This is a genomic window from Leifsonia sp. 71-9 (genome assembly GCF_001898805.1).
Taxonomy (GTDB): Bacteria; Actinomycetota; Actinomycetes; order Actinomycetales; family Microbacteriaceae; genus Leifsonia.
On record NZ_MKVJ01000017.1, the window covers coordinates 456,112 to 512,703 of the forward strand.

The following is a 56,592-nucleotide window of genomic DNA, read 5'->3' on the forward strand; positions in this document are numbered from 1 at the left end:
CGCCGACTCCCTCCCGTCGTGGGCCACCGCCGCGAACGATGCCGGCGCCGCTCCGGCCGACACGACGGTGGAGGGTGAGATCTACCTGCCGCTGCGTGACCAGGCGGGCGCCGAGGCGCTCGCGAAGCAGGTGTCGAACCCGGCCATCGCCGGCTACCGCAAGGCAGTCGCCCCGGCGCAGTGGATCGGGCGCTTCTCGCCGACGCAGGCCGACTCGGACGCCGTGGTCAGCTTCCTGACGACCGCGGGGCTCACCATCACCGCGGTGCCCGCCAGCCGCCAGTACGTGGTGTTCCGCGGGACGCCCGACCAGATCGGCTCGATCTTCGGCACCTCCCTCCACTCGTTCAACTACGCCGGGCACCAGCTGATCGCTCCGGCGACGGCGCCGTCGCTGCCCGCCTCGATCGGCACGAAGGTGTCGGGCGTCAGCGTCGAGCAGTCGCGCACCCTGACCCGCCCGGACTCGATCCAGCAGGGCGATCTCGGCTCCTCCGGTGAGCCGCAGCTGTCGCGCAAGGTCGCCGCCGCTCCGGTGGTCGACACCCCCTGCTCGCACTACTTCGGCGAGAACACGGTGACCGTCCCCGCCGCCTACAACGGCCAGACGAAGTACAGCACCTACAACTGCGGCTACACCCCGCAGCAGCTGCGCAGCGCCTACGGCCTGAGCGACCTCAGCAAGCGCGGCGTGAACGGCTCCGGTCAGACGGTCGCGATCATCGACGCATACGCCAGCCCCACCATCGTGAAGGACGTCAACTCCTACTCCGCCCAGAACGGGGAGCCGGGGCTGACCAACTCGTCGTACCAGCAGCTGGTGCCGAAGCCGTCCGACTTCACCGACCAGGCGCTGTGCCAGTACCCCAGCGGCTGGCAGGGCGAGCAGACCCTCGACGTCGAGTCGGTGCACGCGATCGCTCCGGGAGCGCGCATCCTCTACGTCGGCGGCACCGACTGCAGCGGCGGCCTGGATGTCGCGATGTCCAAGATCCTCGACAACAAGCTCGCGACCATCGTGAGCAACAGCTACGGGAACGTGGGCGAGGCCGTCCCGGCCGACGTGATCCAGGGCGAGGTCAACCTGCAGCTGCAGGCGGCCGGCGAGGGCATCGGCCTCTACTTCTCGAGCGGTGACAACGGTGACGAGGTCGCGAACCTCGGCTACGCGTCCCCCGACTTCCCGGCCTCCTCGCCGTGGGTCACCTCGGTGGGCGGCACGAGCATGGCGATCGACAAGAACGGCAAGATCGCCTTCGAGACCGGCTGGGGCGACACCGTCGACCAGATCGTGAAGAACGCCGACGGCTCGCTGAGCTACGCGGAACCGCTGCCGGGCAGCCGATTCGTCGGGGGTGCGGGAGGCGGCACGAGCGCCGTCTTCGCGCAGCCGGACTACCAGCGTGGCATCGTGCCGGCGGCCCTGGCCGCGGGCAAGCGCGTCTCGCCCGACGTCTCGGCTCTGGCCGACCCGTACACCGGGTTCCTGATCGGTCTGCGGCCGATCGTGGACGACGACACCCTCGCGACCGGCGACTACATCAACGAGACATACGGCGGCACCTCGCTCGCCTCGCCGATCGTGGCCGCGCAGATCGCGATCGTGCAGCAGTCGACGCACACGACGATCGGGTTCGCCAACCCGACGCTGTACGCGGTCAAGCGGGTTCTGCCGGGCAGCTTCCGCGACGTGCTGCCGCAGAACCCGACGCAGGCGGTCGCCTACACGAGCAAGACCAGCGGCAACAGCTTCCTGGTCTCGTTCGATCAGGACACCACGCTGAAGACGGCCAAGGGCTACGACCCCGTGACCGGCCTCGGCGACGTGTCGTTCGACCTGCTCAGCCTGGTGGCGCAGGGCCGCCACTGATCGCAGGAGCTCCGACTGGACCGGCCGTCCCACACCCCCGGGGACGGCCGGTCCCCTCTGTCCGGACTCCTCGGGCCGCGGACCGGCTAGCCTGGTCGCGTGACCGTCACCATCCGTCCCGCCCGCACGGACGACGCCGCTGCGCTCGCGTCCGTCGCCGCCGTGACCTTCCCGCTCGCCTGCCCGCCGCACACGTCGGAGGAGGCCAAGGCGCACTTCATCGCGACCGTGCTGTCGACCGAACGGTTCGCCGAGTACGTCGCCGATCCCGCCCGCCGCGTGCTCATCGCGGAGGACGAGACCGGGGAGGCGATCGGCTACACGATGGTGATCGTGGGCGAGCCGTCCGACGAGGACGTGCGCCGCGCCATCCGGGTGCGCCCGACCGCCGAGCTCAGCAAGTGCTACGTGCTCCCCGGCCACCACGGCGAGGGTGTCGCCGGCCGGTTGATGGCCGAGAGCGTCACGGCCGCCGCGGACGCCGGAGCCGAGGGGATGTGGCTCGGCGTCAACGAGGAGAACGCCCGCGCGCAGCGCTTCTACGGCAAGCACGGCTTCGAGCACGTGGGGTCGAAGCGCTTCCTGGTCGGCGAGCGGTGGGAGGACGACTGGGTGATGGAGCGCAGCCCGATCTCCTGACGCGCACGACCGACGGGTGCGCTACCCCTCGGCGATCTTGAGCACGACCTTGCCGCGGGTGTGGCCGCTCTCGACGGCCCGATGGGCCTCGGCGATCTGCTCGAGCGCGTAGATCTGGTCGACGTGCACGCGGACGTTGCCCGCCTCGAGCAGGCGCGAGATCACCCCGAGCGTGTTGCCGTCGGGAGCGACGCGGTAGTGGGTGCCGCGCACACCGGCCGCGGCGATCTCGTCCTCGAACCCGGGCCAGCTCCCGGTCGGGGCGTTGATGATCAGGCCGCCGGGGCGCAGGACGCTCAGCGAGCGGGACCCGGTGTCGTCGTGCACGTTCCCGACCAGGTCGATCACCACATCCACCTCCTGCACCGCGTCCTCGAACCGCGTGGAGGTGTAGTCGACGACCTCTGCGGCGCCGAGTGAGCGCAGCCACGACGCGTGGGAGCCGGAGGCGGTCGCGATCACGTGGGCCCCGAAGTAGGAGGCGAACTGCACGGCGAAGTGCCCGACGCCTCCGCTGCCCGCATGGATGAGCATCCGCTGGCCCTCGTGTGCCTTGGCGACCTCGACGACCATGCCCCACGCGGTGAGCGCGGCGAGGGGCGCGGCGGCGGCCTCGATGTGGGAGAGGGTGGAGGGTTTGCGCACGACGCTGAGGCTCGGCACCGAGATGTACTCGGCGTAGCTTCCCCCGAACCGCGGCACCATGACCATCCCGAAGACCTCGTCGCCCGGGCGGAGGGGATGGGCGCTGTAGGGCGACTCGACGACCACCCCGCTGAAGTCGTGCCCGAGCACCGCCGGGAAGGAGTGGATCGCGTCGAACACCCCGCGACCGGCGCGCGTCTTCGCGTCGAGGGGGTTCACGCCGGCGGCGACGACCTTGACCAGGAACTCGGCGTTGACGCGATCGGGGGAGGCCGTGTCGCCGATGCGCAGGGACTCCGGGCCGCCCGCCGCATCCAGGAGTGCGGCCCGCATGGTCTTCGGCATTCGTCGTCCCCTCGTCGGTCGCCCTCCACTGGCGCGATCAGCTGATCCCAGTCAATCCCGGGATTGCGTCACCGGTGTTACGCCGGGGTCACCACGTGTGAACACTCTGTTTCGGATACCCCCAGGACGTTTCCAGCGAGGGTCGCGTTAGGATGCTTCGACCCGAACCCGAGGAGCCAGCGTGCAGCGATTCCTGCGCATCGTGCGCCAGCCCTTCGCCGTGCCTCCGCTCGCCCGCGGGTGGGAGCGCGCTGTGCCGATCCTGCTCGCGATCGGCACCGTCGCGGTGCTCGGCGGACTCACGATCATCTGGGCCGCGCGGCTCACGGTCGAGCGCGCGGTCTACGTGAGCGAGCTGGGCGCGGAGGGTGCTCCGACCGCGGGGATGTTCCGGGTCGCGCTGCTGCTCGTCGCCGCCGGCGGGTTCTCGATCGCGCTCGCGAGCGGGCACGTGCGCTCCCGCGTGCGCCTGCTCGACCGCTGGGCCCCCGCTCTCAGCCTCGGCTTCGCCGCGATCTGCTTCGTGGTCGCCTCGCAGGTGACGTGCACCGCGAACTGCCCGGTGCCGATCGCCGATCCCCGGTCGACGGTGCAGGACCTGACCCACACCGTCTCCGCCGTGCTGGGCTTCGCCGCCGCCTGCTACGCGATGCTGCAGGTCGCGTTCGCCGCGCGGCTGCCACGGGTCGCGCGGTTCTCGCTGGTGAGCTGCGTCGCCGTCGCCGCCATCACGATCGTCGGCGGGATGCTGGCGATCGTCCATGTCGCCACGGACGTCGGGGCCTGGCTGGAGCTGATCGGCACGACGGTGGCGATCGCGTGGATCGCCGTGTTCGCCCTCGCGCTCAGTAGAGGGTGGCGACCGGCTCGGGAGCGCGAGCAGGAACAGGCGCAGGTGCAGGAGCGGCAGCCGGCGCGCTGACCGGCGTGGCCGTCGCCTGGCGGAGCAGCTCGATGAGGTCGCCGGCGAGGCCGACCAGTTTGGCGATCTCGGCGTCGTCGCGGTCGACCCAGCGGCACTCGGGCTCGTCGTGCAGGGGCACGAAGCCGTCGTGCTGCTCCCAGACGAAGAGCGTGCGCTCGGCGCCGAGCACGTACTGCTGCCACCAGATCTGACGCAGGTAGCTGCGCGGGATGCTGCGGAAGGGCTTGTTGGTGGTCTTGATCTCGCAGAGCTCGATGCGCTCGTCGGAGCGCACCGCGAGACCGTCCGGGGTCGCGAGATGGCGGCGGTCCCGCTCGGCGTGGAAGAGGGCGTCCGAGGGCTGGATGCCGTGGGTGGCGGCCACCCAGGCGGCGATCTCCGGCTCCCGCACGCGGCCGTGCTGCGTGTACGAGTTGCCGGAGAAGCCGGTCCCGTGCAGCTTGTCGTACACCGCGGCGCGCAACGAGCGCGGCGTCGAGAGCTTGGCGACATCGGTCGCGGTGATGCCGCGGCTGCGCGCCCGCAGCCAGCCGACGCGATCGCTGGAGCGCGCGACGACGCGGGCGAGGTGACCGGTCTGGCCCGGGACCGCGGGGATCACCGGGACGGGAGCCGGTGCGGCGGCCCGCACAGGGCCGCGGCCCGCCAGCGCGACCGGCCGGTAGAGGTCGGCGGAGCGGGCCTGGGCGGGGTCGAGCACCCCTCCATTGTGCCTCGCTCCGGCGACGCCCGCTGTCAGCCCACGCCCGCCGCGCCGAGCTGGCGGCGGGCCTCGTCGATCGTGGCGAGCGTCGAGACGGCCTCATCGAGTGAGTGGAGGGGCGACTCGGTACGGCCTTCTGCGACGTAGCGGGCGAGCGCGGCGCCTTCGTACGACATCCCCTGCCGGTGCGGTCGGCCGTACGCGTCGCGCCAGTGGGCGGCGAGGGAGCCGTCGGCGCGGTGGACGCGCAGACCGCTCGGTCCCCAGAACGGCGCATCCGTCTCGATCCGCCCGGCCGATCCGCTGATCGTGGCCAGCGAGGGGGTGCCCGCCCGCAGCGTCGTGCTGAGCAGCGCCTGCGCTCCCGAGACCGTGCTGAGCACCAGGGCGGCCTGCTCGTCGACGCCGGTGGGCGCGAGGGATCCGCTGGCGATGATGCCCGCCGGCGCACCCAGAGCGAAGGACGCCCACGAGACGACGTACACACCGAGGTCGAGGAGGGCGCCGCCGGCCAGGGCCGGGTTCCAGAGCCGCCCGGCCGGGTCGTAGGTCGCGTTGCCGCCGAAGTCCGCCGTGACGACGCGCACCTCACCGAGGGCGCCGTCCTCCAGCAGCTGCCGGGCGATGTCGGTCTGCGGCAGGTAGCGCGTCCACATCGCCTCCATCGCGAACACGCCGGCCTCCCGCGCCGCGACGACGATGCGGCGCGCCTGGTCGGCGGTCGCGGCCATCGGCTTCTCGATGAGCACGTGCTTGCCCGCGGCGATGGCGAGCAGCGCGTGCTCGAGGTGCTCGCTGTGCGGCGTCGCGACATAGACGACATCGACGCCGGGGTCGCCGACGAGCGCCTCGTACGAGCCGTGCGCCCGCTCGACGCCGTGCTCAGCGGCGAAGGCCGCGGCCCGCTCGGCGGAGCGGGATCCGCAGGCGACGACCCGCTGCGTCGTGTGGGCGTGGAGCGCCTTCGTGAAGTCGGCGGCGATCACGCCCGGCCCCAGCACGCCCCACCGCAGCGCGGGCGCATCAGCAGGATCAGGATGCCGCGGCCCAGGAAGCGCAAAAAGCTCGTCCGTCATCCCCCCAGTCTGCCCTGCCTCCCCGCGCCCTGCCTCCCCGCCCCATGGCGAAGCCGCCGAGCACAGGAAAAGTGCGCTGTCCCGATCGGAAACAGCGCACTTTTCCTGTGCTCGGCGGCTAGCGGCGGGACTAGATGGGTTGGGGGTTGGAGACGGCGGGGGCGGTGCGGGGGCCGGGGGCGGGGGCGGCCCAGTGCACGCCGTTGGCGAGCACGCGGCGCACCTGGGGGTGGAAGTAGACCGGGTACTCCTGGTCGCCGGGGGAGAAGTAGAAGATCTTCCCGCGGCCACGGGTGAAGGTCACGCCCGAGCGGAACACCTCCCCGCCGGTGAAGGAGCTGATGAAGACCAGGTCGTCGGGCGTCGGGATGTCGAAGAACTCCCCGTACATCTCCTGCGCCTCGATCACGATCGGCTGCTCGACCCCGGCGGCGATGGGATGCGTCGGGTTCACGTTCCACACCAGCTCGCGCTCGCCGCCCTCGGGGTTGCGCCAGCGCAGGGAGCAGGTGGTGCCGAGCATCCGGATGAAGATCTTCGAGAAGTGGCCCGAGTGCAGGACGATGAGGCCCATCCCGCCGAGCACGTGCTCGCGCACGCGCTCCACGACCTCGTCGGCGACCTGGTCGTGGGCGATGTGACCCCACCAGAGCAGCACGTCGGTCTCGGCGAGCACGGCCTCGCTCAGGCCGTGCTCGGGATCGGCGAGGGTCGCGGTGCGCACGACGACCTCTTCGCCGAGCAGGTCGCGGAGGCCCTCGGCGATGGCGCCGTGGATGCCCTCCGGGTAGATCGCGGCGATCGCGGGCTGGGTCGTCTCGTGGACGCCCTCGTTCCAGACGGTGACGCGCAGTGCGGCCATGGTTCAGGCTCCCTTCGTGGCGACGCTCGTGTCGGCGGTGTCGGTGGTGCTCGAGTCGGCGGTGCCGACGGTGGCGGGCTGCAGCCGCACCTCGGCCCCCTGTGCGGCGGACGCGTACGCGGCGTCGATCACCCGCGCGCGGTCGAGGGCGAGGGAACCGTCCCAGCGGGACCAGTTCGCCTCGTCGGCGACGTGCTCCAGGAACGTCTCCACGACGGCGAGGTGGCCGCGCCCGGCGTCGGCGGCGACGCGGACGTCTGCCGTCTCCTCGCCGTCGCCGGTGAAGATGGTCAGCTCGCCCGCGGGGGCGTAGTCGACGACGCGCAGGTCCGCGCCGCCCTCGGTGCCGTACAGGGTGATGCCGAACTCGTCGCCGGCGGGGCGGTAGGCGGCCCAGCTCGTCTCCAGGACGATGGAGCCGCCGCCCTCGAGGCGCAGCAGGACGCTCGCGAGGTCCTCCACCTCGTAGGCGGAGCCGACCAGCTGCTTGTCCGACGACGAGCCGCCGCGACCCCGGACGCCGAGCTCGGAGTGGGTGACCGCCGAGACGGCGACGACCTGCGGCTCGCCGAAGAGGTGGAGCGCGTAGTCGAGGACGTGCACGCCGATGTCGATGAGCGGGCCGCCGCCGGCCATCTCGCGGTTCGTGAACCAGCTGCCGAGCGCGGGGATGCCGGCTCGCCGCAGCCAGGTGGCGCGGGCGTGGTACGGCCGGCCGATCTGCCCGGCGTCGATGGCCGCCTTGAGAGCCTCGATGTCGCCGCGGCGGCGGTGGTTGAACGCGACCTCGAGCACGCGGCCCGAGCGGTGCGCGGCGTCGACCATCGTCTGCGCCTCGGCCGCGGTGCGGGCGATCGGCTTCTCGCTGAGCACGTGGATGCCCGCATCCAGCGCCCCGACGGTGATCGGCGCGTGCAGGAAGGTGGGGACGGCGACGCTCACGACGTCGAGGTCGCCGTCGGCGACGAGGTCCTTCCAATCCGCGTAGCGGCGCTCGACGCCGTACTTCTCGCCGAGCGCGGCGCGGGGCTCGTCCTCCATGCCGGCGATGGCGACGAGCTCGACGCCGGGAAGGGTGGCGTACGCCTCCATGTGCTGCTGACCGGCCCAGCCCAGGCCGATCACGCCGGCGCGCAGGGGTCGACCGGCAGCGGCGCCGGAGGAGAGGGATTCGGTGGTCACGAGGTTCCTTTCAGGGGTGGGATGGAGCGGATCGAATCGATTCGATGATCGAGGCGGGGGTCGAAGGGACAGGGGAGGGGTCAGCGCGAGAGTGCGCGCACCGCCCGGGGATCGGGATCGAGCACGTGCTGGATCACCATGATCGCCGCGCCGATCACGCCGCCGGTCTCGCCGGAGCGGGACTCGGTGATCGTCAGGTGCTGGGTGGCCAGCGGCGTCGACCGCTGGTAGACGACCTCCCGCACCCCGGCGAGCAGCTGCTCGCCGACACGGGAGAGGCCCCCGCCGACGATGACCATCGACGGGTTGAGGAGGTTGACGCAGGTCGCCACGACCTCGCCGAGATCGCGTCCGGCCTGGCGGATGGCCTCCTGGACGAGCGGATTGCCGGTGCGCGCGAGGTCGACGACGTCGTCGGTCGTCTCGGCCGGGATGCCCGCCGCTGTGAGCGCGCGGGCGATGGCCGGGCCGCTGGCGAGGGCTTCGAGGTCCGCATCCTGAGCGCCGTGGCTCGGGGTGTCCGCGCCGAACGGAACGCGCACGTGACCGAGGTCGCCGGCCGAGCCCTGGGCGCCGCGCTGGAGCCGGCCGCCGCTGATCAGGCCGGCGCCGATACCGGTCGCGACCTTCACGAACAGCAGGTCCGTCTGCTCGGGCCAGACGCGCGCGTGCTCGCCGAGGGCGAGGAGGTTCACGTCGTTGTCGACCAGAACGGGCACCTCGAAGACGCGCTGGACGTACGCGGGGATGTCGAAGCGGTCCCAGCCGGGCATGATCGGCGGGTTGACCGGCAGTCCGGTCGAGTGCTCCACCGGGCCGGGCACGCCGATCCCGATGCCGACCAGGTCGTCGAGCGGGCGTCCGCTCTCGCCGTAGAGGCGCCGCGCGCTCTCGAGGGCCCAGTCGAGCACGGACTCGGGTCCGTCGGCGATGCGGATGCGCTGGGATTCCCGGGCGAGGATGTCGCCGGCGAGATCGGCCAGTGCGACCACGGCGTGGGTCGCGCCCAGGTCGATCGCGACCACGACGCGCGACGACGGGTTGAAGCGCACCCGCGCGGGCGGGCGGCCTCCGGTCGACACGTCGTCGCCGGCCGGCGCGATGAGGCCGGATGCGGTGAGCGCATCGATGCGCACCGCGACGGTCGAGCGCGCGAGGCCGGTGAGCTCGGCGAGCTGCGCGCGCGTTCGCGGGACTCCGTCGCGCAGGATCGCCAGCAGATCGGCGGCGTCCGTCGCGACCAGCCCCGTCTCGCGCGCGGTGTCGGTCATGCGGTCATTGAACCACACGCGCCGCCCGGCATCCAAAGGTTGTGCACGATCCGTCGACTTTTGATTGACATCCGACAGAAGTCTCGGTTGAATGGACCCGTCGCCATCCGGCGGCATCCATCCGCACCACCACTCGACGAGGAGCACTGTGTCGACGTCAAAACTCTCCGTGCAGCTCTATACGGTCCGCGAGCTGCTGACCGAGGACACGGTCGGCACTCTGCGCCGCATCGCTGACATCGGCTTCACCCAGGTGGAGCCGTTCGCCTTCCTCGAGTTCGGCGACGCGCTCCGCGACGGCCTCGCCGAGGCGGGACTCACGGCCCCCACCACGCACCAGGGCTTCATCGGCGGCGACCTCGACCAGGTCTTCGGCGCCGCGCAGGCCCTCGGCATCCAGACGGTCATCGACCCGTTCGTCGCTCCGGAGCGCTGGCAGACGGCCGACGACGTCGCCGCGATCGCCGACCAGCTCAACGAGGCGGCCGAGGTCGCCGCCCGCTACGGCGTCCGCGCCGGGTACCACAACCACGCGCACGAGATCGAGAGCACGATCGAGGGCACCACCGCCCTCCAGTTCTTCGCCGGCAAGCTGGCGCCGGAGGTCGTGCTCGAGATCGACACGTACTGGGTCGCCGTCGGGGGGGAGGACCCGCTCACGCTGCTCCCCGCGCTCGGCGACCGCGTCGTCGCCCTGCACATCAAGGACGGCCCCGGCACCACGGAGACGAAGGACCAGGTCGCCGTCGGCCAGGGCTCGCTCCCGATCGCCGACATCATCGCCGCCGCGCCCGACGCCCTGCGCGTCGTGGAGCTGGACGACTCGCGCGGCGACCGCTTCCAGGCCGTCGCCGACAGCTTCGCCTTCCTCACCGCCGAGGGCCTCGCGTGAGCGCCGGACGGGTGGGCGTCGGCGTCATCGGCGCGGGCGTGATCAGCAACGAGTACCTGGGCAACCTCACCTCGTTCCCCGACCTCGAGGTGCGCTTCGTCGCCGACATCGACCAGGAGCGCGCTCGTGCGCAGGCCGACAAGTACGGCGTCCCGGGCGCCGGCTCCGTGGAGGAGCTGCTGGCCGACGACGGCATCGAGATCGTCGTCAACCTCACCATCCCGAAGGTGCACGTGGAGGTGGCGCTGCAGGCGCTCGCCGCGGGCAAGCACGTGTGGAGCGAGAAGCCGTTCGCGCTCGACCGCGCCACCGGGCAGGAGCTGCTCGACACCGCGAACGCCCGCGGACTGCGCGTGGCCACCGCGCCGGACACCTTCCTCGGCGCGGGCATCCAGTCCGCCCGCCGCCTGCTCGAGAGCGGACGCATCGGCGCTCCGCTCACGGCGCTCACGCTGATGCAGTCGCCGGGCCCGGAGTCGTGGCACCCCAACCCGGACTTCCTGTTCCAGGAGGGCGCGGGCCCGCTGTTCGATATCGGCCCGTACTACCTCACCGCGCTCGTGCAGCTCTTCGGTCCGGTCGCCCGCGTGGCCGCCGTGGCGTCGAAGTCGCGCGAGACCCGCGTCATCGGCTCGGGCCCGCGCGCAGGCGAGGAGTTCGCCGTGACGGTGCCGACGCACGTCAGCGCCCTCTACCAGTTCGAGAGCGGGCAGACCGCGCAGGCGATCTTCAGCTTCGACTCCAAGCTCGGCCGCACGCTCTTCGAGGTCGCCGGCGTCGAGGGCACCGTCGAGGTCCCCGACCCGAACACGTTCACGGGCGAGCTGCGCATCCACGGCGCCGAGGGCGAGGAGACGGTCGCCTCGACCGGTTCGACGTCGTCCCGCGGTACCGGCGTCGTCGAACTGGCCCGCGCTATCCGCGCCGGTGTGCCCGAGCGCGCCTCGGGCGAGCAGGCGTTCCACGTGCTCGACGTGATGGTCGCGACCATCGAGGCCGGGGAGTCCGGCGTCCCGGTGGAGGTCGCGAGCACCGTGCAGGTGGCTCCCGCCCTCCCCGAGGACTGGGACCCGCGAGCGGCGACGCTGGCGTAGCCGGCGCGGAGACGGGAGGACGTGACTGTGGGAGATGCGACGAACGGCGGCTTGACCCGCCGCGACGAGAGCCGGGCGGGCGAACGCCTCCGGGTCGCCATCGTGGGCGGCGGCTTCATGGCCGAGGTGCACACCCGGGCCGCGCGTGCGGCCCGAGCCGACCTGGCCGGGATCGTGTCGTCGACGCCGGAGAAGTCGGCGGCCGCGGCGGAGCGCCTGGGCGTCGCCCGCGCCTACGGCTCGCTCGACGAGCTGCTCGCGGACGACAGCATCGACGTGGTGCACGTCACCACGCCGAACGCGCTCCACGCGAAGCAGGCGGGCGCGGTCCTCGCCGCCGGCAAGCACGTCATCTGCGAGAAGCCGCTGGCCACCGCCACCGCCGACGCGGAGGAGCTGGTGCGCGCCGCCGAGGGCCGCGTGGCCACCGTGCCGTTCATCTACCGCTTCCACCCGCTGGTGCGGGAGGCGCGCCACCGCTTCGCCTCCGGGCAGGCCGGCCGCGTGCTCAGCATCAACGCCTCTTACCTCCAGGACTGGCTGCTGGGCTCGGGTGACGACAACTGGCGGGTGGACTCGGCGCAGGGCGGCCGCTCGCGCGCATTCGCCGACATCGGATCCCACCTCGTCGACCTCGTCGAGTTCGTGTCGGGGGATCGGGTCTCGCGCGTCTCCGCCACCAAGCGGACGGTCTTCGCCGAGCGGGCGTCGCACTCCGCGATCACCACGGAGGACGCCGTCGCGGTGGTCGTCGAGACCGTGGGCGGTGCGCTCGGCACCCTCCTCGTCTCGCAGGTCGCCCCCGGCCGCAAGAACAAGCTCTGGCTCGAGATCGCCGGCACCGCCGAGAGCGTGGCCTTCGACCAGGAGCAGCCCGAGACGCTGTGGGTCGGCCGCCGGGCGGGCAGCCTCCTCATCCCGCGCGACGGCGACCAGCTGAGCGCGGACGCCGCCCGGCTGTGCGTGGTCCCCTCGGGTCACCCGCAGGGCTACCAGGACGCGTTCAACGCGTTCATCGCCGACAGCTACGCAGCGGTCGCCGGGGAGAGCCCCGACGGCCTGCCGCGCTTCACCGACGGCCTGCGGGCCGTGCGGATCACCGACGCCGTGCTCGACTCCGCCGAGGCGGGCACCTGGATCGAATTGGGAACGGAACGATGACGGATCAGAACGAGTCGGGGCGCACCCACCCGGTCACCCTCTTCACCGGCCAGTGGGCCGACCTCACGCTCGAGGAGGTGGCGAAGCTCGCGAGCGGGTGGGGCTACGACGGCCTCGAGATCGCCGCGTCGGGGGAGCACCTCGACGTCTGGCGCGCGGCCGAGGACGACGCGTACCTGCAGGGGCGCCTCGACATCCTGGACAAGTACGGGCTCAAGGTGTGGGCGATCTCCAACCACCTTAAGGGCCAGGCCGTCTGCGACGACCCGATCGACTTCCGCCACCAGGCGATCGTCGGCTCGAAGGTCTGGGGCGACGGCGAGCCGGAGGGCGTGCGGCAGCGCGCCGCCGAAGAGCTGAAGCTCACCGCGAAGGTCGCGCGCAAGCTCGGCGTGGACACGGTCGTCGGCTTCACCGGGTCGAAGATCTGGCCGTACGTCGCCCAGTTCCCGCCCGTCCCCGCCTCCGTCATCGACGCCGGCTACCAGGACTTCGCCGACCGGTGGAACCCCATCCTCGACGTGTTCGACGGCGAGGGCGTGCGGTTCGCCCACGAGGTGCACCCGTCCGAGATCGCGTACGACTACTGGTCGAGTGTCCGGTCGCTGGAGGCCATCGACCACCGCGAGGCGTTCGGCTTCAACTGGGACCCGTCGCACATGATGTGGCAGGACATCGACCCGGTCGGCTTCATCGTCGACTTCCAGGACCGCATCTACCACGTGGACTGCAAGGACACCCGCCTGCGCCCCCGCAACGGCCGCGCCGGCGTGCTGGGCTCGCACCTGCCGTGGGGCGACCCGCGCCGCGGCTGGGACTTCGTCTCGACCGGGCACGGCGACGTGCCGTGGGAGGACTCCTTCCGCGCGCTCGAGTCGATCGGCTACACCGGCCCCATCTCCATCGAGTGGGAGGACGCCGGCATGGACCGCCTGCACGGCGCGAAGGAGGCCGTCGGCTACATCCGCTCGCTGCTCTGGAAGCAGCCGACCGCCTCGTTCGACGCCGCGTTCAGCAACCAGGACTGAGGCGGCCGCGGCCGCGGTGTCACCCCGGATGGCTAGGCTCGACTCGTGAGTACGGAGAGCATCATCCGGGGTGAGGACTGGTACGGGCGCGACCTCGACGGGGTGGAGTTCACCGACGTCGAGTTCGTGGACGTCGACATGACGGAGCTGCGCTCCTCGGGCGCCACCTTCACCCGATGCACGTTCCGGTCGGTGCGGTTCAACGTGAGCGAGCACACCGACTCGGCGTTCGTGAACTGCAGCTTCCAGGGCTGCAACTTCTTCGACACGACCTTCCGGCGCTGCAAGCTGACCGGCAGCACGTTCCACTCCTGCGACTTCGCGCTGCTCAAAGTGGAGGGCGGCAACTGGGGCTTCACCGGCCTCTCGCGCGCCGAACTGCGGGGCGCGGAGTTCCGCGGGGTGCGCCTCCGGGAAGCCGACCTGGGCGAGGCGCGCTGCGCCGAGTCCCGGTTCGACGGGTGCGACCTCTCGGGCGCGACGCTCACCGGTGCCGACTTCACCGCCGCCTCCCTCGTCGGCAGCGACCTCACCGGGGTCGACCCGGCCGACGTCCTCCTGCGCGGCGCCACGATCGACGAACGCCAGGCCGTCGTGCTCGCCGAGGCCCTCGGGATGCTCGTGGTCCCGACTCCCACCGCCACGTGATTCGTGCCGAATGGCGACTTAGCGGAGCGCTAAGTCGACATTCGGCACGAATGTGGCCGGGTTAGGCGGCCTCTTTGACCTGGCCGTGCTTGATGTGGAGGCGGCGCTGGGCGCGCTTCGCGACCGCGCTGTCGTGGGTCACGATCACGAGGGTGAGGCCGCGGTCGCGCCAGAGACCCTCCAGCAGGTCCATGATCTCGTCGCGGGTCTCCTCGTCGAGGTTGCCGGTCGGCTCGTCGGCGAGCAGCACGTCCGGGTTCTTCACCAGGGCGCGCGCGATCGCGACGCGCTGCTGCTGACCGCCGGAGAGCTCCGACGGCAGGTGGGTGCCGCGGTCGCCGAGGCCGACGGAGGCGAGGGCCTCCGCCGCACGGCGCTTGCGCTCCTCCGCGCTCACCTTCAGCGGGGCGAGTGCGGTCTCCACGTTCTCCTGCGCCGTCAGCGTTGGGATGAGGTTGAACCCCTGGAAGACGAAGCCGATCTCGTTCGCGCGGATGCCGGTGAGCTTGCCATCGCCGAGCTTCGACAGACTCGACGGCCCGAGCTCGACCGATCCCGTGGTGGGGCGGTCGAGGGCGCCGAGCATCTGCAGCAGCGTCGACTTGCCGCCGCCGGTGGGGCCCTGGATGGCGACGAGCTGGCCGTCCGGGATTTCGAGGGTGACGTCCTTGAGGGCGACGACCTCGCGCTTGGACTGGGTGTACTTCTTGGTGACGTTCGTGAGGGTGTACACGGGTGCTCCTTGGGGCGATGGGGTCAGGCGACCGAGCGGAGGGCGGCGGCGGGGCGGAGGCGCGAGGCACGCCAGCCGCCGATCGCACCGGCGATCAGGCCGCCGAGGACAGCGAGGCCGACCGCGCCGAGGATGATCCAGAGGGTGATGGGGGCGTGGAGGGCGATCTCGCTGGTCGAGGCCGCCGCCTGCCGTGCGCCGGCGAAGCCGCCGCCCGCACCGCCGAAGCCGCCTCCGGCACCGCCGAAGCCGCCTCCCGGTGCGTTGGTCGCCGCCGTGCCGACGGCTCCCGCACCGCGACCCGCGGCGTCGGCGACACCGGTCCGGGTGTTGACGCTGCCGGTGAGGGTCGGGGAGACCAGGTTCACGATGAGGACGCCGAGGAGTCCGACGGCCACGCCGATGATGCCGCCGATGACGCCCTGCACGACCGACTCGCCCGCGACCTGCCCGACGATGCGGCCGTTGGACCAGCCGATCGCCTTGAGGGTGCCGAACTCGCGGGTGCGGCGGGTGACGCCGGAGATCGTGAACAGGATGGCGATGAGGAACGCCGCGGCGAGCACGATGAGCGAGAGCCAGGTGCCGAGGTTCGAGATCAGGCTCCCCGCGCTCCCGAGCGAGCCGGAGACGTCGGAGGCGAGGTCGGCCTGGGTGCTGACGGTCGCGGTCGGGAGCGCCTTCGTCAGATCGGTCTTGATCTGCGAGATGTCGCTGGAGGAGGCCGCCGTCACGTAGACGGAGGAGATCTTGCCCGTCTGGCCCGAGAGGGTCTGCGCGACGTCGAGGGGGATGTAGGCGTTGGAGGCGGTGGTCGAGTCGGAGCCCGTGGCCGCGACGACGCCGATGACGCTGAAGTCGGTGCCGCCGATGGTGACGGTGTCGCCGACGGCCTTGCTGGCCGACTTCGCGTAGGCGGAGTCGAGCACGACGACGTCCTTGCCGGCGTCCGCCTTCGTGAAGGTGCGGCCCGAGGTCAGGGTGACCGACGCGAGCGGGCCGACCGACTTGCCGGCCGGGTCGAGTCCGAGCACGCTGAACGAGTCGACGTTGAACGAGCTCCCGCCGGCGCCGTCCGCGCCTCCCGTCGGGGCGGGGGAGGGGACGGTCGCCGCGCTGCCGCCGGTCCCGCCGGCCTGGCGCTCCTGGCGCAGCTGCTGGAAGTCGGGGAGGGTGCCGCTGAAGCTGGTGTTCGTCAGCGAGAGCACCGCGGCCGCGGCGGAGACGTTCTGCACCTTCTGCACGGTCGTCAGGGCCGAGTCCGCCATCACGGTGGCGCCGCGGGTCGGCTCGAGGCGGGAGGTGTTGACGCTGCGGCTGCCGCCGGCGTCCGTCCCGGCGTTGGCGCCGAAGTCGAAGCGTCCGCCGCCGCCCGGCTGGCCGGTCGCGGTGGCGGCCGTCGCGGGCTCGCTGACGGTGATGTCGGTGCCGACGCCGTAGACGGACTGGAGGACGCTGGCCTGCGCGTCCTTCACTCCGGCGGAGACCGCGTTGACGATGATCACGAGGGCGATCGCGAGGGCCATGCCGATCGCGATGATGATCGTCTGCTTGCGACGGTTGAGGAGTTCCCGTCGCAGATATGTGCCGAACATGTGGGCTTCCAAACTGAGCTGTGGTCCGATGATGACGGGGGGACGCTAGGTCCGGCCCCTTTCGGGCGCTTATGCCGTTGCTATGTTTTCGCTGAAGATGTGAGGGATCGAAGCTCTCAGACTGCTCATAGGTTTCGCATAGCCAGCGCGAAGACCCCTCCTCATAATGGGAAAGGTGACCATCAACGCCCGCGCCGCCTCCAGCGCCTCCAGCCAGCCCCGTTCCCTTCTGCGCCGTGCGGACGGCAGCTCCATCCGCGTGCTCGTCGTCGACGACGAGTCCACGCTGACGGATCTGCTGGCGATGGCGCTGCACTACGAGGACTGGGAGGTGAAGACCGCGGCCAACGGCCAGCAGGCGCTGCAGCTCTCGCGCGAGTTCAAGCCGGATGTGGTGGTGCTCGACATCATGCTCCCCGACATCGACGGGCTGCAGGTGCTCTCGCGCATGCGCGCCGACGGCAACGAAGCGCCCGTGCTCTTCCTCACCGCGAAGGACTCCCTCGACGACCGCATCGCCGGCCTCACCGCCGGAGGTGACGACTACGTGACGAAGCCGTTCAGCCTGGAGGAGCTGGTGGCGCGTCTGCGGGGCTTGCTGCGCCGGTCGCGCGCGGCGGTGGCGGACCAGGACGACCCGGTGCTGATCGTGGGCGACCTCGTGCTGGACGAGGACAGCTACGAGGTGCACCGCGATGGCGAGCCCATCCAGCTCACCGCGACGGAGTTCGAGCTGCTGCGCTTCCTGATGCGCAACCCGCGGCGCGTGCTCAGCAAGGCGCAGATCCTGGACCGGGTCTGGAGCTACGACTTCGGCGGCTCCTCCAGCGTGGTCGAGCTGTACATCTCCTACCTGCGCAAGAAGATCGACGCCGGACGCCCCGCGATGATCCACACCGTGCGCGGGGCCGGCTACATGGTGAAGGCAGCGCAATGACCACAGCCCGCACTGCGGGCGCACCGGACTCCGGCGGGGGACACAGCTGGTTCCACCGCATCCGCCCGTTTCGCTCGTGGACGCTCCGCAGCCGCGTGGTGCTCGTCGTGGTGGCGATGCTCGCAGTGCTCGGCGCGGTGATCGGGACGGTCAGCGTGCTGTCGCTGCAGAGCTATCTGATGACCCGGCTCGACGCGCAGCTCTCGAGCGCGCTCGAGCGGGGCCAGCACGCGGCGGACCGCATCAACGGGACGGGGCCGACGAGCGTCGACACCGCCGGGGTCGTGCAGGCGCCCGGTCAGCCGACGGGAACGCTCGGCGCCGTGCGGAGCGCGAGCGGAGGTCTGCTCTTCCCGCCGGTGATCCTCGCCGACCGCCCGACGGACTCGGCGCCGAACCAACCGCTCGCGCCGAAGCCCGTGACGATCAACGGGCTCGCGCTGCTCACCATCCCATCGGACAGCAGACCGCACACCGTCGATCTCGGCTCGGCGCTGGGCAGCTACCGGATCGCGGCCGCGCAGCTCGAGAACGGCGACAGCGTCATCATCGGACTCCCGCTGAGCGATGTGAACGCGACCGTCGCCCAGCTCACGCTCGTGATCGTCCTCGTGACCCTCGCGGGCCTGATCTTCGCCTTCCTGCTGGCGAGCTTCATCGTGCGGCTCGCGATGAAGCCTCTGGAGCGGGTGACCGGCACCGCCGAGCAGGTCGCGAGCATGCCGCTCGACCGCGGCGACGTCGCTCTCTCCGTCCGCGTGCCGGAGGCCGACACCGACCCGCACACAGAGGTGGGCAAGGTGGGCTCCGCGCTCAACCGGATGCTCGGCCACGTCGCCTCCGCCCTGACCGCGCGCCAGGCGAGCGAGCAGAAGGTGCGCCAGTTCGTCGCCGACGCCAGCCACGAGCTGCGCACCCCCCTCGCCTCCATCCGCGGCTATGCCGAGCTGACCCGGCGCGCACCCCACGAGCTTCCGGCCGACGTGACGCGCTCGCTCGGCCGGATCGAGTCGGAGGCGACGCGCATGACCTCGCTCGTCGAGGACCTGCTGCTGCTCGCCCGGCTCGACGAGGGCCGCGAGCTCGACCAGGACCCGGTCGACCTCTCCCTGCTGCTCATCGACGCCCTCAGCGACGCGCACGCCGCCGGCCCCGATCACCGCTGGCGCATCCTCGTTCCCGAGGAGCCGGTGGAGGTCGTGGGCGACGCCCCGCGTCTGCACCAGGTGGTGACGAACCTCCTCGCGAACGCGCGCGTGCACACGCCGGAGGGCACCGTCGTCACGGCGGCGCTCGCCGTCGACCGCGAGGCCGGCCGGGCGATCGTCACCGTCGAGGACAACGGCCCCGGCATCCCGGAGGAGCTCCAGTCCACTCTGTTCGAGCGGTTCGCCCGCGGCGACACCTCCCGCAACCGCGCCACCGGGTCGACGGGCCTCGGCCTCGCGATCGTGCAGGCCGTCGTCGAGGCGCACGGCGGCGACGTGTCGGTGCGCAGCGAGCCGGGCGACACCGTGTTCACGGTGAGCCTGCCCCTCGTGGAGGGCGACGACGCGTCGGCCGAGCCCGTGGCCATGCTGGAGCCGGACGAGGTGGAGGCTGACGAGGTCGAGTCGGCGGAGGCCGAAGCCGACGCGGTGGAAGCCGGGGCGGTGGAGGCCGACGCGGTCGAGGCCGACGAGGTCGAGTCGGCACCGGGAACGGAGCGGCCGTGACCGGCCCGGCGACCATCGCCGCGACACCGTACGGTCCCGCCTCCGCCCCACCCCTGGTGTTCCTGCGCGGCCTGCCCGCGCTGCCGCACGCCCCGCGCGGGATCGACGCCTTCACCGAGCGCCTCTCCCTCCGCGGCACGGACGGCCACCGGGTCTACGCCCTCGGCCGCCCCGACACCCTGGGCGGCGCGACGACCATGCCCGAGATCGCCGACATCTACGCGCGCACCCTCCGGCGTCGGCTCGGTGCGCCGGTCCCGGTGCTGGCGACCTCCACCGGCGCGAGCATCGCGCTCCAGCTGGCCGCCGATCATCCCGAGCTCGTCAGCGCGCTCGTCATCGTCTCGGGCGCCGGCCGTCTCGGCGACGAAGGGCGGCTGCTGCAGCGGCGCTACGCCGACCAGGTGGAGGCGGGGGACCGGCGCGCGGACGCCGAGCTCGCTCTGGCGACCCTCGACTTCTTCGGCGCCGGGCCGATGCTGCGCGCGGTGACGCCGTTCCTGACCCCGCCCGAGGACGTCCCGACGCTCGTGCCGCTCGTACGGGCCGAGGACGCCTTCGACGTCGTCGACCGGGCGCACCGGATCACGGCGCCCACCCTGTTCCACTGCGGCGACCACGACGCGTTCTACCCGCCGGAGGTCGTGCGCGCGACGGCGGGCCGCATCCCGGACGCCCGGGTCGTCATCCATCGCCGGTGCGCACACGGGGAGGTCGTGCTGCGGCCGGCCTACGGCGCCTCCGTCCGCGCGTTCCTGCACCGCCACCGCTGACGATTTGCGCGGCGGCGACCCGATCGCGTACCCTGGATGAAGCCAAAGACCGCTGGTCACCGTGTTCGCACGGAGAGAAGATCCACTCAGGTGGGCGCCCGCGCAGGTGTATGAAGCAAGACTCGCAGGTTTCTGCGTCCTCCAGCTCCGTGCCTCTGCGCCGGAGCTTTTTTCTTTGCCCGCGGTCGAGGCGCACGCCGCTCCCGCGGTGTGCGACGAAGAAGATTGAGAGGTAGGCCATGGCGAACAAGGAAGCCACGGTTGCCGAGCTCGAGAACCTGTTCACGAGCTCGACCGCCGTTCTGCTGACCGAGTACCGCGGTCTCACTGTCGCTCAGCTCAAGCAGCTGCGCACGTCGATCAGTGAGCACGCGACGTACGCCGTGGTGAAGAACACGCTGACCAAGATCGCAGCGAACAAGGCCGGAATCTCGTCGTTCGACGACGAGCTCGCCGGTCCGTCCGCGATCGCATTCGTGCACGGCGACCCGGTCGCCGTCGCGAAGGCACTGCGCGACTTCACCAAGGCGAACCCTCTGCTGGTGGTCAAGGGCGGTTACTTCGACGGTAACCCGCTCACCGCCGAAGAGGTAGGCAAGCTCGCCGACCTCGAGTCCCGTGAGGTTCTGCTGGCCAAGCTGGCCGGCGCCTTCAAGGCCTCGCTGTTCGGAGCCGCATATCTGTTCAACGCACCGCTGTCGCAGGCCGTTCGCACGGTCGACGCGCTGCGTGAGAAGCAGGAGTCCGCTGCGTAAGGTCCCTCGAGGACCAGGCCCCCGGGCCCCGCAAGCGGTGAGTAACCACACACACTAAGGAGAAAATCATGGCAAAGCTGTCGACTGACGAGCTGCTCGACGCGTTCAAGGAGCTCACGCTCATCGAGCTGAGCGAGTTCGTGAAGAAGTTCGAGGAGACCTTCGAGGTCACCGCCGCCGCCCCCGTCGCCGTTGCTGCGGCCGGCGCCGGCGCTGCTGCCCCCGCCGAAGAGGTCGAGGAGAAGGACTCCTTCGACGTCGTCCTCGAGTCGGCCGGTGACAAGAAGATCCAGGTCATCAAGGAGGTGCGCGCCCTCACCAGCCTCGGCCTCGGTGAGGCGAAGGCTCTCGTCGACGGTGCGCCCAGCACCGTTCTCGAGGGTGCCAACAAGGAGGCCGCTGAGAAGGCCAAGGCGCAGCTCGAAGAGGCCGGCGCCACCATCACCCTCAAGTAGTCGACGCCCCCTCGGGGCTCTTCTGCACACAGGCTGACGCTGTACGACGCGGCTCCTCTCGCGAGAGAGTCCGCGTCGTGGAGGGCGTCGCTCCCATCGTGGGGCGACGCCCTTCGTGCGTTTAACGCTGCGGTCTAGAGGGCCCCGACGGGCCTTCCTAGGATGGGTCGCATGGGGAGATCGCACGCACTCGCGCTCGTATTCGTCGGGGTCGTCACGGCCGGAGTCGCGGGGGCGGTGGTCGCGGCGCCCGCATCGGCGGCGCCGAGCGCCGACCTCGTCATCACGGCGTCTCCCGACGCTCCCGCCGCGATCACCGCCGGCACGACGGTCGTCGTCACATACGCCGTGACGAACACCGGCGACGCGGCGTTCTCCCGGCTCGACGTCACCACGGTCGAGAACACCGGGACGGGCACGCTGACACCGGCGACGTGCGTCGGTCTACCGCTGGCTCCGGGCGCCTCCACCACCTGCACCGCCGACTACACCGTCACTCAGCGCGACGTCGACGCCGGCGGGATCGTCCTCAGCGCGTTCGTCACGGCCACCGGCAACCCGGGCGAGACGATCGACACCGCCACCCGGGAGCTGATCCTCGACGCCGTGCGGGATCCGGGGCTCGCGCTGACGAAGTCGGTCACCCCGGCATCGGGTCCGGTCGTCGCCGGCGGCGGCGTGACCTATTCCTACGCGATCACCAACACCGGGACCGTCACCGTGACCGGGCTGACCGTCGTCGAGGGCCTCTTCACCGGGACCGGGACGCTCGGCGCGATCTCGTGCCCCGCCACCACCCTCATCCCGGGCGAGACGGTGACCTGCACCGCTCCGTACACGCTCACGTCCGCCGACGTGGCCCGCGGCACGCTCAGCAATACGGCCACGGCCACGGGCGGGACCCCGGAAGAGACGGTCGTGACGTCGCCCGCGTCGACTGCGACGCGGACCCTCGCGACCGCGGTCGCGACTCCGACTCCCTCGCCGTCGAGCCCCGCTCCGACAGCCGTCGACCCCGCCGTGTTGGCGGACACCGGCTCCACGGCCGGGTTCGGGGCGCTCGGCGCGGCCGCCGTCCTCCTGCTCGCGGGCGGCCTCGCCCTCGTGCTGACGCGCCGTGTCCGGAGGGTCTGACATCGACGCGACCGAACCCGCCGCCGCCGATCTCGCCGCCACCGACGCCGCCGCCACCCGCATCGCCTACGACGCCGTGGCGCAGGACTACGCCGACCTGCTGCGCGACGATCTGCGCGGCAACGTCTTCGACCGGGCGGTGCTCGGCATCTTCGCCGAGCAGCTGAGCGGTGACGGCGGGGGACCGGTCGCCGATCTCGGCTGCGGCCCCGGACGCATCGCGGGCCATCTCGCGGAGCTCGGCCTCGACGTCTCCGGGATCGACCTGTCGCCCGGGATGGTGGAGGTCGCGCGGCGCGAGCATCCCGACATCCCGTTCGCGGTCGGGTCGATGCTCGACCTCCCGTTCGACGAGGCGGAGCTGGCCGGCGCGCTCGCCTGGTACTCGATCATCCACATCCCGCAGAGCGAGCAGGATGCTCTCTTCGCCGAGTTCGCCCGCGTCGTCCGCCCCGGCGGCCGGCTGCTGCTGGCGTTCCAGGTCAGCACCGCGGGGGACGAGGACGTGGGGCACCTGACGCACGCGTACGGCCACGACATCGACCTGCGCACGCGGCGCCAATCGCCCGAGCGGGTCCGTCGCCGGCTCGCGGCGGCGGGATTCACCGTCACCGGTGAGGTGCTGCGCGAGCCGGTCGCGCCCGAGAAGAGCCGGCAGGCGTACCTGCTCGCTCAGCGGGGCGCGGGCTCGGAGTCGTCCGCCTCCTGAGCCGCCGCAGCGGCCTCGGCGTCGGCGAACGCGTTGACCCGGCGCCGCACGACGAACCAGCCGCCGATCAGCAGGGGGACGACGACCACGAGCGCCGCGCCGACGGTGAAGGTGCCTGTTGGATAGTCGAGCAGGATGAGCAGACCCACGATGCCGAGGAAGGCGAGCGCCACGTAGCCGGACCACGGCGACCACGGCATCCGGAACGACGGCCGCGACTCCTCGCCGCGCCGCGAACGGCGGTAGAGCGTCAGCTGGCAGAGCACGATGACGCTCCACGCGGTCAGCAGGCCGACCGAGGTGAGGTTGATGCCGATCTCGAACGCCTGCTCCGGCAGGAACACGTTCAGGACGACGCCGAGCAGCGCGACCGTCCCGGTGATGACGATGCCGCCGTAGGGCACGCCCGAGTGGTTCATCCGCGCCGCGAAGGCGGGGGCCGCTCCGCGCAGGGCCAGCGATCGGGCGATCCGGCCGGTCGAGTAGAAGCCCGCGTTGAGCGAGGACAGCGCGGCCGTGAGGACGACGAGGTTCATCACGACATCCGCGCCCTGCACTCCGATGGAGGCGAAGAAGGTCACGAACGGGCTCTCGTCGGCGGAGTAGGCGCTCGATGGCAGCAGGAGGGCGAGGAGCAGCACCGAGCCGACGTAGAAGAGCGCGATGCGCAGGATGACGGAGTTGATCGCGCGGGGCATGGTCCGCTCCGGGTCGGCGGTCTCGCCCGCGGCGGTGCCGACCAGCTCGATCGCGCCGTAGGCGAAGACGACGCCCTGGACGACCAGGATGAGCGGGACGACCCCGTGCGGGAACATCCCGCCGCTCTCGGCCAGGAGAGCGAAGCCGGGGGTGTGGCCGGCGACCGGGGTCCCGAGCACCACGAACAGCGTCCCGATCACGAGGAACAGCACCAGCGCCGCCACCTTGATGAGCGCGAACCAGAACTCGAGCTCGCCGAACACCTTCACCGAGAGCAGGTTGAGGCCGAACACCAGCACGAGCGCGGAGAAGGCCCACACCCACTGCGGCACCTCGGCGAAGAAGGGGAGATAGGCGCCGAAGAACCGCAGGTAGAGGGCGACCGCCGTCGCGTCGACGACGCCGATCATCGCCCAGTACATCCAGTACATCCACCCGGTCACGAAGCCGGCCTTCTCGCCGAGGAACTCGCGGGCGTAGCTCACGAACGAGCCGGAGTCCGGTCGCCGCAGCACCAGCTCGCCGAGGGCGCGGAGGATGAGGAACGCGGCGAGGCCGCAGACGGCGTAGGCGATCACGAGGGACGGCCCGGCCGCCGCGAGCCGTCCGCCGGCGCCGAGGAAGAGCCCGGTGCCGATCGCGCCGCCGATGGCGATCATCTGGATGTGCCGGGGCTTCAGCTCGCGGTGGTAGCCGGCCGGGCCCTCGGTGCCGGGCCGTTCGGGAGGAGTGCTTCGTCGCATGCTCCGATTGAAGCATCCCGGATGCTGTATATCACTAGCAGGCAATGAATGCATTCACTTGATTTATATAGGCCAGCTATATAAAATGGAGGACATGTCCGAGAACCGCACCGAAGAACTGAGGAGCACGCTGGGCGATCTGGTCGTCGCCAGCCATCGTCTCACCCGCCTCGCCGCCCGGGTCACCGGGAGCACGGAGTCGCCCGCCATCTGGCGCACGCTGAGCGTGCTGCAGACCTCGGGGCCGCTGCGGCTGGGGGAGCTCGCCTCGCACAGCCGGGTCTCGCAGCCGACCATGACCAAGCTGGTCCGCACGCTCGTCGAGTCCGAATGGGTCAAGCGCATCGCTGACACCGACGACGCCCGGGCCTGGCAGATCGCCATCACCGCGAAGGGTGCCGGCGCGCTCCAGGAGTGGCGCGACGAGCTCTCGGCCGCGCTGGTGCCGATGTTCGCCGATCTGAGCGACGAGGAGCTGGCCGCCATGCGCAGCACCGTCGAGCTCATCGCATCCCGCGTCGACCTCTCGACGGCGACCTCCGCGGTCCTCGCCGCCGCGCGCTGAGCGCGCACCTCTCCCGCATCTTCCCGCACCACCGAATCGCCAGGAGCCGTCCACCCTCGATGTCCCACGACAAACCAGACAACATCCTCAAGCAGCCCACCGCCGTGTGGGCCGTCGCATTCGCCTCCGTCATCGCCTTCATGGGCATCGGACTGGTCGACCCGATCCTCCCGGCGATCGCCAAGAGCCTCGAGGCGACCCCGACCGAGACGGAGATGCTCTTCACGAGCTACCTGCTCATCACGGGCCTGGCGATGTTCTTCACCAGCTGGATCTCGAGCCGGATCGGCGCCAAGCGCACCCTCCTGATCGGTCTGGCGCTCATCGTCGTGTTCGCGCTCGCCGCGGGCCTGTCGCAGAACGTGGAGTCGATCATCGGCTTCCGCGCGGGCTGGGGCCTGGGCAACGCGCTCTTCATCTCCACGGCGCTCGCGACCATCGTCGGCGCGGCGTCGGGCGGCACCTCGGCCGCGATCATCCTCTACGAGGCGGCCCTCGGCCTCGGCATCGCCATCGGCCCGCTGCTCGGCGGCCTCCTGGGCAGCTGGAGCTGGCGCGGACCGTTCTTCGGCACCGCCACCCTGATGGCGCTCGGCTTCATCGCGATCGTCGTCATGCTGAAGAAGACCCCCGAGAAGCCCGTCCCGACGAAGCTCTCCGCTCCGTTCCGCGCCCTCGCGAAGCCGGCGCTCGGGTTCCTCGCCGCCGCCGCGCTGTTCTACAACATCGGCTTCTTCGTGCTGCTGGCCTACACGCCCTTCGCCCTCGTGCCCCTGGGCGTCGAGGACGCGATCACGCTCGGCCTGATCTTCTTCGGCTGGGGCGTCTCGCTCGCGGTGACCTCGGTGTGGGTCGCGCCGCTGCTGACCTCGCGCCTCCCGCGCACCCGGGTGCTGTGGATCGTGATGCCGCTCCTGGCGATCGACCTGGCGGCGGCCGGCCTGTTCATCTCGTCCCTCGCCGCGCTCATCGTCTGCGTGATCATCGGCGGCCTGCTGCTCGGCATCCTGAACACGGTGCTCACCGAGTGCGTGATGGAGGCGACCGACCTGCCCCGCTCCGTCGCCTCGAGCGCGTACTCGGGCGTCCGGTTCCTCGGCGGCGCCATTGCCCCGCCGGCGGCGACGCTGCTGGCCGACACCATCAGCCCGGCCACGCCGTTCTTCGCCGGCGCCGTCTCGGTGCTGATCGCCGTCGCGCTCGTGATGATCGGCCACAAGCACCTGCGCCGGGTCGACGCCCCGCAGGAGTCCACGCAGCAGGAGGCCGAGGTGCTGGCGCTCGCGGACGCCGACTGAGCGCCTGCCGAACCGAATACGAAGGGCCGCCCTGTCCTAGTCAGGGCGGCCCTTCTCGCGTCGAGACCTAGGAAAGCCTGTCGCGAGCCTCCACTGCCACTCGATCGTGCCTACCCGAAAGGCGCGATCCGCGGCAGCGGCGCAGAAACATTCTTTCAGATGGACGGGGCTGCTCGGTACACGGCGCGCGGTGGGGCCGTCGAGGAGCGCACGACGAGCGAGACGGGGGAGCGGACCGACCCGCGCCGGGGCTCCCCGCCGCCGAGTTCGTCGAGCAGGATCCGCGCGGCGACGGCGCCCTGCTCGAACGGGCTCTGCGCCATCGTGGTGAGCCCGAACGACTCCGAGAAGTCGTGGTCGTCGATGCCGATGACCGAGAGATCGCCCGGCACGCTGAGGCCGTGGTCCCCCGCGGCGAGGATCGCGCCGAACGCCATCTCGTCCGACCCGGCGAACACCGCGGTCGGCCGCGGACCCGGTCGGTCGAGCAGCCGGTTCATCGCCGCGCGGGCCGCCGGGAGGGCGAAGCCGCCCGGCACGATCCACTCCGGCCGCACCGGGAGGCCCGCAGCCCGCATCGCGATGGTGAAGCCGCGCAGACGCCCGGCCGGCACCTGACTGTTGAGCCCCTCCTCGTCCTCCCCGCCGAGATGGGCGATCTCGGTGTGGCCGAGGCTCAGGAGGTGCTCGGTCGCGCGGCGCGCGGTGCTGCGCTCGTCGATGCCCACGCTCCGCAGGCCCTTCACCGGGCCCCCGACGACGATGGTCGGGTGACCGAGCGAGGCCAGCTGCTCGCGCTCCTCCACGGTGAAGTCGAGGCAGAGCGCGAGCAGGGCGTCGGTGCGCTTGCGCAGGATGCTCCGGTGGAACACCCGTTCCCGGTCGCCGCGGTGGCCGCCGAGATTGAACAGGATCATGTCGTAGCTGGCGGCGCGCAGCTCGGCGTCGACGCCCTCCATCACCTGGGTGTAGAACCAGCGGCTGACCGACGGGACGACCACCCCGAGCGCGAGGGTGCGGCCGCTCGCGAGACCGGAGGCGCTGGAGGAGGCGACGTAGCCGAGCTCGTCGGCCGCCCTCCGCACCGCGGCGCGCGTCGTGTCGGAGACGTTCGGGAGGCCGCGGAGCGCCCGTGACACGGTCGCTGTGGAGACGCCGGTCGCGCGCGCGACCTCCTCGATCCCGGGCATCCGCATCGTCGGTCGCTCAGAGCTGCTCGGAGGCGGCCTGCTCCTGCTGCGCTCTGAGGCGCGCCGCCAGGATGCGGCGGCGCGCCTGCCAGAGTGCGATCAGCAGCAGCACCAGGACCAGGGTGATCAAGGCCCAGAGGAGCGCCGGCTGGCCGGTCAGCTCGCAGACGAGCGTGATGACGAAGAACGCGACCGCGAAGAAGCCGACGAAGCCGATCCCGACGTCGACGGCTTCTCTCGGATCGCTCCAGCGCATCTGCTCAGCCCTTCACTCCGCCGGCGGTGAGTCCCGCGACGATCCGGCGCTGGAAGATCAGCACCAGGATGATGAGGGGGACGGTGACGATCGTACCGGCCGCCATCACGGCGGTGTACGGCTCCTGGTGCGGCTGGCTGCCGGTGAAGGAGGCGATGGCCACGGTGACCGGCTGGGTCGCGTCGCTCGACAGCTGGCTGGAGATCAGGAACTCGTTCCACGAGGAGATGAACGCCAGGATCGCCGTCGTGAACACGGCCGGGGCCGCCAGGGGCAGGATGATCTTGCGGAACGCCTGCGCCTGAGTGCAGCCGTCGATCCGTGCCGCCTCCTCGAGGTCCCACGGCATCTCGCGGAAGAACGACGAGAGCGTGTAGACCGTCAACGGCAGTGCGAACGAGATCTGCGGGATGATCAGCGCCTGGTAGGTGCCCATCCAGCCGATGCTCGTGAACAGCTGGAACAGCGGCGTGATGAGCGCGACGCCCGGGAACATCGAGGCGGCGAGGATGATGCCGAGCACGATGCCCTTGAACCGGAAGTCGAGCCGCGCCAGGGCGTACGAGGCGAAGATGCCGAACACGAGGGACACGACGGTGACGCAGACGCCGATGATCAGCGAGTTCAGCAGCGCCTGGCCGAGGTGGTTGCCCAGGTTCGTGGAGAACGCGGTCGCGTAGTTGTCCCACGTGAAGTGCGTGAACCACGGCGTCGTGTCGAAGGTGTAGCCGACATCCCGGAACGAGGTGACGACCATCCAGTAGAAGGGCAGCAGGCACCACAGGACGATGACGACGGCCTGCACGCCCGTGCGGACGCCGGCGTTGCGACGGCGGGACGAGCCCTTCCTCTTCGTCTGGGTGCGGGGGAGGGCGTTCGCCTCTGCGGTGGCGGCGGCGGGGCCGGCGACTGCGGTCATTCCTTCGCTCCCTTCTGCTGGGCTTCCTGCGTTCTCACGACGTTCGTCCCGAGTATTCGGACGAAGATGAACGCGACGAGGAAGATGATGATGAACGTGATGGTCGAGAGGGCGGCCGCGCTGTTGAAGCCCTGCCTGATCTGGTCGATCACCAGGATCGACAAGGTCGTCGTGGCATGGCCCGTACCTCCTCCACCGCCGGTGAGGATGGCCGGCAGGTCGTAGATGCGGAGGGCGTCGAGCACGCGGAACAGGATGGCGACCATGAGGGCCGGCTTCAGCAGCGGCATCGTGACCCGCCAGAACCGCTGCAGGGTCGACGCGCCGTCCATCTTGGCGGCCTCGTAGACGTCTTCGGGGATGAGCTGCAGACCCGCCAGGATCAGCAGCGCCATGAACGGCGTGGTCTTCCACGTGTCGGCGATGATCACCGCGAACCGGGAGGCCCACTCGTCACTGGTCCAGAGGATGTGCGCCCCGAGGATGGCGTTGGCGATGCCGGCGACCGAGAAGATGAAGAACCACAGCTTGGCGGTGACGGCGGTCGGGATGGCCCACGGCACGAGGATCGCGGCGCGGACGAAGCCGCGGCCGCGGAACGCGCGGTTCATGATGAGGGCGAACCAGAGGCCGAGGACGGTCTCGAGGATGACGGTCGTCACCGTGAAGAAGAAGGTGACGAACACGGCGTTCCAGAACGTGGAACCCAGGTTGCCGGGCGGGCACGCGATGGTGGTGCCGTCCGTCCCCATGCACTGCTGGAACAGCCAGTGGGCGTAGTTCTGGAATCCGGCGAAGCCGCCCTGCACGAACAGGCCGGTGGCCGGGTCGAGGCCGGCATCCTTCTGGAAGGACATGACGATGGCGGTCACGACCGGGTAGCCGATGACGACGGCCAGGAGGATGAGTGTCGGGATGATCAGGTAGAGGGCCCAGCGGCTCTGCTGGCGCCTGTTCTTCTTGATACCGGCCCGGACCGGTGGTTTGCCGCTCTGATTGGTGGATGAGGGGGCGACGACGTTCGACGCTGACATGTGTGCCTCCGGTGACGTGGCAGAAGAGAGGGGGACCGGGCGGCGGGAAGGATCCCGCCGCCCGGTGACCGGTGGACCGGCCGGGTCAGCCCTGGCTGGCCGTCTGGATCGCCGACGCCATGTCCTTCAGCGCCTGGTCGACCGTCTTGTCGCCCTTGAGGGCGGCGTAGGAGTTGTCCTGAACGGCCTTGGTGATCGCCGGGTAGAACGGCGAGACGGGACGCGGCACCGCGTTCTCGATCGACGTCTTCAGGGTGGTCAGGTACGGCAGCTGGGTGTTCAGGTCCGCGTCGTCGTACAGCGACGAGAGGACCGGGGCCAGCGAGCCCTGGGTCACGAAGAACTTCTGCGTCTCTTCGCTCTGCAGGAACTTGAGGAACGCGAACGCGGTCGCCTTGTGCTTGGAGTACACGCTGATGGCCGCGTTGTGGCCGCCCAGGCTGGAGACGCCCGGCTTGTCGGCGGTCACGCCCGGAAGCGGTGCGATCCCGAAGGTGTCCTTGACCGTCGAGGAGCCGTCGGTCTTGGCCAGGTTGTAGACGTACGGCCAGTTGCGCATGAAGAGCAGCTTGCCGGCCTCGAACGCCTGCCGGCCCTGCTCCTCCTGGTAGGTGATGGCCTCGGCCGGGATCTGGCCGTTCTTGAAGCCGTCCACCAGGCGGGACAGACCCGCGTTGGCCTGCTTGCTGTCGACCGTCACCGTCTTGCCGTCGTCGCCGACGATGGTGCCCCCGTTGGTGTTGATGGCCTCGGCCACGTTCACCGTCAGGCCCTCGTACTGGGCGAACTGGCCGGCGTAGCAGCCGATCCCGTTGGCCTTGGCGATGTCGCAGTCCTTGAGCATGTCGTCCCAGGTCTTCGGCGGCGTGGGCACGAGGTCCTTGCGGTAGTACAGGATGCCGCCGTCGGAGGTCTGCGGCGCCGCGTACTGCGTGCCGTTGTAGGTGCCCGACTTGACCGTCGGGGCCAGCAGGGCCGAGTTGTCCATCTTGAAGTCGCCGGTCAGCGGCTGCAGCCAGCCCTTCGCCGCGAACTCACCCGTCCACACCACGTCGACATCGACGACGTCGTAGTTGGAGTCCTTCGCCTGGAAGTGCTGCACGAGGTCGTCGTGCTGCTGGTCCGCCTGATCGGTCTGCTCCTTGAAGGTGACCTTCTCGTCGGGGTGCGCTGCGTTCCACTTGGCGATCAGGGGGCGGACGACGTTCGAGTTGTCCTTGCCCTGCACGTAGGTGATGGGGCCTTTGCCCGTGAGGTTCTGGCTGGCGTCGCCGCCGCTGCTGCTTCCTCCCGATCCCCCACCCGTGCAACCGGCAAGCGCGAGGCCGATCAGGGCGACTCCCGCGACCACGGAGAGACGTGCTGCTTTCATTTCACTCCTCATTGAGCTCTTGGTGCGGGCGCGGGTGCGCCCGCCGACACCGTACTCCGGCTGCGCTCGTCTATGCAAGCGTTTACGTCAAGCGCTTGCATCACGGTTCCGTCACGGTGTTCCACCCTCGGGCGGGGGCCGAGGAGGTGTGGGACCGGTCATCCGCGCCGCGGACGGGCGCGTCGGACGGCAGGCATAGGCTGAGGCCGTGAGCGGGATGCGCGGGATGGGCATGGGCGGCGGAGGCGGCGGCGGGATGCGGTCGCGCGTGAGCGGCGGCGACGCCGAAGCGCAGAAGGCGCTCAACGCCACCGCCCCGAAGATCCCGCACCTGTTCCGCCGGATCGTGTCGCTGTTCGCCGCGCACCGCACCGCCATCATCGTCACGATGGTGCTCGTGCTGGTCGGCGCGGCCCTGTCGGTCATCCCGCCCCTCCTGACCCAGCGCGCCTTCGACGACGGGCTCTTCCCCAAGGGCGGCCCGGACATGCCCGTGCTGATCGAGATCGTCGTCGCGATGATCGTGGTCTTCGTCGGGTCCGCCCTGCTCGGCGTCTGGCAGACGTACCTGACCGCCTCCGTCGGCAACAAGGTTATGGGGGCGCTGCGCGTGCGCCTCTTCTCGCACCTGCAGTCGATGGAGCTGAGCTTCTTCACCAAGACCAAGACCGGCATCATCCAGTCCCGCCTCCAGAACGACGTCGGCGGGGTGGCGAGCGTGCTCACCAACACGATGTCGAGCATCCTGGGCAACACCGTGACGGTGATCGCGGCGCTCGTCGCGATGCTGCTGCTCAACTGGCAGCTGACGATCGTCGCGGTGGTCCTGATGCCCATCCTCGTGATCGCGCAGCGGCGGGTCGGGCAGGTGCGCGCGCGGATCGCGACGCGCACGCAGGAGTCGCTGTCGGACATGACCGCCATCACGCAGGAGACCCTGAGCGTCTCGGGCATCCTGCTCTCGAAGAGCTTCAACCGGCAGGGCGCCGAGGTGCAGCGCTACTCCGACGAGAACGAGAACCAGATCCGCCTGCAGGTCTCGCAGGCGATGAGCGGCCAGTGGTTCTTCGCGATGGTGAACATCTTCCTGTCGTCGATCCCGGCGATCGTCTACGTCGTGTCGGGATGGCTCATCCTGGGCGGCGCGACGGACATCACGGCCGGAACGATCGTCGCCTTCACGACCGTGCAGGCGCGCCTCCTGTTCCCGCTGCTCGCGCTGATGCGCGTCGCGCTGGACCTGCAGACCTCGGGCGCGCTGTTCGCCCGCATCTTCGAGTACCTCGACCTCAAGCCGGCCATCGCCGACCGCCCCGACGCCGTGCCCGTCGACCCCGAGCGCGACCTCGGCCGCATCGAGTTCGACCACGTCGTCTTCCGCTACCCGGACGCGCGGGAGGGCGAGCGCAACACGCTCGACGACGTGTCGTTCACCATCCGCGCAGGCGAGTTCGCCGCCTTCGTCGGACCGAGCGGCGCGGGCAAGACGACCGTCTCGTACCTGATCCCGCGGTTCTACGACGCCACCAGCGGGCGCATCCTGTTCGGCGGCGAGGACATCCGCGGGCTGCAGCAGGAGTCGCTCGTCGCGCACATCGGCGTGGTCAGCCAGGAGACGTACCTGTTCCACGCCACCATCGCCGAGAACCTCCGCTACGCCCGGCCGGACGCGACGCAGGAGGAGCTGGAGGCGGCCGCCCGGCAGGCGAACATCCACGACACCATCGTGAGCTTCCCCGACGGCTACGCGACGATCGTGGGGGAGCGCGGCTACCGCCTCTCCGGCGGCGAGAAGCAGCGCATCGCCATCGCGCGCGTGCTGCTCAAAGACCCCGAGGTGCTCATCCTCGACGAGGCGACCAGCGCCCTCGACACCATCTCGGAACGCGTCGTGCAGCAGGCGCTCGACACCGCCTCCCGCGGCCGCACCACGATCGCCATCGCCCACCGCCTCTCCACCATCGTCGCGGCCGACGTGATCTTCGTCGTCGACCACGGGCAGATCGTGGAGCGCGGGACCCACCGGGAACTGCTGGAGGCGGGCGGCGTCTACACGAAGCTGTACCGCGAGCAGATCGAGGGGACGCTCAGCCCGGAGGGGTGAGGGGGCCGGAGGCGGCCGCTGCAACTCCGAGTGCGGGATGGGTCGGGGGCGGCCGCTGCAACTCCGGTGAATTCGCGGCTGTCGGGCAGGGACTCCGGTTGAACGGCGACCTGAGCGGCGTGTCAGCGCCGGGAGCCGGAGTTGGCCCGGCCTCGGGGGCAACGGGCGGGGACAGGCGTGCCGGGTGCAGGCTGTTGTCGTCGGCTGCCGGAACTCCGGAGTTCTCCGGCGACGCGCCGCTCAGGTCGCCGGAACTCCGGTGCATGGATGCCGGGGTGGCGGGATCGCAGGAGTTACGGCGCCCGGGAGCGCGGGGCTGGGCGGGGCTCGGGGCGGTTTCGCGGTCGGGACTAGATGTGGTGGGTGTGCGGGCATAGCTTGCGTGCACAGCTGTATGCCGAGTTCTGCGCGACAAAAGGGGACCGCGTGACCGCCGACACACTCGAGACCGCACCTGTTCCGCCCGAGGCGACGCCGCCCGATTCCGCCGCACCTCCGGCGTCGGCGCCGCCACCGGCGACCCCGCGCCGCCGACGGCGCGGCGGGCTGAGCATCCAATCGAAGCTGCTGCTGATGCTGCTCGGGGTGAGCATCTTCTCGGTGCTGGTGACGGGCGTGATCGGCTACGTGAACGCGACCGACTCGCTCAAGGAGGCGGCGCTCAAGCAGCTGACGAGCGTGCGGGAGACGCGGGCGGCGGAGATCGAGCGGGTGTTCGCGAACGTGCGGTCGGCTGTGACGCTCGGCTCGAGCAACCAGAGCGCGATCGATGCGTCGAACGCGTTCAACGCGGCGTTCGCCCAGCTCGGGACGGCGACGCTGCCGCCGGCACGGACGCAGGCGCTCGACGCCTTCTACGCGGACACGTTCGTCCCGGCGCTCGACAAGCGCAGCGAGAACACGTATTCGGCCGACGGGTTCACGCCGGAGGGTGCGGGCGCGTACCTGCAGTCGTACTACACGGCGCCGTACAAGCTCGACTACGACAAGGCGATCACGCAGGCGGACGCCGGGGACGGCAGCGCCTGGTCGGCGGCGAACGCGCAGTACAACCACTACTTCAGCGACCTGGTCACCAATCTGAACTTCGACGACGCGCTGCTGCTGAACACGCAGGGCGACGTCGTCTACTCGGCGTACAAGGGCACCGACCTGGGCACGAACGTCCTCACCGGTCCGTACAAGAACTCGCTGCTCTCGACGGCGTACCAGAAGGTGCTCACCACGAACACGCTCGACGCCACCGTCACGACCGACTTCGAGCGCTACCTGCCATCGCTCGGCGTGCCGACGATCTGGGTGGTTTCGCCGGTCGGGCAGGACGGCAAGCTCACCGGCGTGCTCGCGTTCCAGATCAACATCGACACGATCAACAACGTGATGACCGGCAACGAGGGCTGGGCGAAGCAGGGGCTCGGGAAGACCGGCGAGGTCTACATCGCCGGGCCGGACAAGACGATGCGGTCGGCGTCGCGGCTGCTCATCCAGGATCCGAAGGCGTACGAGGAGCAGGCGATCGCCGCAGGAACGCCGCCCGCGGTCGCGAAGCGGATCGTCGACGTCAAGGGGACGGTGCTGCTGCAACCGGTGAACACGATCGCGGTGAACAACGCGCTGAAGGGGAAGACCGGGACCTCGATCGGAGCGAGCTACGTCGGCCGGGAGAACCTCGCGGCGTACGCTCCGCTCGACATCCAGGGCCTCAACTGGGTGATCGTCGCGCGCGAGGACACGTCGGAGGCGTTCGCCCCGGCCGCCGACTTCACCCGCAACCTCGTGCTGTCGACCGCGGCGCTCGTGCTCGTGGTCTGCCTGCTCTCGCTGCTGCTCGCGCAGGTGTTCCTGCGCCCGCTCCGCCGCCTCCTCGACGCCGTGAAACGCGTGGCGGCGGGGGAGGTCGGGGTGCAGGTCGACACGAAGTCGCGTGACGAGATCGCCGACCTCGGCACGGCGTTCAACGACATGTCGCGCAGCCTCCAGGTGAAGGCCGATCTGCTCGAGGCGGAGCAGGAGGAGCACGAACGCCTGCTGCTCACGCTGATGCCCGAGGGGGTCGCGAAGCGGTACCGGCAGGGCGACGAGACGATCGCGGAGGACCACCAGGACGTCACGGTGCTTTTCGCCGACATCGGCGGGTTCGACGAGTACGCCCGCGGCAAGGACTCCGCCGAGTCGCTCGCGCTGCTCAACAGCATCGTGCGCAGCTTCGACGAGGCGGCCGACAAGTACGGGGTCGAGCGCGTGCGCACCACCCGCCAGGAGGGGTACCTGGCCTCGTGCGGGCTGACCGTCCCGCGGGTCGACAACGCCCGGCGGATGGTGGAGTTCGCGATCGCCATGCAGGGCATCCTGGACCGGTACGGCGCTCAGAACGGCATCGAGCTCAAGCTGCGCGCCGGCATCGACAGCGGCACGGTGACGAGCGGCCTCGTGGGCCGGACGAGCGTCGTCTACGACATGTGGGGCGACGCCGTGAACCTCGCGCACCGCGTGCAGGACGTCTCCAGCAGTCCGGGCATCTACCTGACGCAGCGGGTGGTCGACTCCCTCCCGGACTCGGTCGGCTACTCCGACTCGGGGGTGCTGGAGACGCAGGGCGGCAGGGTGCGCGTCTGGCGCATCGACGCGGAGGCGGCCCGTGTCTGACATCACCGGCCAGCCGTGGTTCTGGCCCGCGCTGATCATCGTGATCGGCCTGCCCATCGTGCTGCTGGTGCTCACGGAGCTGATCGCGTGGATGACGCGGCGCGGCAACCCGGCGGCGAAGATCGTGCGCCTGGTGCGCAACTACGTGCTGCCCCTCGGCGCGCTGCTGATCCTCCTGAGCCAGGTGGACCTCGGCTCCCGCGACGTGACGACGACGAAGGTGGTCGCGACGGTCTTCGGGTTCCTGCTCATCCTGGTGCTGCTCAACGGGCTGAACGTCGCCCTGTTCGCGACGGCGGACCGCGGTTCGTGGCGGGCGCGCGTCCCGTCGATCTTCGTGGACATCGTGCGGCTGCTGCTGATCGTGGTGTGCCTGGCGGTGCTGTTCGCGTGGGTCTGGGGCGCCGACGTCGGCGGCCTGTTCACAGCGCTCGGGGTGAGCTCGATCGTCATCGGCCTCGCGCTGCAGAACGCGGTCGGGCCGATCGTCTCCGGCCTGTTCCTGCTGTTCGAGCAGCCGTTCCGGCTCGGCGACTGGCTCGACACGGGCAGCGTGCGCGGCCGCGTGATCGAGGTGAACTGGCGGGCGGTGCACATCGACACCGGCAACGGCATCCAGATCGTCCCGAACGGCTCCCTCGCCGACGCGTCGTTCACGAACCTGTCGAAGGCGCCAGGTCCGTTCCTGCTCTCCTCCACGCTGACCTTCACGACGGACGACGCGCCGCAGGACGTGGTGCGGCTGTTGCGGACGGTCGCGGCCGAGCTGCCGATGCTGGCCAGGGACGCGTCGCCCGCCGCCTACCCGGTCGGCGCCGCGAAGTACCAGATCGACATCCCGGTGGACAGCCCGTCGCAGAGCGACCAGACGCTCGCGCTGTTCCTCACCTGGCTCTGGTACGCCGCGCGCCGGGCCGACCTGCACCTCGACGGCGACCTGACCGACGACTACCGCACGCCCGAGCGGCTGCGGGAGTTGCTGACCCGGGTCGCGGGGAGCCTGCACATCGGGGAGGACGAGGTCGAGGAGTTCGCGTCGCGCGCGACGCTCGAGCGCTACGGGGCGGGGGAGACCCTCCAGCGGGCCGGCAGCATCCCGGACTCCACCGGCGTGATCGCGGTCGGGGAGGCGCGGCTCGACGCGGTGACGGAGGACGGCTCGCTGCTGCCGCTCGGCCAGCTCGGCGTCAACGACTTCGTCGGCCTGACCGCCCTGACCGGGGAGAAGCTCTTCACGTCCGTGGTCGCCCTCACCGACGTCACCCTGGTCACCGTGCCGGTGCCCGTGCTGGAGGAGCTCGTGCGGCGCCGTCCGCTCCTGGCGCGGGAGATCGGGCAGACCATCGACAACCGCAAGGCGATGGCCGAGCGGGCCGGCGGGGACGTCTCCGGGTCGCGCGGACTGCGCCGCTGAACCATCCCGAGGGTGCCATCGCGGCGCACTCGCTTTAAGTGTTAGCCTGGCCTAACACTTGAGTTCGGGAGGGCGTACATGGCGGTCACGACGACGGAGCGAGCCACCGGTTCGCGCGCCCGGCTGCTGTTCCTCCTGGGCCCGGCGTTCGTCGCCGCCATCGCCTACGTCGACCCGGGCAACGTCGCCGCCAACCTGACGGCCGGCGCCCAGTACGGCTACCTGCTCGTCTGGGTGCTCGTCGCCGCGAACGCGATCGCGGTGTTCGTGCAGTACCAGTCGGCGAAGCTCGGCATCGTGACCGGGAGGAGCCTCCCGGAGCTGCTGGGCGCACGCCTCGGCACCGGATCCCGGCGCGCGTACTGGGTGCAGGCGGAGCTCGTCGCCGCCGCGACGGACATCGCCGAGGTGATCGGCGGCGCGATCGCGCTCAACCTGCTGTTCGGGCTGCCGCTGCCGATCGGGGGCCTCATCGTCGGGGTCGCGTCGATCGGCATCCTGAGCATCCAGTCGCGGAGGGGGCAGCGGCCGTTCGAGGTCGTGGTGATCGCCCTGCTCGGCGTCATCGCGGTGGGCTTCCTCGCCGGGATGTTCGTCAGCCCGGTCGACTGGGGTGCGGCGGCCGGGGGGCTCGTGCCGCGGTTCGACGGTGCTCCCACCGTGCTGCTCGCGGCGAGCATGCTCGGGGCGACCGTGATGCCCCACGCGATCTACCTGCACTCGGCGCTCGCCCGCGACCGCCACGGCGTCTCGGCCGACGCGGGGCGGGTGCGCACCCTGCTGCGCGCCACCCGGCTGGATGTGGTGCTCGCGCTCATCGTCGCCGGCGCCGTCAACATCGCGATGCTGCTTGTGGCCGCGGCCTCGCTGCGCGGCGTCGATGGGACGGACTCCATCGAGGGCGCGCACGCCGCGATCTCCTCGGCGCTCGGACCGGTCGTCGGCGTCGTCTTCGCGATCGGCCTGCTCGCATCGGGCCTCGCCTCCACGTCGGTGGGCAGCTACGCGGGCGCCACGATCATGGGCGGGCTGTTGAAGGTGCGCGTGCCGCTGCTGGCCCGGCGGGTCGTGACGCTCATCCCGGCCGTGGTCATCCTCGCCGCCGGAGTCGACCCGACCTGGGCGCTCGTGCTCTCGCAGGTGTTCCTGAGCCTCGGGATCCCGTTCGCCATGATCCCGCTGCTGCGGCTGACCGGGTCGCGCGAGGTCATGGGCGACCGGGCGGATCCGCTGTGGGTGCGGCTGGCCGGGGGCGTGGTGGCGGCGCTGGTCGTGGTGCTCAACCTCGCGCTGGTGGTGCTGACCGTGACCGGGGCGTGAGGTCGGGGCGGGGCGGGGCGAGCGGAGGAGTCTTCGCGCGGCGCGCCGCGGCGGAGCGGGTAACGGAGGAGGGGCGGGGCGATCGGGGGAGGGATGTCCTCCGGTAGCGGCGCCCGTGGTGGTGCGGCCAGGGGAGGAGATCCGGGGGCGGATCGGGGCTGATGTCCTCCGTTACCTGCGCCGGGACGGCGGGTCGGGCCGGATGTCCTCCGTTACCCGCGCGGGATGCCCTGCGGTGCGGTGCGGCGGGTCAGGCGGTGACGACCCAGACGGCGGCGGCGGCGGTTGCGCCGAGCACGATCGTCGCGTCGGCGGTGCGCACGGTGACGTCGCCCGCGAACTCGCGGTGCTCGTCCACGGTCAAGGCGGTGTCGAGGCCGATGCGGAGTTCGCCGAGGTAGCGCAGGATGGCCGGGTCGGCGTCCGAGATGCGGGCGACCACGACCTCCACACCGGTCGGCGCCGACAGCAACGGGACGGCGTCGGGCCGGCGGGGCTGGCCGTCGGCGGTGGGGATGGGGTCGCCGTGCGGGTCGCGGGCGGGGAAGCCGAGGCGGCGGTCGATGCGCTCGACGAGGTCGTCCGAGACGGCGTGCTCCAGGACCTCGGCCTCGTCGTGGACCTCGTCCCAACCGTAGCCGAGCTCCTCCACCAGGAAGGTCTCGATGAGCCGGTGGCGGCGCACCATGGCGACCGCGTGCCGCCGCCCCTCCTCGGTCAGCTCGATGCCGCCGTAGGGCTCGTGGGCCAGCAGGCCCTGCTCGGTCAGGCGGCGGATGCCGTCGGAGACCGTCGCCGCGCGCACGCCCATCCGCTCGGAGAGCTGCTTCACGGTGACGGGATCGCCCTCCCATTCGGTGGCGGACCAGATGAACTTCAGGTAGTCCTGGGCCACGGGCGAGAGGTCGGACACGGGCATGCACGAGAGTCTACGGGCTGTAACAGGATCGATCCGCGGTGCCCGCGCTGTTACCGTTGGTCCCGTGAAGTACGCAGAGACCATCACAGACCTGGTCGGCGACACCCCGCTCGTGAAGCTCAACCGGCTGACCGAGGGGATCGCGGCGACGGTGCTCGTCAAGCTCGAGTACCTGAACCCCGGAGGATCCTCCAAGGACCGCATCGCGAGCCGCATCATCGATGCTGCGGAACGGGACGGCCACTTGAAGCCCGGCGGCACCATCGTGGAGCCGACGAGCGGCAACACCGGCGTGGGGCTGGCGCTCATCGCCCAGCAGCGCGGCTACCGGTGCGTGTTCGTGCTGCCCGACAAGGTGGGCGAGGACAAGCGCAACGTCCTCACCGCCTACGGGGCGGAGATCGTGGTGACGCCGACGTCGGTGCCGCCCGAGCATCCCGACTCCTACTACTCGGTCTCGGACCGCCTGACGGCCGAGATCCCGGGCGCGTTCAAGCCCAACCAGTACGCGAACCCGAACGGGCCGCGCAGCCACTACGAGACCACCGGCCCGGAGATCTGGCGCGACACCGAGGGCAAGGTGACGCACTTCGTCGCCGGCGTCGGCACGGGCGGCACCATCTCGGGCACCGGCCGCTACCTCAAGGAGGTGTCGGAGGGCGCGGTGCGCATCATCGGCGCCGACCCGGAGGGCTCCGTCTACTCGGGCGGCACCGGTCGTCCGTACCTGGTGGAGGGCGTGGGCGAGGACTTCTGGCCGAGCGCGTACGACCCCACGGTGGTGGACGAGGTCATCCCGGTCACCGACGCCGAGTCGTTCCACATGACCCGTCGCCTGGCGCGCGAGGAGGGCATCCTCGTCGGCGGCTCCAGCGGCATGGCCGTCGTCGCCGCCCTGCGCGCGGCGAAGAGCCTCACCGCCGACGACGTCGTGGTGGTCATCCTCCCCGACGGCGGCCGCGGCTACCTGGCCAAGATCTTCAACGACAAGTGGATGCAGTCCTACGGCTTCAGCGAGGTGCCGGACGAGTCCACGGTCCAGGATGTCATCAAGACCAAGCGGGGCGACCTCCCGGACCTGGTGCACACGCACCCGGCCGAGACCGTGCGGGACGCCATCCAGATCATGAACAAGTACGGGGTCTCGCAGCTGCCGGTGCTGACCGCCGAGCCGCCCGTCGTGATGGGCGAGGTCGCCGGTGCGCTCGACGAGACGTCCCTCGTGGACGCCGTGTTCAGCGGACGCGCCGCGATGAGCGACCCGGTCGCCAAGCACATCGGCGACGCGCTGCCGCTGATCGGCGTCAACGAGCCGGTGACGGCGGCGCGCGCCGCCCTGGGCACGGCCAACGCCCTGCTCGTCACCGAGGACGGCAAGCCGCTCGCGGTGCTGACCCGGCAGGACCTGCTCAACTACCTCAGCGACTGAGTCGTGCGGGATGCCCACGCATCCCGCACCTCCGCGCCCGCGCATCCCCGCGGCCTTCCCACCGAACGACACGAACGACACGAAAGACACCGCCATGACCGCCGAGCACGACACGAACCAGGGCTTCGCCACCCGCGCCATCCACGTGGGCCAGGAGTTCGACCCGACGACCGGCGCGATCATCCCGCCGATCTACCAGACCTCCACCTTCGTGCAGGACGGCATCGGCGGCCTGCGCAACGGCTACGAGTACGGCCGCGGCGGCAACCCGACGCGCACGTCGCTCGAGACGCTGCTCGCTTCGCTCGAGGGCGGGGTGAGCGCCCTGTCGTTCGCCTCGGGCCTCGCCGCGGAGGATGCGCTGCTGCGCGCCGTGCTCGTCCCGGGCGACCACGTCGTGCTCGGCAACGACGTCTACGGCGGGACGCACCGCCTGATCAACCGCATCCACCGGGCCTGGGGCATCGGCAACACCACCGTCGACCTCACGGACCTCGACGCCGTGCGCGCGGCGCTGACGACCGAGCGCACCCGCGTCCTCTGGATCGAGACGCCCAGCAACCCGCTGATGAAGATCAGCGACCTGGCCGCCCTCGTCGAGCTGGGGCACACGGCCGGCGCGCTCGTCGTCGTGGACAACACGTTCGCGTCGCCGGCGCTGCAGCAGCCGCTCTCGTTCGGGGCGGACGTGGTCGTGCACTCGACCACGAAGTACCTCGGCGGCCACTCCGACGTCATCGGCGGCGCCCTCGTGTTCGCGGACGAGGAGCTGGCGGAGAAGGTGCAGTTCATCCAGTTCGCCGCCGGCGCGGTCTCGGCCCCGATGGATGCGTGGCTCACGGTCCGCGGCATCAAGACGCTCGCCGTGCGCATGGACCGCCACACCGCGAACGCGCAGGCGATCGCCGAGGCCCTCGTCGGGCACGCCGGGGTCGACGCGGTCTACTACCCCGGCCTCCCGAGCCACCCCGGGCACGAGCTGGCCGCGCGCCAGATGAGCGGGTTCGGCGGCATGATCTCGGTCGCGCTGAGCGGGGGCGCCGCGGCGGCCCGGGCGTTCGCCGAGTCGACGCAGGTCTTCCAGCTCGCCGAGTCGCTCGGGGGCGTGGAGTCGCTCATCGGCTACCCGTCGGAGATGACGCACGCGTCGGTCCGCGGCACCGAGCTGGAGGTGCCGGACAACATCGTGCGCCTCTCCGTCGGCATCGAGGACGTCGCCGACCTGCTCGCGGACATCGACCAGGCCCTGTCCCGCTGACCTCACGCCGCGGACCCCTCCGCACATTTGGACCGAATGTCGCGAATCGCGAGCGCATTCGCGACATTCGGTCCAAATGTGAGGGCGGACGGCGGCGCTCACCACCAGAGGCGCGCGCGTTCGGCCGCCGTGCGTGCGGCCTCCAGCCGGTCCAGGCGCTGACGGAGCGCGGTGGCGCGCTCCGCTCGGGAGCCCGCTCGCCGGTCGCGCCGCGCGAGCAGGGCGTTCAGCGCGCGGCGCGGCCCTCCGGGGAGGACGGCGGCGCGACGCGGGAGGTGGAGCTCTTTCGTGGTCATGCCGCCACCTTCGCCGACCGGCGACCGGTCGCGCGCTCCGATTGACGATCATCGTCAATCGACGCGCCCGCGCGGGGGAAACCTTGCGAGGATGACGGCATGAGCGTCTCCATCGATGTCAGCCGGGTGCGTGCCGAGGGCTACCGGTTCGCGCCGTCTCCGCTCGCCGAGCTGGGGTCCGCGGTGCACCTGCTGGTCGAACCCGCGCACCATCCGGCGCAGAACGGCTGGGTGTCGTCGGTCGCGGCGTCCGTCGAGCCGCAGCTCCTCGAGCGGCTGATCGACGCCGACTTCCTGTGGCGGACCTCCCGCGCCGACATGCTGCTGCCCGCCGAGCCGGGCGCGACCCTGGGCGACGAACTGGACGCGGTGGATGCGCTGAGCGACGAGACCTGGGTGTCGGCGGCGCTCCTCACGAGCAGCTGCGGCACCGTGCCCCTGCACCGGGAGCTCGGCTCGCCCCTGGTCGACCCGGCGGCGCGGGACCTCGCCCGCGAGCGCGCGCTCGCCCGAGGGCCACGCCAGATCGGCTTCGTCGACTACGTGCTCGACAACCCTCCCCGCGCCCGGGCGACGATCCGGCGGCTGCTGGAGGACTGCGAGGCGGCGTTCTTCGCGGAGGCGTGGGCGCAGCTCGTCCCGCGGCTGACCGCCGACGCGCGGCTCAAGCACGACGTGCTCGCGACCTCCGGCCTGCGGCGACTGGTCGACACGGTCTCGCCCGCCGTCACCGTGGACGACGACGGCACCCGCATCGTCGTGGACAAGCTGCAGGACAACGCGACGACCGCCGACGAGGCGGGGGTCACCTTCCTGCCCAGCGTGCTCGGCCACCCTCACCTGCTGGTCGTGCACGCTCCGGGATGGCGGCCGGTCATCCAGTACCCGGTCTCGGGCAGCGCGGTGGCCGGCGGCGCCGCGCCCGGGCCGGCGACGACGGTGGAGGTGATCGAGGAGCGGCTGCACGCCCTCGACAACCCGGTGCGGCTCCGCCTGGCGCGGAGCCTCATCCGCGGGCCGCACACCACCGCCGACCTGGCGGAGGCCTGGAGTCTGAGCGCGCCGGAGGTCTCCCGGCACCTGGCGATCCTCAAGCAGGCCGGCTTCGTGACGACCAGCCGGCGCGGACGCTACGTGGTCTACGTGTTCGACGTGGTCGCCGCGGCCCGGCTCGGCCGCGACATGGTGGAGGCGCTGCTGCGGTGAGGGTCAGGTCGTCAGAGCCGACGCCTCCCGCGCCACGTCGAGCCGCGTGCCCAGCACGGACAGCCGTGCCTTCTTCAGGTTCTCGCGGGCGATCCAGCGGGCATCCGCGTCGGCCGCGGTGGCGAGGCGTTCGAGCAGCGGGACGCCGTCGTCCGGGGCGGCCACCGCGACGACGCTGACCGCGTAGCCGAGCGCCTGACGGAGGACGCGGACGTCGGGGTCGCGGCGCTGCTCCGCCGGTACGGCGAGCAGGAGGTCGATCGCGTCGCCGACGACGGCGCACGCCTCGGCGCCGTGCGGAGCCTGCTTCAGGAGGCGGGGCTCGGCGACGGCCGCGACGGCGGCGCGGACGGGGAGGGCCCGGGTGGCGGGCGCTCCGTCTCCGCCGAGCCACCGCCGCACCTCGCGGAGGCCCTCCGTCCAGTCGTGGTCCAGGACGCGCTGCATCCCGGTCGCCGCCATCTCGCGCACCCGCCAGCGCTCGTCGCCGGCGGCCGTGGTCAGCAGCGGCACCGCCCCGAGCGCACCGGCGGCCAGCGCCGCGCAGGCCGCGACGTACTCGCGATGCGGTTCGGGGAGGTCGACGGCGAGGCGTGGGGGATGGGCCAGCCAGCCGTCGAGGAGGGCGAGCGCCGCGTCCCGGTCGGCGACGGGCGTCGCGCCGGCGGTGTCGGCCAGCCGGGCGGCGAGCTCGAGGTCGGCGCGCGGCCCGGGGAGCCTGCTGTTCTCCCCGAGCGCACGCTCCAGCCCGGCCGGATCCCCGGCGAGGGCGGTGGCCCAGAGGGCGGCGAGGGCGGAGGCGTCGGGAGCCGTCATGCGGCCGAGTCTAGGGGGCTGCGCGGGCCGCGTCAGGGGCCGTTCCGGCGGCGCTGGTCTCACGGCCGATTCATGGCCGACGGGGATTGCCCGCCCGGCGGGTCCGCGCGCATAGTGGTGGCGTGAGGACGGTCGGGGTGGAGGAGGAGCTCCTGCTCGTCGACGCGCGCGGGGTCGCGGCGCCGGTGGCACCTCTCGCCCTCGCGGACGCCCCTCCCGTCGCCGACGGCCCCGAGGTGAGCGCCGAGATCCAGCAGGAGATGCTGGAGACGCAGACGCGACCGCACACCTCCATGGCCGCGCTGCTCGCGGACATCGTCGCCGGCCGCGAACTCGCCGATCGGCTCGCGCTGCGGCACGGGGCGCGGGCGGTGGCGCTCGCGATGTCGCCGCGACGGCTGCGCCCGCACGCCACGCCCGATCCGCGCTACGACCGGATGATGGAGCGGTACGGCCTGACGGCGCGCGGCACCCTGGTCTGCGGCTGCCACGTCCACGTCGCCATCGCCTCCCGAGAGGAGGGCGTCGCGGTGCTCGACCGCATCCGCACCTGGCTGCCCGTGCTGCTCGCGCTGACGGCGAACTCGCCCTTCGCCGGCGGGGTCGACACCGGCCACGCCAGTTACCGCTTCGTCGTCTGGCACCAGTGGCAGAGCGCCGGTCCGACCGACGTGTTCGGCTCGGTGGAGGCGTACGACCGGTTCGAGCGGCTCCTGGTCGACACCGGCGTCATCCTCGACAAGGGGATGCTGTACCTCGACGCCCGGCTCTCGCACAAGCAGCCCACCATCGAGATCCGGGTCGCCGACGTCTGCCTGGACGCCCGCGACACGGTCGTCCTGGCCGCCCTGGTGCGCGCGCTGGTCGAGACGGCCGCGCAGCAGTGGCGCGCCGGCATCCCGCCGCTCCCACTGCCGTCGGCGGCGCTGCGGCTCGCCGAGTGGCAGGCGGCGCTCACCGGCGCGACCGGGCTGCTGCCGCATCCCGAGTCCGGGCTCGCGGGCACCGCCGCGGACGCGGTCACCGCGCTGCTCGCCTACACGGCGCCCGACCTGGAGCGGGCCGGCGACCTCGCGCTGGTGCAGCGCGGGCTGGCGCGCATCCTGCGCACCGGGGGAGGGGCCGGCCGGCAGCGCGCGGCGTTCGCCCGGCGCGGCCGGATGCGCGATGTGGTGGACGCGGCGATCGCGGCCACGCACGAGCAGTCGGAGGACGACGACGGCGACGACGCCGATGTCGCGTGACAGCACGGCGAGCGGCGGCGCGACAGTCCCTTCCGTGCCGCCGCGAAGACGCCTATCCTGCCGAACATGACGGACAAGCAGCTCGCGCACCAGCACGCCGTCTACACCTACGGCTCCCTCCCGCTCACCCTGATGTACAGCCCCACCTCCACGGCGGCGTGGGAGGTGTACTACGGCGGCGACTATCTGGGGCTCGTCGAGGAGCAGCATCCCGCGGGCGAGGTCTGGCCGACCTTCGTCGCCCGGCTCCCCGGCGAGGAGGAGTCCGGCGAGGGCATCCCCTCGGTGGACTGGCGCGCGGCCGTCGACGTGCTCGCGGCGCAGGCCGGGCTCTGACGCGGACGCACCGCGCGGCCCTCAGCCCGGGGCCGTCGCCGGCTCAGAAGGCGAACTGCGCCCACTCTTCGCGCGGCAGCTCGACGCGCTGCCCCCGCGACTCCACGATCCAGTCGTGCGGTGTGCCCGCCAGATAGGTGCAGAGCAGCGTCTCGCTGCTCCACCCGTCCGCCCGATGCACCCACCGGACCAGATGGATGTCCTGCCCTGCCTTCGGCGCATTCCCGATCGGCGTCTCATAGGTCGTCACGCGGCACCCCTCCCCGAACGTGCAGCTTGCTTGGCTCGACCCTAGCGGGGTACACGGCCGGGGGACAAGGGGTGACGGGTGAACGTTCGTCGGTGGAGCGGGGAGGGCGTGACGGGGCCGATCAGCCGGCCAGCGACGACAGCAGCCCCTCGACGCGGGAGCGGATGTCGTCGCGGATGCGGCGGACCGCGTCGGCGTCCTGCCCGGCGGGGTCGTCCAACTCCCAGTCCTCGTAGCGCTTGCCGGGGAAGACCGGGCACGCGTCGCCGCAGCCCATCGTCACGACCACGTCGGACGAGCGCACCTGCTCGGTCTCGAGGATCGACGGCACCTCCTGCGCGATGTCGATGCCCTCCTCCGCCATGACGGCGACGGCGACGGGGTTCAGCCGATCGGCCGGTTCGGAGCCGCCCGAGAGCACGCGCACCCGGTCGCCGGCGAGATGGCGCACGAAGCCGGCGGCCATCTGGGAGCGGCCCGCGTTGTGCACGCAGACGAAGAGCACGGTCGGGATATCGGAGGTCACGGAGTTGCAGAATACTCGCGTTTCAGCCGCTCTTGGGGGACACTGGCGGTGGGTCGTCCTTGTGGCCCGTGCAGAAGAGAAGGCAGAGAACGATGGCAATTGGCACCGTCAAGTGGTTCAACTCGGAGAAGGGGTTCGGGTTCATCGCCCCGGACGACGGTTCGCCCGACGTGTTCGCCCACTTCAGTGAGATCTCCGGAGATGGCTACCGCAACCTCACGGAGAACCAGCGCGTCGAGTACGAGGTGACGCAGGGCCCCAAGGGCCTGCAGGCGTCGAACATCCGACCCGCCTGACGCCTCACCCCGAGAGGCCCGCCACCGCGCTCACGGCCGAGCGCGGCGACGAGCGCCGTCGCGCCCAGACGACATTCGTGCCGAATGTCGGGAAACGCGTCGGCAAAGGCGACATTCGTGCCGAATGTCGCGCGCTCCGGGGCATAGGAACCCCGCAGGGAACGCATGAGGCGCGCATAGTCCCGCGAAAGGTCACGGGAATGTAACGGCGCGAGGGTTGTGCGCATGTCGTACGAACCCGCCACCCTCTCGCTCGACATCGCCGTGCCCGTCTACAACGAGCAGGCGACCCTCGAGTCGTCCATCCGCCGCCTCCACACCTATCTGACCGACTCCGTCGAGCGGAGCTGGCGGATCACCATCGCGGACAACGCCAGCACCGACGAGACCGCCGCCATCGCGGACCGGCTCGCCGCGGAGCTGCCCGGCGTCGTCGCGGTGCATCTCCCCCTGAAAGGGCGCGGTCGCGCGCTCAAGCAGGTGTGGGGCGCCTCCGAAGCGGAGGTGCTCGTCTACCTGGACGAGGACCTCTCCACCGATCTCGCCGCGCTGCCCCCGCTGGTCGCCCCGCTGCTCTCCGGGCACTCCGACCTCGCGATCGGTACGCGGCTCGGCCGCAGCTCGCGCGTGACGCGCGGCGGCAAGCGCGAGTTCATCTCCCGCAGCTACAACCTGCTGCTCCGGCGGACGATGTCCGTCGGGTTCAGCGACGCCCAGTGCGGGTTCAAGGCGATCAGGAAGGACGTCGCGCAGCGGCTCCTCCCGCTCGTCGAGGACGACGCCTGGTTCTTCGACACGGAGCTGCTGATCCTGGCCGAGCGGTCGGGCCTGCGCATCCACGAGATCCCGGTCGACTGGGTCGACGACCCGCAGAGCTCCGTCGACATCGTGAGCACCGCCGTCCAGGACATCAAGGGGATGGCGCGGGTCGGCACGAACATCGCCCGCGGCCGCATCCCCGTCGAGTCGATCTACGCGGAGCTGGGGAGGCGGCCGTTCGCGCCGCCGCGACCGCCGAGCTTCTTCGGCCAGGTGGTCCGCTTCGGCGTCGTGGGGGTGCTCTCGACCGTCGCGTACGCGCTGCTCTACCTGCTGCTGCAGACGATCGTGACCCCGCAGGTCGCCAACTTCGCGGCCCTGCTCATCACCGCGGTGGCGAACACCTGGGCCAACCGGCGCTTCACCTTCGGGGTGAGCGGGCCCGGGATGGTGCGCCACCAGTTCCAGGGACTGATCGTGTTCGGGATCGCGTGGGCGCTCACCAGCGGCTCGCTGCTGGGCCTGCACGCGTTCGTGCCCGACGCCTCGGCACGGCTGCAGCTGGTCGTGCTCACGGTGGCGAACCTCGTCGCCACCCTCGTGCGGTTCGTGCTGCTGCGGCTCTGGGTCTTCCGGGCCTCCCGCCGCTCACCGGCCGCCCCCGCCGCCGTGCAGGCAGACCCCGCCTCCCGACCGCTCTCCCTCACCACCAGCGAAAGCGAGTGACATCATGACCACCACCACGACCACCGCTTCCACCCCCGTGGCGCCGATGCCGACGGCGGACGCCCCGCCCGGCCGCGCCCGCGCGATCCTCCGCCGCCTCGTGCGCGGGAGGGAGGACGCCGCCGCCTGGGAGCGCCCGGCGCTGCTCGGCCTGCTGGCCGTCACCCTCCTGCTCTACGTCTGGGACCTCGCCGCGAGCGGCTGGGCCAACTCGTTCTACTCGGCCGCGGTGCAGGCGGGGTCCGTCAACTGGGAGGCCTTCTTCTACGGCTCCAGCGACGCGGCCAACTCGATCACGGTCGACAAGCCGCCGGCCAGCCTGTGGATCATGGCGCTCTCGGTCCGGATCTTCGGGTTGAGCTCGTGGAGCATCCTGCTCCCGGAGGCGCTGATGGGCGTGGCGACCGTCGCGCTCGTCTACGCGACGGTGCGCCGCCACTTCACGGCGCGCACCGCCCTCCTCGCGGGCGGGGTGCTCGCGATCACCCCCGTCGCCGCGCTCATGTTCCGGTTCAACAACCCGGACGCGCTGCTGGTGCTCCTGCTCACGCTCGCCACGTATCTGACGCTGCGGGGGATCGAGTCGGGCCGCATCCGCTGGGTGGTGTGGGCCGGTGTGGCGATCGGCTTCGGCTTCCTGACGAAGCAGCTGCAGGCCTTCCTCATCCTCCCGGTGCTCGCGGGCGTCTATCTCGCCGCGGCGCCGATCTCGTGGAAGAAGCGGTTCGGGCACCTGTTCGCCGCTCTGGGCGCCGTGATCGTCGCCGCCGGCTGGTGGGTCGCGATCGTCGAGCTGGTGCCGGCGTCGTGGCGTCCGTACATCGGCGGCTCGCAGACCAACAGCTTCCTCGAGCTGACGTTCGGCTACAACGGCCTCGGCCGGCTCACGGGTGACGAGACGGGCAGCGTCACCGGCGGCGGGGCCACGACCGGCGGCGGGATGTGGGGATCGACCGGCATCGCCCGCCTCTTCGAGAACGAGATCGGCGGACAGATCACCTGGCTGCTCCCGGCCGCGCTGGTGCTGTTCGTGCTCGCGCTCGTCCTCGGTCGCCGCCTGGCCAGGACCGACGGCCGGCGCGCCACCCTCCTGCTCTTCGGCGGCTGGCTCGTGGTGACGGCGCTCGCCTTCAGCTTCATGGCCGGCATCTTCCACGCCTACTACACCGTCGCCCTCGCCCCGGCACTGGCCGGAGTCGTCGCGATCGGCGCGGCCACGGCCTGGGGCGCGCGCGACCGCCTCTGGGTGCGCATCGTGTCGGCCGTCGCGATGCTCGGCACGGGCGTGTGGGCGTGGGTGCTGCTGGACCGCGCGGCGGACTGGCTCCCCTGGCTCAAGGTCGTCGTGGTGGTGCTCTCGATCGTCGCCACGGCGATGCTCCTGCTGCCGCAGCGCGGCCGGGCACTCCGCACCGCGACCATCGCCACCACCCTCGTCGCCGGGCTGCTCGCGCCCTTCGCCTACACGATCCAGACCGTCACGACCGGGCACACCGGCTCGATCGTCACGGCCGGCCCCACGGTGGCCAGCGCGATGGGCGGCCCGGGCGGCGGAGGGGGCCGCGGCTTCGGCGGCGGAGGCCAGGGCGGACCCGGCGCGACCGGCGGCACCGGCGGCCAGGGCGGGACCCCGCCGAACGGTTTCGGCGGCCAGGCCCCGGGCGGCACGACCGGCGGGACCAACACCGGCGGGACCACCACCGGCGGCACCGGCGCCCAGACCGCTCCGGGCGGCGCGGGTGGAGGCGCGGGATCGCTCCTCTCCTCCGGCAGCGTCGGGTCCGCGCTCTCGGCCCTGCTGAAGGCGGACGCCTCCTCCTACACCTGGGTCGCCGCCGCGATCGGCTCCAACTCGGCGGCCGGCTACCAGCTGGCCACGCAGGAGGCGGTCATGCCGATCGGCGGCTTCAACGGCTCCGACCCGTCGCCGACCCTGGCGCAGTTCACGGCCGACGTGGCGAAGGGCGAGATCCACTACTTCATCGCGGGAGGCGTCGGGCAGTCGAACGGCGGCAGCAGCGCCTCCAGCGCCATCGCCAGCTGGGTCGAGCAGAACTACACGGCGAAGACGGTCGACGGAGTGACGGTCTACGACCTGACCGAGTAACAGAGGGACGAAGTGTCGGGGGCCCGGGCCATCATGGAGACATGACGGACGGGCCCCCTCTCACGCGCGCGCCCGCGCCCGTCTCCGACACGGCGCCGCACGGGCGGATCGGGGTCGCCGGGGGCACCGCCCTTTACGTCGCCGCGGTGCTCGGCACCGGCATCCTCGTGCTCCCGGCGCTCGCCGCCTCCGTCGCGGGCCCCGGCGCCATCCTCGCGGTGGCCGCCCTCGCGCTCATCTCGGTGCCGCTCGCGGCGACCTTCGCCGCTCTCGCCCGGCGGCATCCCGATGCGGGCGGCGTCGCCACGTTCGCCCGTCGCGCGTTCGGCCCGACCGCGGCTCGGATCGTCTCGTACTGGTTCTTCTTCGGCACGCCCATCGGCGCGCCGATCGCCGCGCTCATGACCGCGCGCTATGTCGTCGCCGTCACCGGCGGGGACGCGGTGAGCACCGTCCTGATCGCCGTCGCGCTCATGGTGGTGCCCGTCGCGGTGACGGCGTTCGGCGTCCGATTCGCCGCGTCGGTGCAGCTGGTGCTCTCGGGCGCCCTGGTCGCGGTGCTCGTCTTCGTGCTCGCCGTGGCCGTGCCGCACGGCGACACTGATCACCTGCAGCCGCTGCTCCCGCACGGCTGGGCCGGCGTCGGCCTGGCGATGAGCCTGTACATCTGGGCGTTCGCCGGGTGGGAGGCCGTGGCCGGCATCGGCGGCGAGTTCCGCGATCCGCGCCGCGACATCCCGCGCGCGACGGCGCTGGCGCTCGTGATCGTCTCGGTCGCCTACCTGGCGATCCAGACGGTCACCGTCCTCGTCCTCGGCGACGCGGCGTCGACGAGCGAGGTGCCGCTGCTCGACCTCGTGACGGTGTCGACGGGCGCGGGCGGTGGCATCGTCGTGGCCGTGATCGCGGCGATCGTCGTCACCGGCGTCTTCAACGCCTACCTCGCCGCCTTCTCCAAGCTGGGAGCGGCGATGGGCCGCGACGGCGACCTGCCGCGCTGGTTCGGCCGTGGTGCCGAGAACGGCGCGATCGCGCGGCGCGGGCTGCTGCTCTCGGCCGTGGTGATGGCCGCGTACTCGGTCGTCGTGCTGGCCAGCGGCGATCTCCAGCCGTTCATCCTCGTGCACACGAGCATCGCGGCGGCGGTCTACGGTCTCGGCGTCGCGGCCGCGGTCGTGCTGCTCCCGCGCTGGTCCGTGGGGTGGTGGATGGCGGTGCTGTCCTGCGTGTTCGCCGCCGGGCTCCTGGTGCTGGCGGGCTGGCACCTGGTGTTCCCCGCGGGGGTCGCGGTCGTCGCCGTGCTGGTCGGCGTCGTGGCGCACCGGGCGCGGCGCGGTGCGCCCGCCCGCGACGGCGCCTGACGGGAGCGGACCGCCGCAGGCGCGGCATCGCGCATAATGAGGGGAACCCGCGCCCGACGGCGGCGCACATCCGAAGGGGGACGCCGTGACGGCAGACGAGCACGCCGAATCGCCGCAGCCTCCCGCGCCCGCCGCGCGGCCGCATCCATCGCGCGCGTCGAGCATGCGCGACGTCGCCGCCCTGGCCGGAGTCTCGCACCAGACCGTGTCGCGCGTCATCAACGGCCACGCCAGCATCCGCGACGAGACGCGCGAGCGGGTGCAGCGGGCGATGGACGAGCTGAACTACCGCCCGAACCGCGCCGCCCGCGCGCTCGTCACCGCCCGCTCGCGCACCATCGGGGTGCTGTCCACCTCCGCCGCGGCGCTGTACGGCCCGGTGTCGAGCATCAACGCCATCCAGGACGCCGGGCGCGAGGCGGGCTACTACATCGCCGTCGCCCAGCTGGCCGACCTGAGTCCGGCCGGCATCGAGGCGGGCCTCGACCACCTGCTGGCCCAGGCGGTGGAGGGCATCATCGTGATCGCGCCGCAGGAGGTGGTGCTGGAGCAGATCGCCGCGGTGCGGCTCGGCGTGCCCTACATCACGCTGCAGGGCGGCACCGCGAGCACCGACCGCGAGCTGTCGGTCGACCAGGTCGCGGGCGCGCGCACCGCGACCCGGCACCTGATCGAGCTGGGGCACCGCACGATCGCCCACTTCGCCGGTCCGCAGGCCTGGTTCGAGGCGCAGGCGCGGCGGACCGGCTACGAGGAGGAGCTGGCCGCGGCCGGCCTGTCGGCGCCGGTCGTCCCGCACGGCGACTGGACCGCCGAGTTCGGCTACCGCGCCGGCCTGCAGCTGCTCGCCGACCGGACGCTCACCGCCGTCTTCGCCTCCAACGACCAGATGGCCCTCGGCGTCTACCACGCGGCCCACGAGGTCGGGCGGCGCATCCCGGAGGACCTCAGCGTGGTCGGCTTCGACGACATCCCGGAGGCGGCGCACTTCTGGCCGCCGCTGACCACGGTGCTGCAGGACTTCACCGCGCTGGGCCGGGGGAGCGTCGAGCGGCTCGTCGCCGAGATCGAGGGAGGGGCGGAGCCATCGGCCGCCAGCATCCTCCCGGACCTGATCGTGCGGGCCTCGACCGCGCCGCCGCGCTGACCGGCCGCGCCCGGGCGTCGGCCCGGGTCAGTCTTCGGTGCCGTCCGTCCACAGTCGCGGCCCGGAGCCCTCGGCGGCGAGCTCGTCGGACGGGTTCTGCAGCGAGCACCGCCGCAGGCTGAGGCAGCCGCACCCCATGCAGTCGGTCAGGTCGTCGCGCAGGTGCTGGAGGTCGCGGATGCGCGCGTCGAGCTCGGTGCGCCACAGACGGGAGAGACGCGCCCAGTCCTTCTTCGTCGGCGTGCGTCCCTCGGGGAGGGAATCGAGGGCGGCGCGGATGTCGGCGAGGGGGACGCCCACCCGTTGCGACACGCGCACGAAGGCGATGCGGCGCAGCACGTCGCGGCGGTAGCGCCGCTGGTTGCCCGCGGTGCGCTCGCTCGCGATCAGGCCCTGGCGCTCGTAGAAGTGCAGGGTCGAGACGGCGACGCCGCTGCGGGCGGCGACGTCGCCCACGGTGAGGACGGGTTCTGCCGGAGTCATTGACCTCAACCATAGTTGAGGTTCTAGGCTCGTGGCATGACCTCCCGCGACACCGACGCCGAGCCCGTCGGCGCCCCTCTCCCTGCCGCGCCCGCGGCTCCGCCCGCCGCCGACGAGACGCCCGCCGACCGCTCCCCGCCGGGCGGCGTGCTCAGCGCCCACTACCGGTGGGTGAGCATCGGCATGTGCCTGCTCATCATGCTCGCCGCGTTCGAGGCGCTCGCGGTGACGACCATCATGCCGACGGTGAGCCGGGAGCTGGACGGCGCCGCCCTCTACGCCTTCGCCTTCGCGGGCCCGCTCGCCGTGAGCGTCGTCGGGATGGTGATCGCCGGAGCCTGGGCCGATCGCGGCAACCCGCGTTCCGCGCTCTTCGCCTCGGTCGTGTTCTTCGCGATCGGCCTGCTGGTCGCCGGGACGGCGCAGACGATGCCGATCTTCGTCACCGGCCGCCTCATCCACGGCCTGGGCGGCGGGGCGCTCACGGTCGCCCTCTACGTGATCGTCGCGCGGGTCTACCCGCCGCGGCTGCACCCGCGCATCTTCGCCGGCTTCGCCGCGGCCTGGGTCGTCCCGTCGCTCATCGGGCCGCTGATCGCCGGACTCCTGGCCGAGAGCGTGGGCTGGCGATGGGTGTTCCTCGGCGTGGTCGGGCTGGTCGTGCTCGCGATGTTCATGGTCGTCCCCGCGATGCGCGGCGTCCACGGCCCGGCGGACGGGGCCGAGCTGCCGCCGCGCGATCTGGGCCGGATCGGTCTGGCCGTGCTCGTCTCGGTCGCGGTCCTCGCTCTCACGCTGTCGGCGGAGGCGACCGGCCCGGTGCAGTGGATCGTGCCGCCGATCGCGGCCGCCGGGGCGATCATCGCGCTGCGCCCGCTGCTGCCGGCGCGGACGCTGCGTGCCGCCCGCGGCCTCCCGAGCGTCATCCTGACCCGCGCGCTCGTGGCGGGCACCTTCTTCGCCGCCGAGGTCTACGTGCCGCTCCTGCTGGTGTCCCAGTACGGCCTCTCGCCCGCGCTCGCCGGCCTCGCCCTGACCGCTGCGGGGCTCAGCTGGGCGGCCGCCTCCTGGGCGCAGGGACGCTTCGACGGCCTCGCGAGCCGCACCGCCGCGTGGCTCGGGCCGCTGGGACTGTCGGTCGCGATCGCCTCCCTGATCGCGACGGCGGTGTTCCACCTGGCCCCCGCGGTCGTCGTCGTGGGCTGGGCCTTCGCCGGCGCCGGGATGGGGTTCCTCTACCCGCGGCTCGGCGTTCTGACGCTCCGGTACTCCACGCAGGACGACCAGGGCTTCAACAGCTCGGCGCTGTCGATCGCCGACGCGATCGGATCGGCGATCGCGCTCGCCGCGACCGCGATCGTCTACGCCGCGCTGCACGCGGCGGGCGGCGCGTGGCCGTTCGTCGGGGCGTTCGTGCTCACCGGGGCGCTGTGCGTGCTCGCCTGGATCGTGGCACCGCGCATCCTCCCGCGCTGACGACCGAGCCAACTGGTATTGTTTTGGTACCAGTGGTACTCAAGTTGTCTGGAGGCATGGATGGAGACGGTCGCGGGACCCGCGGTGCTGGTCAGCCACCTGGGCTACGACAGCCGGGCGCCGAAATCGGCGGTCGTGATCGGGGACGACGTCACCGCCGTGCACGTCGAGCGCGACGACGGCCGCCGGACGGACGCGGTCGTCGGGGCGGCCTCCGGGGTCGCGTCCTGGGGGTCGGCGCGCTACACGCCTGTCGAGTTCTCGGCGCTCGAGGAGAGCGGCCGCTACCGGGTGGTCGCCGAGGTCGACGGGCGACGTGTGGCGTCCGAGCCGTTCACCGTCGCGCCGGACCGCCTTCCCTCCCTCGTCGTCTCGGACATCACGGCGATGTTCCGCGCCCAGCGATCGAGTGGGGAGATCGACCGCAAAGACGCGACCGCGCACTTCTACGGCGATGACTCGGGCCGCTCCGTGGACGCCCGCGGCGGTTGGCTGGACGCGTCGGGCGACTACAGCAAGTTCCTCAGCCATCTGACCTACACGCGCATGATGAGCCCCCAGCAGATCCCGCTCTGCGCGTGGGCGCTGCTCACCGCCGGTCGCGAACTGGCCGCTGCCCACCCGGAGTTCCGCACCAGCCAGTACCCCCGGCTGCGCGACGAGGGCCTCTTCGGCGCGGACTTCCTGGTCCGCTTCCAGGACCCCGCCGGGTACTTCTACACGGGCATCTTCGACGCGCTGACCAAGCGGCTCGAGGAACGCGTCATCACCGCACCGTTGCAGGAGAGCGTGCGGACCCAGCGCTGGCAGGCCGCCTACCGGCACGGGGGCGGTCTCGCGATCGCCGCGCTCGCCCTCGCCGCGACGGCCGACGCGGACGGCGAGTTCGGCCGCGACGCGTACTTCGCCGCGGCCGTGACGGGCTTCGATCACCTGCAGGAGCACAACCGGGCGTATCTGTTCGACGGGCAGGAGTCGATCATCGACGACTACGGCGCACTGCTCGCCGCGGCCGAGCTGGTGAACGCCGCCCGGCTCCGCAGCGAGGGGTCGGAGCGGTTCGAGCGCGCCGGGGCCGAGCGCGCGGCGTCGCTGGCGAGCCGGCTCCGGGCGGCAGACACGGGGGAGTGGCTGATCGGCGACGTGGAGGGTCGACCGTTCTTCCACGCGGCCGAGCCCGGCCTGCCCGTCGTCGCGCTGCTCCGCTGGGCGGAGGTCCTGCGCGCGGAGTCCGGCGGCGACGAGGGCCG

General features: G+C 71.6%; 53 protein-coding genes (1 of these 53 only partly in view). 33 read left to right on the forward strand and 20 right to left on the reverse strand.

The features are described from left to right. Together BGO91_RS11920 and BGO91_RS11925 are read left to right on the forward strand one after the other, a co-directional pair. Window positions 1-1,870: S53 family peptidase (locus tag BGO91_RS11920; RefSeq protein ID WP_290472969.1), on the forward strand; the 1,870-nt coding region annotated here is incomplete at its 5' end. Between the two features lie 99 nt (window positions 1,871-1,969). Beyond that, window positions 1,970-2,509 carry a GNAT family N-acetyltransferase gene (locus BGO91_RS11925; RefSeq protein ID WP_290472970.1) on the forward strand — a complete coding sequence of 180 codons (540 nt, stop codon included), beginning with the start codon at window positions 1,970-1,972 and terminating at the stop codon, window positions 2,507-2,509. Window positions 2,510-2,530: 21 nt separating this feature from the next. Here the strand turns inward: BGO91_RS11925 and BGO91_RS11930 are convergent, their stop codons facing one another. Next, window positions 2,531-3,499, reverse strand: a complete 969-nt coding sequence (locus BGO91_RS11930) for an NADP-dependent oxidoreductase (RefSeq protein WP_290472971.1) — start codon at window positions 3,497-3,499, stop codon at window positions 2,531-2,533. 181 nt (window positions 3,500-3,680) lie between these two features. Between BGO91_RS11930 and BGO91_RS11935 the strand changes: the two genes are divergently transcribed. Continuing rightward, the gene (locus tag BGO91_RS11935) at window positions 3,681-4,421 is read left to right on the forward strand and encodes a DUF998 domain-containing protein (protein WP_290472972.1); all 741 of its coding nucleotides are present in this window, start codon (window positions 3,681-3,683) and stop codon (window positions 4,419-4,421) included. Here the strand turns inward: BGO91_RS11935 and BGO91_RS11940 are convergent. From BGO91_RS11940 to BGO91_RS11960, 5 genes are all read right to left on the reverse strand, one after another. Next, on the reverse strand, window positions 4,345-5,025 hold the full coding sequence (locus BGO91_RS11940; RefSeq protein ID WP_290473140.1) for a YqaJ viral recombinase family protein: 681 nt from the start codon (window positions 5,023-5,025) through the stop codon (window positions 4,345-4,347). The two genes, BGO91_RS11935 and BGO91_RS11940, sit on opposite strands and share 77 nt — an antisense overlap. 134 nt (window positions 5,026-5,159) lie before the next feature. Then, window positions 5,160-6,203 (reverse strand): Gfo/Idh/MocA family oxidoreductase, encoded by a 1,044-nt coding sequence (locus BGO91_RS11945; RefSeq protein ID WP_290472973.1) that lies wholly within the window; start codon window positions 6,201-6,203, stop codon window positions 5,160-5,162. A 130-nt stretch (window positions 6,204-6,333) separates the two neighbouring features. After that, window positions 6,334-7,065 carry a ThuA domain-containing protein gene (locus BGO91_RS11950; protein WP_290472974.1) on the reverse strand — a complete coding sequence of 244 codons (732 nt, stop codon included), beginning with the start codon at window positions 7,063-7,065 and terminating at the stop codon, window positions 6,334-6,336. A gap of 3 nt (window positions 7,066-7,068) precedes the next feature. Next, window positions 7,069-8,247 (reverse strand): Gfo/Idh/MocA family oxidoreductase, encoded by a 1,179-nt coding sequence (locus BGO91_RS11955; protein ID WP_290472975.1) that lies wholly within the window; start codon window positions 8,245-8,247, stop codon window positions 7,069-7,071. An 80-nt stretch (window positions 8,248-8,327) separates the two neighbouring features. Continuing rightward, a complete protein-coding gene (locus BGO91_RS11960; protein ID WP_290472976.1) occupies window positions 8,328-9,518 on the reverse strand; it encodes an ROK family transcriptional regulator in 1,191 nt (396 codons plus the stop codon). A 169-nt stretch (window positions 9,519-9,687) separates the two neighbouring features. On the opposite strand from BGO91_RS11960, the gene BGO91_RS11965 reads away from it, so the two are divergent. Genes BGO91_RS11965 through BGO91_RS11985 form a run of 5 tightly spaced genes read left to right on the forward strand, consistent with a single transcriptional unit; the run spans window position 9,688 to window position 14,341 of the window. Further along, entirely contained in the window at window positions 9,688-10,410 is a 723-nt protein-coding gene (locus BGO91_RS11965; protein ID WP_290473141.1) for a sugar phosphate isomerase/epimerase, read from the forward strand. Then, entirely contained in the window at window positions 10,407-11,504 is a 1,098-nt protein-coding gene (locus tag BGO91_RS11970; protein ID WP_290472977.1) for a Gfo/Idh/MocA family oxidoreductase, read from the forward strand. Before BGO91_RS11965 ends, BGO91_RS11970 begins: the two co-directional genes overlap by 4 nt. Window positions 11,505-11,531: 27 nt before the next feature. Continuing rightward, window positions 11,532-12,665 (forward strand): Gfo/Idh/MocA family oxidoreductase, encoded by a 1,134-nt coding sequence (locus tag BGO91_RS11975; RefSeq protein ID WP_290473142.1) that lies wholly within the window; start codon window positions 11,532-11,534, stop codon window positions 12,663-12,665. Continuing rightward, window positions 12,662-13,693, forward strand: a complete 1,032-nt coding sequence (locus tag BGO91_RS11980) for a sugar phosphate isomerase/epimerase (RefSeq protein WP_290472978.1) — start codon at window positions 12,662-12,664, stop codon at window positions 13,691-13,693. Before BGO91_RS11975 ends, BGO91_RS11980 begins: the two co-directional genes overlap by 4 nt. Before the next feature lie 45 nt (window positions 13,694-13,738). After that, entirely contained in the window at window positions 13,739-14,341 is a 603-nt protein-coding gene (locus BGO91_RS11985) for a pentapeptide repeat-containing protein (RefSeq protein WP_290472979.1), read from the forward strand. A 61-nt stretch (window positions 14,342-14,402) separates the two neighbouring features. On the opposite strand, the gene BGO91_RS11990 is transcribed toward BGO91_RS11985, so the two are convergent. Both BGO91_RS11990 and BGO91_RS11995 read right to left on the reverse strand, forming a co-directional pair. Next, a complete protein-coding gene (locus BGO91_RS11990; protein WP_290472980.1) occupies window positions 14,403-15,074 on the reverse strand; it encodes an ABC transporter ATP-binding protein in 672 nt (223 codons plus the stop codon). 23 nt (window positions 15,075-15,097) lie between these two features. Next, the gene (locus BGO91_RS11995; protein ID WP_290472981.1) at window positions 15,098-16,669 is read right to left on the reverse strand and encodes an ABC transporter permease; all 1,572 of its coding nucleotides are present in this window, start codon (window positions 16,667-16,669) and stop codon (window positions 15,098-15,100) included. Between the two features lie 166 nt (window positions 16,670-16,835). Between BGO91_RS11995 and BGO91_RS12000 the strand changes: the two genes are divergently transcribed. From BGO91_RS12000 to BGO91_RS12030, 7 genes are all read left to right on the forward strand, one after another. Beyond that, window positions 16,836-17,606: a response regulator transcription factor gene (locus BGO91_RS12000; RefSeq protein WP_290472982.1), complete on the forward strand. Its 771-nt coding sequence runs from the start codon at window positions 16,836-16,838 to the stop codon at window positions 17,604-17,606. Continuing rightward, window positions 17,603-19,321 carry a HAMP domain-containing sensor histidine kinase gene (locus BGO91_RS12005; RefSeq protein ID WP_290472983.1) on the forward strand — a complete coding sequence of 573 codons (1,719 nt, stop codon included), beginning with the start codon at window positions 17,603-17,605 and terminating at the stop codon, window positions 19,319-19,321. Before BGO91_RS12000 ends, BGO91_RS12005 begins: the two co-directional genes overlap by 4 nt. Beyond that, a complete protein-coding gene (locus BGO91_RS12010; RefSeq protein WP_290472984.1) occupies window positions 19,318-20,094 on the forward strand; it encodes an alpha/beta fold hydrolase in 777 nt (258 codons plus the stop codon). The genes BGO91_RS12005 and BGO91_RS12010 overlap by 4 nt, the downstream gene beginning before the upstream one ends. 239 nt (window positions 20,095-20,333) lie before the next feature. Further along, on the forward strand, window positions 20,334-20,849 hold the full coding sequence (gene rplJ / locus BGO91_RS12015; protein ID WP_025158075.1) for a 50S ribosomal protein L10: 516 nt from the start codon (window positions 20,334-20,336) through the stop codon (window positions 20,847-20,849). A 68-nt stretch (window positions 20,850-20,917) separates the two neighbouring features. Next, a complete protein-coding gene (gene rplL, locus BGO91_RS12020; RefSeq protein ID WP_290472985.1) occupies window positions 20,918-21,304 on the forward strand; it encodes a 50S ribosomal protein L7/L12 in 387 nt (128 codons plus the stop codon). A 171-nt stretch (window positions 21,305-21,475) separates the two neighbouring features. Beyond that, window positions 21,476-22,438, forward strand: a complete 963-nt coding sequence (locus tag BGO91_RS12025; protein ID WP_290472986.1) for a hypothetical protein — start codon at window positions 21,476-21,478, stop codon at window positions 22,436-22,438. After that, window positions 22,422-23,147, forward strand: coding sequence for a class I SAM-dependent methyltransferase (locus BGO91_RS12030; protein ID WP_290472987.1), 726 nt, complete (start codon window positions 22,422-22,424; stop codon window positions 23,145-23,147). The genes BGO91_RS12025 and BGO91_RS12030 overlap by 17 nt, the downstream gene beginning before the upstream one ends. On the opposite strand, the gene BGO91_RS12035 is transcribed toward BGO91_RS12030, so the two are convergent. Then, entirely contained in the window at window positions 23,111-24,589 is a 1,479-nt protein-coding gene (locus tag BGO91_RS12035) for an amino acid permease (RefSeq protein WP_290472988.1), read from the reverse strand. The two genes, BGO91_RS12030 and BGO91_RS12035, sit on opposite strands and share 37 nt — an antisense overlap. Window positions 24,590-24,683: 94 nt before the next feature. Here BGO91_RS12035 and BGO91_RS12040 point away from each other — a divergent pair, with 94 nt between their 5' ends. Continuing rightward, window positions 24,684-25,154, forward strand: a complete 471-nt coding sequence (locus tag BGO91_RS12040) for a MarR family transcriptional regulator (protein ID WP_290472989.1) — start codon at window positions 24,684-24,686, stop codon at window positions 25,152-25,154. Window positions 25,155-25,213: 59 nt separating this feature from the next. After that, window positions 25,214-26,452 carry an MFS transporter gene (locus BGO91_RS12045; protein ID WP_290472990.1) on the forward strand — a complete coding sequence of 413 codons (1,239 nt, stop codon included), beginning with the start codon at window positions 25,214-25,216 and terminating at the stop codon, window positions 26,450-26,452. Between the two features lie 155 nt (window positions 26,453-26,607). Here BGO91_RS12045 and BGO91_RS12050 read toward each other — a convergent pair whose 3' ends face one another. The 5 genes from BGO91_RS12050 to BGO91_RS12070 form a co-directional block, all read right to left on the reverse strand. Beyond that, complete coding sequence (locus BGO91_RS12050) at window positions 26,608-27,642, reverse strand: LacI family DNA-binding transcriptional regulator (protein WP_290472991.1); 1,035 nt, start codon at window positions 27,640-27,642, stop codon at window positions 26,608-26,610. Between the two features lie 16 nt (window positions 27,643-27,658). After that, window positions 27,659-27,898, reverse strand: a complete 240-nt coding sequence (locus tag BGO91_RS12055; protein ID WP_290472992.1) for a hypothetical protein — start codon at window positions 27,896-27,898, stop codon at window positions 27,659-27,661. 4 nt (window positions 27,899-27,902) lie between these two features. Next, window positions 27,903-28,817 carry a carbohydrate ABC transporter permease gene (locus BGO91_RS12060; RefSeq protein ID WP_290472993.1) on the reverse strand — a complete coding sequence of 305 codons (915 nt, stop codon included), beginning with the start codon at window positions 28,815-28,817 and terminating at the stop codon, window positions 27,903-27,905. Further along, window positions 28,814-29,851 (reverse strand): carbohydrate ABC transporter permease, encoded by a 1,038-nt coding sequence (locus BGO91_RS12065; protein ID WP_290472994.1) that lies wholly within the window; start codon window positions 29,849-29,851, stop codon window positions 28,814-28,816. Before BGO91_RS12065 ends, BGO91_RS12060 begins: the two co-directional genes overlap by 4 nt. Before the next feature lie 85 nt (window positions 29,852-29,936). Beyond that, window positions 29,937-31,223: an ABC transporter substrate-binding protein gene (locus BGO91_RS12070; protein ID WP_290472995.1), complete on the reverse strand. Its 1,287-nt coding sequence runs from the start codon at window positions 31,221-31,223 to the stop codon at window positions 29,937-29,939. Window positions 31,224-31,440: 217 nt separating this feature from the next. On the opposite strand from BGO91_RS12070, the gene BGO91_RS12075 reads away from it, so the two are divergent. From BGO91_RS12075 to BGO91_RS12090, 4 genes are all read left to right on the forward strand, one after another. Then, on the forward strand, window positions 31,441-33,327 hold the full coding sequence (locus BGO91_RS12075; RefSeq protein WP_290473143.1) for an ABC transporter ATP-binding protein: 1,887 nt from the start codon (window positions 31,441-31,443) through the stop codon (window positions 33,325-33,327). A 426-nt stretch (window positions 33,328-33,753) separates the two neighbouring features. Then, complete coding sequence (locus BGO91_RS12080) at window positions 33,754-35,973, forward strand: adenylate/guanylate cyclase domain-containing protein (RefSeq protein WP_290472996.1); 2,220 nt, start codon at window positions 33,754-33,756, stop codon at window positions 35,971-35,973. Next, window positions 35,966-37,387 (forward strand): mechanosensitive ion channel domain-containing protein, encoded by a 1,422-nt coding sequence (locus tag BGO91_RS12085; RefSeq protein WP_290472997.1) that lies wholly within the window; start codon window positions 35,966-35,968, stop codon window positions 37,385-37,387. Before BGO91_RS12080 ends, BGO91_RS12085 begins: the two co-directional genes overlap by 8 nt. Before the next feature lie 78 nt (window positions 37,388-37,465). Then, window positions 37,466-38,707, forward strand: a complete 1,242-nt coding sequence (locus BGO91_RS12090; RefSeq protein ID WP_290472998.1) for an Nramp family divalent metal transporter — start codon at window positions 37,466-37,468, stop codon at window positions 38,705-38,707. A 250-nt stretch (window positions 38,708-38,957) separates the two neighbouring features. Here BGO91_RS12090 and BGO91_RS12095 read toward each other — a convergent pair whose 3' ends face one another. After that, window positions 38,958-39,626, reverse strand: coding sequence for a metal-dependent transcriptional regulator (locus BGO91_RS12095; RefSeq protein WP_290472999.1), 669 nt, complete (start codon window positions 39,624-39,626; stop codon window positions 38,958-38,960). Between the two features lie 64 nt (window positions 39,627-39,690). Here BGO91_RS12095 and BGO91_RS12100 point away from each other — a divergent pair, with 64 nt between their 5' ends. Next, window positions 39,691-41,055 (forward strand): cystathionine beta-synthase, encoded by a 1,365-nt coding sequence (locus tag BGO91_RS12100; RefSeq protein ID WP_290473000.1) that lies wholly within the window; start codon window positions 39,691-39,693, stop codon window positions 41,053-41,055. A gap of 94 nt (window positions 41,056-41,149) precedes the next feature. Next, window positions 41,150-42,313: a cystathionine gamma-synthase gene (locus BGO91_RS12105; protein WP_290473001.1), complete on the forward strand. Its 1,164-nt coding sequence runs from the start codon at window positions 41,150-41,152 to the stop codon at window positions 42,311-42,313. Window positions 42,314-42,411: 98 nt separating this feature from the next. On the opposite strand, the gene BGO91_RS12110 is transcribed toward BGO91_RS12105, so the two are convergent. Next, complete coding sequence (locus tag BGO91_RS12110) at window positions 42,412-42,609, reverse strand: hypothetical protein (protein WP_290473002.1); 198 nt, start codon at window positions 42,607-42,609, stop codon at window positions 42,412-42,414. A gap of 99 nt (window positions 42,610-42,708) precedes the next feature. Between BGO91_RS12110 and BGO91_RS12115 the strand changes: the two genes are divergently transcribed. Continuing rightward, the gene (locus BGO91_RS12115) at window positions 42,709-43,815 is read left to right on the forward strand and encodes a DUF5937 family protein (RefSeq protein ID WP_290473003.1); all 1,107 of its coding nucleotides are present in this window, start codon (window positions 42,709-42,711) and stop codon (window positions 43,813-43,815) included. Window positions 43,816-43,818: 3 nt separating this feature from the next. On the opposite strand, the gene BGO91_RS12120 is transcribed toward BGO91_RS12115, so the two are convergent. Continuing rightward, complete coding sequence (locus BGO91_RS12120; RefSeq protein ID WP_290473004.1) at window positions 43,819-44,631, reverse strand: hypothetical protein; 813 nt, start codon at window positions 44,629-44,631, stop codon at window positions 43,819-43,821. A 122-nt stretch (window positions 44,632-44,753) separates the two neighbouring features. Here BGO91_RS12120 and BGO91_RS12125 point away from each other — a divergent pair, with 122 nt between their 5' ends. Then, window positions 44,754-45,875 (forward strand): glutamate--cysteine ligase, encoded by a 1,122-nt coding sequence (locus BGO91_RS12125; RefSeq protein ID WP_290473005.1) that lies wholly within the window; start codon window positions 44,754-44,756, stop codon window positions 45,873-45,875. A gap of 66 nt (window positions 45,876-45,941) precedes the next feature. Then, on the forward strand, window positions 45,942-46,211 hold the full coding sequence (locus BGO91_RS12130) for a hypothetical protein (protein WP_290473006.1): 270 nt from the start codon (window positions 45,942-45,944) through the stop codon (window positions 46,209-46,211). 43 nt (window positions 46,212-46,254) lie between these two features. Here the strand turns inward: BGO91_RS12130 and BGO91_RS12135 are convergent, their stop codons facing one another. Both BGO91_RS12135 and BGO91_RS12140 read right to left on the reverse strand, forming a co-directional pair. Then, on the reverse strand, window positions 46,255-46,461 hold the full coding sequence (locus BGO91_RS12135; protein ID WP_021764467.1) for a hypothetical protein: 207 nt from the start codon (window positions 46,459-46,461) through the stop codon (window positions 46,255-46,257). A 121-nt stretch (window positions 46,462-46,582) separates the two neighbouring features. Then, on the reverse strand, window positions 46,583-46,987 hold the full coding sequence (locus BGO91_RS12140) for an arsenate reductase ArsC (RefSeq protein WP_290473007.1): 405 nt from the start codon (window positions 46,985-46,987) through the stop codon (window positions 46,583-46,585). A 92-nt stretch (window positions 46,988-47,079) separates the two neighbouring features. Between BGO91_RS12140 and BGO91_RS12145 the strand changes: the two genes are divergently transcribed. From BGO91_RS12145 to BGO91_RS12165, 5 genes are all read left to right on the forward strand, one after another. Next, window positions 47,080-47,283: a cold-shock protein gene (locus BGO91_RS12145; protein WP_179700025.1), complete on the forward strand. Its 204-nt coding sequence runs from the start codon at window positions 47,080-47,082 to the stop codon at window positions 47,281-47,283. 225 nt (window positions 47,284-47,508) lie between these two features. After that, window positions 47,509-48,768, forward strand: a complete 1,260-nt coding sequence (locus BGO91_RS12150; protein WP_290473008.1) for a bifunctional glycosyltransferase family 2/GtrA family protein — start codon at window positions 47,509-47,511, stop codon at window positions 48,766-48,768. A 4-nt stretch (window positions 48,769-48,772) separates the two neighbouring features. Then, window positions 48,773-50,875: a glycosyltransferase family 39 protein gene (locus BGO91_RS12155; RefSeq protein ID WP_290473009.1), complete on the forward strand. Its 2,103-nt coding sequence runs from the start codon at window positions 48,773-48,775 to the stop codon at window positions 50,873-50,875. A 41-nt stretch (window positions 50,876-50,916) separates the two neighbouring features. Beyond that, complete coding sequence (locus BGO91_RS12160; RefSeq protein WP_290473010.1) at window positions 50,917-52,236, forward strand: amino acid permease; 1,320 nt, start codon at window positions 50,917-50,919, stop codon at window positions 52,234-52,236. Between the two features lie 163 nt (window positions 52,237-52,399). Then, on the forward strand, window positions 52,400-53,383 hold the full coding sequence (locus BGO91_RS12165) for a LacI family DNA-binding transcriptional regulator (RefSeq protein WP_290473144.1): 984 nt from the start codon (window positions 52,400-52,402) through the stop codon (window positions 53,381-53,383). Between the two features lie 27 nt (window positions 53,384-53,410). On the opposite strand, the gene soxR is transcribed toward BGO91_RS12165, so the two are convergent. After that, window positions 53,411-53,866 (reverse strand): redox-sensitive transcriptional activator SoxR, encoded by a 456-nt coding sequence (soxR, locus tag BGO91_RS12170; RefSeq protein ID WP_290473011.1) that lies wholly within the window; start codon window positions 53,864-53,866, stop codon window positions 53,411-53,413. Window positions 53,867-53,902: 36 nt separating this feature from the next. On the opposite strand from soxR, the gene BGO91_RS12175 reads away from it, so the two are divergent. Both BGO91_RS12175 and BGO91_RS12180 read left to right on the forward strand, forming a co-directional pair. After that, window positions 53,903-55,342, forward strand: coding sequence for an MFS transporter (locus BGO91_RS12175; RefSeq protein WP_290473012.1), 1,440 nt, complete (start codon window positions 53,903-53,905; stop codon window positions 55,340-55,342). A gap of 60 nt (window positions 55,343-55,402) precedes the next feature. Next, window positions 55,403-56,592: the 5' portion of a glycoside hydrolase family 9 protein gene (locus BGO91_RS12180; protein WP_290473013.1), read on the forward strand. Its footprint extends 556 nt past the window's final position; only the first 1,190 of its 1,746 coding nucleotides appear in the window; the start codon lies at window positions 55,403-55,405; its stop codon lies beyond the right edge, outside the window.

What these genes read in the sequence shown, in the direction of transcription:
- BGO91_RS12115 (WP_290473003.1), top strand. Translation starts at nt 42,709, where the DNA reads ATGAGCGTCTCCATCGATGTCAGCCGGGTGCGTGCCGAGGGCTACCGG.
- BGO91_RS12035 (WP_290472988.1), bottom strand. Translation starts at nt 24,589, where the DNA reads ATGCGACGAAGCACTCCTCCCGAACGGCCCGGCACCGAGGGCCCGGCC.
- soxR (WP_290473011.1), bottom strand. Translation starts at nt 53,866, where the DNA reads ATGACTCCGGCAGAACCCGTCCTCACCGTGGGCGACGTCGCCGCCCGC.
- BGO91_RS12095 (WP_290472999.1), bottom strand. Translation starts at nt 39,626, where the DNA reads ATGCCCGTGTCCGACCTCTCGCCCGTGGCCCAGGACTACCTGAAGTTC.
- BGO91_RS11960 (WP_290472976.1), bottom strand. Translation starts at nt 9,518, where the DNA reads ATGACCGACACCGCGCGCGAGACGGGGCTGGTCGCGACGGACGCCGCC.
- BGO91_RS12000 (WP_290472982.1), top strand. Translation starts at nt 16,836, where the DNA reads ATGGGAAAGGTGACCATCAACGCCCGCGCCGCCTCCAGCGCCTCCAGC.
- BGO91_RS12105 (WP_290473001.1), top strand. Translation starts at nt 41,150, where the DNA reads ATGACCGCCGAGCACGACACGAACCAGGGCTTCGCCACCCGCGCCATC.
- BGO91_RS12160 (WP_290473010.1), top strand. Translation starts at nt 50,917, where the DNA reads ATGACGGACGGGCCCCCTCTCACGCGCGCGCCCGCGCCCGTCTCCGAC.
- BGO91_RS12070 (WP_290472995.1), bottom strand. Translation starts at nt 31,223, where the DNA reads ATGAAAGCAGCACGTCTCTCCGTGGTCGCGGGAGTCGCCCTGATCGGC.
- BGO91_RS12110 (WP_290473002.1), bottom strand. Translation starts at nt 42,609, where the DNA reads ATGACCACGAAAGAGCTCCACCTCCCGCGTCGCGCCGCCGTCCTCCCC.
- BGO91_RS12165 (WP_290473144.1), top strand. Translation starts at nt 52,400, where the DNA reads ATGCGCGACGTCGCCGCCCTGGCCGGAGTCTCGCACCAGACCGTGTCG.
- BGO91_RS12150 (WP_290473008.1), top strand. Translation starts at nt 47,509, where the DNA reads ATGTCGTACGAACCCGCCACCCTCTCGCTCGACATCGCCGTGCCCGTC.
- BGO91_RS12145 (WP_179700025.1), top strand. Translation starts at nt 47,080, where the DNA reads ATGGCAATTGGCACCGTCAAGTGGTTCAACTCGGAGAAGGGGTTCGGG.
- BGO91_RS12155 (WP_290473009.1), top strand. Translation starts at nt 48,773, where the DNA reads ATGACCACCACCACGACCACCGCTTCCACCCCCGTGGCGCCGATGCCG.
- rplL (WP_290472985.1), top strand. Translation starts at nt 20,918, where the DNA reads ATGGCAAAGCTGTCGACTGACGAGCTGCTCGACGCGTTCAAGGAGCTC.
- BGO91_RS12025 (WP_290472986.1), top strand. Translation starts at nt 21,476, where the DNA reads ATGGGGAGATCGCACGCACTCGCGCTCGTATTCGTCGGGGTCGTCACG.
- BGO91_RS12055 (WP_290472992.1), bottom strand. Translation starts at nt 27,898, where the DNA reads ATGCGCTGGAGCGATCCGAGAGAAGCCGTCGACGTCGGGATCGGCTTC.
- BGO91_RS12060 (WP_290472993.1), bottom strand. Translation starts at nt 28,817, where the DNA reads ATGACCGCAGTCGCCGGCCCCGCCGCCGCCACCGCAGAGGCGAACGCC.
- BGO91_RS12075 (WP_290473143.1), top strand. Translation starts at nt 31,441, where the DNA reads ATGCGCGGGATGGGCATGGGCGGCGGAGGCGGCGGCGGGATGCGGTCG.
- BGO91_RS12040 (WP_290472989.1), top strand. Translation starts at nt 24,684, where the DNA reads ATGTCCGAGAACCGCACCGAAGAACTGAGGAGCACGCTGGGCGATCTG.
- BGO91_RS11930 (WP_290472971.1), bottom strand. Translation starts at nt 3,499, where the DNA reads ATGCCGAAGACCATGCGGGCCGCACTCCTGGATGCGGCGGGCGGCCCG.
- rplJ (WP_025158075.1), top strand. Translation starts at nt 20,334, where the DNA reads ATGGCGAACAAGGAAGCCACGGTTGCCGAGCTCGAGAACCTGTTCACG.
- BGO91_RS12090 (WP_290472998.1), top strand. Translation starts at nt 37,466, where the DNA reads ATGGCGGTCACGACGACGGAGCGAGCCACCGGTTCGCGCGCCCGGCTG.
- BGO91_RS11950 (WP_290472974.1), bottom strand. Translation starts at nt 7,065, where the DNA reads ATGGCCGCACTGCGCGTCACCGTCTGGAACGAGGGCGTCCACGAGACG.
- BGO91_RS12045 (WP_290472990.1), top strand. Translation starts at nt 25,214, where the DNA reads ATGTCCCACGACAAACCAGACAACATCCTCAAGCAGCCCACCGCCGTG.
- BGO91_RS12005 (WP_290472983.1), top strand. Translation starts at nt 17,603, where the DNA reads ATGACCACAGCCCGCACTGCGGGCGCACCGGACTCCGGCGGGGGACAC.
- BGO91_RS11995 (WP_290472981.1), bottom strand. Translation starts at nt 16,669, where the DNA reads ATGTTCGGCACATATCTGCGACGGGAACTCCTCAACCGTCGCAAGCAG.
- BGO91_RS12065 (WP_290472994.1), bottom strand. Translation starts at nt 29,851, where the DNA reads ATGTCAGCGTCGAACGTCGTCGCCCCCTCATCCACCAATCAGAGCGGC.
- BGO91_RS11945 (WP_290472973.1), bottom strand. Translation starts at nt 6,203, where the DNA reads ATGACGGACGAGCTTTTTGCGCTTCCTGGGCCGCGGCATCCTGATCCT.
- BGO91_RS12120 (WP_290473004.1), bottom strand. Translation starts at nt 44,631, where the DNA reads ATGACGGCTCCCGACGCCTCCGCCCTCGCCGCCCTCTGGGCCACCGCC.
- BGO91_RS11980 (WP_290472978.1), top strand. Translation starts at nt 12,662, where the DNA reads ATGACGGATCAGAACGAGTCGGGGCGCACCCACCCGGTCACCCTCTTC.
- BGO91_RS12130 (WP_290473006.1), top strand. Translation starts at nt 45,942, where the DNA reads ATGACGGACAAGCAGCTCGCGCACCAGCACGCCGTCTACACCTACGGC.
- BGO91_RS12175 (WP_290473012.1), top strand. Translation starts at nt 53,903, where the DNA reads ATGACCTCCCGCGACACCGACGCCGAGCCCGTCGGCGCCCCTCTCCCT.
- BGO91_RS12050 (WP_290472991.1), bottom strand. Translation starts at nt 27,642, where the DNA reads ATGCCCGGGATCGAGGAGGTCGCGCGCGCGACCGGCGTCTCCACAGCG.